Origin of the sequence: Pontibacillus marinus BH030004 = DSM 16465 (genome assembly GCF_000425225.1) — a bacterium.
GTDB classification, from domain to species: Bacteria; Bacillota; Bacilli; order Bacillales; family BH030062; genus Pontibacillus; species Pontibacillus marinus.
This window is the reverse complement of record NZ_AULJ01000034.1, coordinates 1-56933: the sequence shown is the minus strand read 5'-3', so window position 1 is coordinate 56933 and position 56933 is coordinate 1. Positions and strand designations below refer to the sequence as shown.

Below are 56933 nucleotides of genomic sequence, written 5' to 3'. Positions count from 1 at the left end.
TGTTAAAAACAATTCAGGTATGTAACGTTTTACTTCTTGAATATAATATACGTCAACCATCGTCGTAATTGCGACTGCTATTATGGAAAATATACTATAAATACTTGGCATAAACCAATAGCTATCTCTTATTCGTATCCAAAATAAAGAATCTTTCCAAGAAAATTTCATCCGGCTTTCCCCTTTTTGTAAGTTTCCTCTCAGTTTTCCCCTTCATTTCACTCCTAAACGAGACATCGGAACAAGAAAATTTGTAATATTAACCAAAAAAGATAGATGCCTGCTTCCGCAGACATCTACCTTTTTTATTTTATCCTAATGCTACATCTAAGGTCATCATAACAGCAAAACCGATCATCAAGCTGATAGATGCTAGTTCAGCATTCCCTTTTTCCTGTGAACCAGGAATGATCTCTTTAGCCACTACAAAAATCATAGCGCCTGCAGCAAATGCAAGTGCGTAAGGAAGAATTGGTTTAATCATAATAACAGCTAATGCGCCAATCACTGCTGATATTGGTTCAACCATCCCGGAGAATTGACCGAAGAAAAAGCTTTTTCCTTTTGACATTCCGTCACGATGTAACGGCATTGAAACAGCCAAACCTTCAGGAAAGTTTTGAATACCAATACCCAGAGCCAAAGCCACTGCACTTGCTAATGCCGCTTCAGTGGCTCCTGATGCTAAAGCACCAAATGCAACACCAATGGCAAGACCTTCCGGGATGTTGTGTAACGTAATCGAAAAGATAAGCAGCGTTGTTCTGCGCTTTGCCTTGTTATCCTTAATATCATTCATATACTGGCTGTTATATAATAAAGGCGCAAGACGGTCAACAAGCATTAAAAATGCGCCACCTAGTAAAAACCCTACTGTAGCAGGTAGCCAAGATGGCCCTGACCGTTCTCCCGCCATTTCAATTGCAGGGGCAAGCAGAGACCAATAGCTGGCAGCTATCATAACACCACCAGCAAAAGCTAACGTGCTATCCATAAATTTTTGATTTGTTCCTTTTGTGAAAAATACTAGTCCAGCGCCCAACGCGGTCATTCCCCATGTAAATAGGGTACCGATAAAGGCTTGCATAACTGGGTCTAGCGAAGTAAACATTTCGTACATCTATCTCACCTCGATCTACCTATGAGCCATTTTTGCATACGTGCAATTTTTCTTACTGAAACCATTTTATATGTATATAGCCAAGTTCGTCAAACGATGGAATTACATTCATGGTCTCCTTGATTAAAGGAAATATGTATAAAGATAATTGTTTTACAGGAAGAGGATCCCATATAAAAGGTCGAGCATAGCTCGACCTTCATCAATCTAATTAGTTATTCAAATATGCTAGCACTTCTCTCAATGATTTTTCCTCCATAGAAGAAAGTTTCAGAGCGTATCCTTCAAACGAAATCTGCCTGGTCACACGATTGGGTACAACAACACAAGGGATACCTGCTCGGCGTGCTGCCAATAATCCATTTCCTGAATCCTCAAATACTACCGCTTCTTCAGGTTGTAGCTGAAGAGAATCAATCGTTCTCTCATATAGCTCTGGGTCTGGCTTCACTTCACTAACTTGATCTCCAGTCCACATCACATCAAAATAACTTAAAATCCCAAAACGTGTTAAATAACGCTTTACCCAATCCATACCTGAGCTCGATGCTAACCCAATATGAATTCCTAACCGTTTTGCTTCTTTCAAATAATCTAACACACCATTACGCAACACTAATTCCTCTACGAAGTCTTGATATCGTTTTTCAGCTTCTCTATCAATCTCCATACGATCAAACGGTTTCGTTGCATGAATCTCCATATGTTCATATAATGCATCATCCGTTGATCCTACACACTTTGAAAAAGTTTCTAATGATAGGTCTACTCCATATTCTTGTAAGATCTCTTGAAAAACATCAAACCAGATTGACTCTGTGTCCACAATGAGACCATCAAAATCAAAAATAACAGCTTTTATCATGTTGAAGTACAATCCTTCAAAACAAGAGCTTCTTTCTCAGCATCTAAACCATTTTTAAGCTCGGGGTCTAGCCGCGTTTGATACCAAGCTAGTGTATCTTTAATGGTCTCTGAAAGCGGACGAAAGCTCAGACCTTTATCAAGCGCTTTCTGGTTGCTAGCTAAAATAAATCCGTGAGGGTGCTGATCTGTTACTGGGATCCACATAGGTAACTCCGTGAAAGGACTAATAGCATGCTTTAGAAGGCAAGCATCACCGACCCAAACCGGCTTTGCCTCTTCATGATTCTGACCTAAAACTTCTACAAACTCCCCCATTGTCATTTCTTTATCATAACCTGTAGCGTTATAAACACCCGTCTCTTTTTGTTCAGCCATTTGAATGATCCACTGTGAGAGGTCACGTACATCAATCCACTGGACAGGTCGGTCTTTTTCACCTGGAACAAGAACCTCGCCACCACGTGAAAAGCGCTCTACCCAGTATGTAAACCGATCGCTTGGGTCATGAGGACCAACAATTAAACCGGGCCGAATAGACAACGTCTGACCTGGCATGATGTCCTCGACTGTCTTCTCACATAATGCTTTTAAAGGTCCATATGTTTCGCCATTAATTTCTGTTACTGATTCATCTTCCAGTTCACCTACAGGATAGCCTTCATCAACATACTGCTCTTGAAAATCACGGTATACAGAAATGGAAGAAATGAAAATATAGCGCTCAACAGCATCTTTTAATAATGAGGCTGTTTCTGCAACCACTCCAGGAAGATATCCTGATGGGTCAATCACCACATCCCATTCCCGGCCCTTCAGACTTTCAAGATTACTCGCTCGATCTCCAGTTAATTTCTCAACATCTGAGAAGAGATCTTGATTTGTTTTCCCTCTATTAAATAGTGTTACCTCATGCCCTCGCTCTAGTGCCGCTTCGACTAGATGACGTCCTAGAAACACAGTACCGCCTAAAATTAATATCCGCATGAATATCTCCTCCTTAAAACGAGTTTTCATACCATGTTGGAATATAGCGTGTAAAGCCTTCATGATCCTCTAACATTTGAGTTAACCTTTTATGCGATTGCTCAGGTTGACTTCCTCCAACGCGCATGGACCACACGATATCTGAATTAAAAATCATCGCAACATAAACTGCATACAGATGCCAGAATTCCATCGGTGGTTCCCCATCAAAGTAACCGTGGAGTTGCCCAATTGCAAAAGGAATACTCAAGTTTCTTGTGAAAAGTGCCATTTTATAAAAATCATGATAAGGATCTCCCCACTCAAAACGATCAAAATCAATAACTGCCTTAAACTGACCGTCTTCTAGCATCAAATTTCCAGGATGATAATCATCATGCATGAACACCACCGGTCGATTTTTTAACAAATGTTTATGCTCTTGTATGAATGTTGTTATAGCGTCCATGCTGAATGTATGTGGAATATCACCTTTCATTTCCTTTAAGGCGTTAGCATACCTTTCATATTTCGCCCAACGGTACTCTTCCCAAGTTCCGCTAGGATTTTCCTTTTGTAATTGATGGATATCTCTCAACACTTTCCCTGCATGAACACCCACTTCATATTGGGTAGTTTCATGTAATAGCGGAAGAGCAACTTCTGCATCATGACCTGTTACATAGTCAAAGACCTGTACACATTTCTTGTGGTGGGGTAACCTCTCGAACTGCTTTGGCTCAGGCAAGGGGATGCCTTTCTCATATAAATGGCGCATATAATGAAACTCTTCACCTTTGTGTTCTTCTACTTTTTCATCACAAATTTTAATAAACAATCGGGAGCCTTCATCTGTTTTAATGATCCATTTTTCATCATGTGAAAACCCCTTATCAATGTACGAAGCTTCCTTAATATTCTGAAACGATGGCATCTCTTTTAAAATCGATCGTACACCTTGCAAGCCAGACCCCTCCTAAAGTTTTATATCCATATTAATTCTAAAAAACTGATAAAAATCCTTCTTATGAATAGGCTCGAATAAAATACGCCATTAGAGGAAAAAGTAAACAGCGATAATACCGAAAGGAGATGAAGGTTATGAAACCTATCTATTTAATCATTCCATTATTTGTAGTAGGAATTGGTTTATTTACTGCACAAGCAGCTCAGGTAAATGAAGGAAGTGGAAATGTGGTAGCACAAGAAAACAACGAGGAGGTTACACTCACAGAAGGTGTAGACATCGTTGCAGCAACGATTGAAGAAATGAAAGGTGCCATCAAATTAGACCCTAAAAACACAGAGAAATTAAATCAACTTGGTAAGAAGTTAGATGAAAATTGGGATCTAATTGAAGAAAGAGTTGAAGAAACGTACCCGAAAGATTATAAAAACATTGAGGACAGTCTGTATCCTTTGATTGCAGAATCTAAAAAGAAATCCCCGAATGTTAGCACTTTAAATAAACTAATTCCAGAAACGACTGATAAGCTCATTCAATTTAAAGAAAAAATTACACAGTGAAAAAATCCTCGCTTCCAAAATCTAATAGGAAGCGAGGATTCATGATTACATCGTATTTCCTTCTGCGGGGATAGGGTGATCCTTCAAGATACGAGCAAAATGAACAAGGTTATACGCTAACATGTCTATATGACCTCTTGTAAATTCATTTTTATATCCTTCTGCTTCAATATAAGAGGGGCCTGGGCCAGCTTCTCCTACCCAATAAGCATCTACATTTGGCGGAATCGTAAATCCAATATGTGAAAGTCCATAGAGAATAGAGCTTGCTGCTTTTTTTGCACCATCCTCATTACCAGTAATGGCCACGCCAGCAACCTTGTTATAGTAAATAGCTTGACCATTAGCATTTGTTTCACCACTACTCCCATATAGACGCTCTATTGCAAGAGTAGCCAAACTACTTTTTTCACCAAGCCATATAGGAGTTCCAATAATTACGATATCAGCTTGTTTCACTTTTTCATAAATGTGAGGCCACTCATCTCCCTCTCCCATATCTTCTGCTATACCATATGAAATATGATAATCAGCTAACCTTATGACCTCTGTTTCAGTATCATGCTTATCCATAATATTTACGACATCATCTATTAAAGCTCTTGTATTTGATTGTTCTTCTCCTGTCTTTAAAGAAGCATTTAATACTACGGCACGAAGTTTGCTCATATTTAAACCTCCTTTATATACTACAGTCCAATTCCCAATTTACTTTTGCGTTACACTTTTGAATCAGTTGCTATAATAGAAAAAAGCTTGGAGATTAACGACTCCAAGCTTTATCATCTAATAATCCATATTTTCGTTTTAAAGACTCAGGTGCCATTTTCACAATTCGCTCAAGTACAAAAGCAAGTACAGCTGCATCATCCACAAACCCTAAGAAAAGAAGGGGATCAGGGATGATATCAATTGGGAGTAAGAAATAGCCTACAAACAGTAACACTGAAAGAATTTTTTTTGAATTTTCTACTTCCTGAGAGCGAAAGAAATCAAGTAAAAATGGTCCGGATTTTTTTAACTGCAACAGAAACTTTAACCTTCGTTTGAGTTTTAACATACCCTCGGCTCCTTTCAGTAAGCCTTCACTATTCAATTCCCACTACTCAACCTCATTATAACATGTCCATTATTTTTCATTCGCATTAAAGAAGGGATATTCAAAATTAACGATTAAATAGATTTTCTCAAGTGCTCTTTGGTTCATCCCTTTAAACCATTGATATTTAGTTTCCTTTTCCTCCCTAAATCTTTCATCACTCTTTTATACCCTCCCTTTCCCCCCTATATATCAAGGTTTATAGACAACTATAATATGATTCTTTGATATTACCTTACATACAAATTGTCCATTCTTTTCTCCCCCTTTTCGCAAACAACCTCTCAAACCTCTTATTGGCAGCCTTTTCGTAAGATGCTTTTCTCAAAGCGAATCATGCATATTCCCTGATATAGTGACGTTAAGAACATTCAAACAATTGAATTGTTCAAAACATGGGAGGGAGAAATATTATGAACAAGAACAAATGGTTGTCGGCTTTTCTAGTAACATCACTAGCGTTAACACCAACACTAGCGAGTGCAGATTCGATTGGACAACACGATGCCAACAAGAATGATCCTAAGCAGGCGAAAGAGGCTCCTGCAGCAATGGTGGATAAAGACCAAAACAAGCTGTACGATAATCTTGAACAAAAGCTGAAGGAGATGCAACAAAACGAAAAGCTCCCAGTTATCATTCAGTTTGATACATCTAACATGCCAGGTAAATCTTCAAAGGCACTAGACAAAAAGTTGAAGAACCAGGTTGGTAAGTATTCTACAAAACATACGTATAGTGTTGTAAAGGGAGTTGCTGCAACATTAAATAAAAAGCAAATCGAGAAAATGAAAAATATCTCTTTTGTTAAACAGGTCGAGCTAGACGTTGAAGTTCAAATGCGTAATGGAACTGCAAATCATTGGTTTGGAACTGAAAAAGCTCGAGGTGACTTCGGATTATCTGGAGATGGTGATGGAAACCCAGATTCCTACTCTAAAGATGATTACGTTGTAGCGGTTATCGATACAGGTATCGATGCTTCTCACACGGACCTAGATGAAGGGAAAGTACTTGGATGGAAAGACTATGTAAATGGACAAGTGAACCCTTATGACGACCAAGGTCACGGTACACACGTTGCAGGAATTGCAGCAGGTGAAGGCGAAGCGAATGCAACCTATAAAGGTGTTGCGCCAGAAGCTGGCCTTGTAGGTATTAAAGTGCTAGACAGTCAAGGTAGCGGTAGCATGAGTGACATCGCTGCTGGTGTTGATTGGGCTGTTCAAAACAAAGACAAGTATGGAATTGAAGTATTAAACTTGAGCTTAGGTTCAAGCGCTAGTTCAGATGGAACGGACATCACATCTGAAGCTGTAAATAATGCTGTTGATGCAGGTTTAGTCGTTATGGTTGCTGCAGGAAACTCTGGGCCAGAAACTTACACAGTCGGTTCTCCAGGTGCAGCTGAAAAAGCCATTACTGTAGGTGCAGCTGCTGACCCAGGTGAAGGTGGCTATTTCCTAGCTGATTTCTCCAGCCGTGGTTATACTGCTGATGAGCGCATTAAGCCAGACATTGTAGCTCCCGGCTATAACATCACTGCCCCAGAAGCAAACACGGGTAATGGCTACATCGCACATAGCGGTACAAGTATGGCTACACCATTTACAGCTGGTACTGCTCTGTTATTATTAGATGCTAATCCATCCCTAACACCAGCTCAGTTAGAGAGCCACTTAACAGGAACGGCTGAAGACTGGGGTCCTGCTGGTAAAGACATTGATTATGGACATGGTTTATTAGATGGATATGCAGCTGTTGAATCCGCAGGTGGCTTAAGTGGAACAAACATTGCTAAGCCTGACCATTTCTATGCTGATGGTAACTTATCTGGTTCTGGTGCTTCTGACGTTTACGAACTAGAAGTAACAAATACTGATTACCCAGTAGCTCTTACAACGATCATGCCAGATTGGTCTTCTTCTTGGTTCTATGGTTCTTCTCCAGACTTTGATGTGTACGTATATGATGGATCTGGTAGTGTTGTTGCAAAATCTGAAGGAACCAAACGTCAAGAAACGGTTTCTTTCCAACCTTCAAGTACGGGAACTTACACAGTGGAAGTGTATTCCTATTCTGATGCAGGAGACTACTTCTTCGATACAAGTGCCGGAGCAAACAGTCTAACCCAAACAACTGACCAATAAGTCGCATAGGTGTTAAAAATGAACAAGTGTATCGTTTTCATGAATGAACTCCCCTTACTCATTCATAAAATATATTGCCCGCTTCCTGAATTCAGGAAAGCGGGCTTCTTTTATGGTATTTATATGGTTAGCTCATTGAAATAATATGATACTTTGCAAGTTGTACCGTTTACCATAGTAGCCTCTAATGTTTGTTTATCCCCGTATGCACCGTAGGCAATGAACAAAGCAATGCCAGTTAAAATAATAAGGAAAAAGACAAGAAACATAACTCGCATAAACACTTTTCTACCTGTAGGTTCACCCATTTGACCACTCCTTCTCTTTTCGCTTAGGTTGCACGATAGAAAAGGGATTTAGTCAAATTGGTTAAAAATTAATAATGCAAAACCATGTCTACATGAGGAATACCATCTTCTAAATAAGTTTCAGTAACACCTTCAAATCCAAATGAACCATAAAAATCAAGTAAGTATTCTTGAGCTTGAATTTTAACAGCTTTTTCACCAAATTGGTCTTTAATCACGCTTAGCGCCTTAGTCATAAGTTCTTTACCGTATTCTTTTCCACGCATCTCTTTCAGGACAAGGATGCGCCCAATAGAAGCTTCATTGTATTTTACTCCAGACATAAATAAACGACAATAAGCTATAACTTGTCCATTCTCATCTTCAAGCCATAAATGATTAGCCTCAGGGTCATATCCATCTACTTCTGGATATGGACAATTTTGTTCCACTACAAAAATGTCCATACGTGCTTTGATAATATCGTGTAATTCTTGCGTCGTTAGTTCTTCGTAGCTTTTATAAATCCACTTCATATTCCTTCATATCCTTTTATATTATTTGAGATTTATTGCTTTAGCTTCTTGCTCTTGTTGGGACTTAGAAACAAAAAAGAAGTGATTAAAAATTCCAACCGTTGTCACTTCTGTCGGCCCCGGAAGTTGTGTTTTGTATAAAGAGAAAAGAATATAATTTGTGTAACTAGTTTCTTTCTCAACATAATTAGGACCGAATAAATCAATACCAAAATCCATTAAATCAGAATCACTTCTATCTTTCATTTCGTTTGTAAACCATTCCTTATATTCTGCTTCAGAAGGATTCGTTACCCCCAAAATAAGAGCAACGATACCTATTAAAAATAGAGATCTCATAAGAACTGCCTCCTTATCTGATTAAGAGTATATCGAAGTTTTATGATCCTTTAAATGAAAAGGCACTAACAAATCCAGGTTTTTCCCTAGTATGAATATGGGTATAAAACAATACGAATTGACCATAAAGGAGTTGCCGCTTATGCTTATGAAAATGATTCCACCAGGAGTAAGAAAATACATAACTATGTCAAAGAGACTCCGTCAGCACGAACTCAAGCTGACTTTATGGTATATGCCAACTTTGTACATATCTGCATCAGTGTTACTAGCTATATTAACTTTAATATTAGACTTGAAAACGCCACTACCAGACTTTGTGACAGTTGCCCTTCAGTCCAAAGCCTCTGTTACTCGGCTTCTTGTGACTACACTAATCGGGGGTATACTAACACTTACTGCGTACACCTTAAACTCCATACTCGTTGTTCTCACAACTTTTAGCGGACAATTCTCTCCAAGAATGTTGATGAATTTTGTGTCAGATCGACGCACACAACATGTATTAGGTATTTTCAACTTTGCATTTGTGTATGTAGTACTCGTTTTTATCTTTATTACAGGCCAAAATGAAGAACAGTATTTTGCCGTTCCATTAACGACTGTTTTACTTGCACTTACTGCAGGAATCACGTTTATTTATTTTATTAACCATTCTACAACTTGGATGCAAGTCCATAATATCACTTACAACATGAAAACAATCTCAAAGAAAATTCTCGATTATTCTGTTACAGAAGAATTAGAACCCTACCGCACCGATGATGCTCTCTTCCATGAACAACAAGTGAGAGAATTGGGCACTGCTCATAAAATATTGGCACCTGAATCAGGTTATGTACAAATCGTTGATCATAAGCAAATGATTGAACAAGCTCGACAAGACGATATTGTTCTAAAGCTTGAAGCACGGATTGGTTCTTACCTACTCGAACAGAACCCTATCTTATCTTATTGGGGAGAAACCAAAGATATTGATGAAAGTAAGTATCTTTCTTTCATTGAAATCGGGCAAAAACAAAGAGAAATACAAGATTTAGAGCATGGACTTAATAAACTCTCCGAGATCGCAATTAAAGCTGTTGGAAATAATGATCCCAAAACAGTAAGTAATTCAATTCATCAACTCGCTGAATTGCTCTTACACATTTCTAAACTGCTCACATATCCTCCATATTTAGTTGATAATCAGAAACAACTTCGTTTTATCGTGCAAGAAGAGAGCTTCGAGTTTTATTTATATAAAGGTTATGCCTATATTCGTCACTATGCGGAAGGGAATATTCAACTCATTACTGAAATCATTCGAGCGTTAAACTTATTAGCAAATTCCGTAGACACACGGTATCACCAAACATTATGGGATTTTGCTTGTAATACGGTATATGGCTTTCAATCCTTACACATCTATGAGTTAGACAAGCAATATTTGCTAGATGAGCTTAAAGCGTTAGCACAAACTACAAATAATGAACAAACCTATGAGGACCTAAAAAGTCGAATATTGAGCGAATACGACCAGGAAGCAAATTTAAATCGAAAAAAGTAGTTCACCCCCAGAAATTTGTCGAATACAAAAAGCGTGTATCCACAATGTTTCACGTGAATCACGCTTAATAAAACCGACAAATATCGGGGGTTTTCGATGTTTTCTTTACATTTTCCATCCTACTTTTCCTCTTCATTTTCCTTTGGATTATCCCACTCTTTAACTTCTTTTTGTTCTTTTTGGTCTGGGTCCCAATCTTTCTTCTCATTGGATTCAATAATACCCAGCGTTACATCTGATATATCCGGACTATTCAAGAGTTTATCCCACACTTTAAATTTGATATCATCCGCTTCAGCTAGAGAGAGACCAGGTGTTAATTCTAACATTGCCTCTACATGATAGGCTCTCCCTTCCTTAACTACACGTAACTTGCGAATATCCTCAACTTGGTCATGCTCCAAAATCATATATCCTACATCTTCTTCTACATCCTTAGGTGCTGAGACTCCAATTAAACCAAGGGTGTTTTCATAACCAATTCTTAGTGCTACAGCAAGCATCAGCACTCCAATCAATAACGTAGAAATCCCATCAAGCATGGCAAAGTTCGTAAAGGTCGTCACAATAACTGCAATGATAGCAAGAAAAGCTCCAGTTACAGCTACTACATCCTCAAAGAAAACTAGGCGGGTCGGAGGAGTAGCATCTGGAAGGTTTCGTATTGCTCCAGGTATGATTTGAAAGCCAGATACACTCTCATCCCGGGCTTCTTTATTAATCTCTTTCATTACCTTGATCAATATGCCTCCGTCAATGACTACATTCAATATGAGAACCGAAATATTCAGCCAAAATGCACCACTTTCTTTTGGATGTTGAATAAGATGCCAGCCTTCTTTAACGGATTCATATCCAAGCACGGTTACGATTAGAACAGCTACCATTACAAATAAATTTATCACGCGCCCAAATCCGGTAGGAAAACGAGGCGTAGGATTTTTTTGAGCTAACACACTTCCGAAATACACAAATCCTTGGTTAATCGTATCGGCATATGAGTGAAGTGCTGTAGCAAGCATTGCCCCACTGCCACTAACAACAGCTGCTATAGTTTTAGCAATAGCTATAATTAGATTCCCCCCTGCAGCAGTAGCAGAAGACTTATTTCCTTTTTTAAATAGCTCTTTCCACGATTGTGACCCCACAAAGAAACCTCCCGTTCACGATTCTAACCTTTAGTATGGTAAAAAAAGAGTTAATCAATGCATGTAACGGAATAGAAAAAGCCTGCCCTTAGTGTTTTCACCAAGTAGCAGGCACAACTCGATCTTGTATAAAGTTATGGATATTCGCATTAAAAACGTCAAAATGCTTAGTAGGTAACTGATGAAATGCACCATTTACATATAAACATTCACAGTTCGAGAGGTTTTGGTAAAACTTTTTGTGAGCATTTATCCAAAATGCCCGATTACCGTACATCATTAGAGTCGGACACTTAATCTGTTGCAATCTCTCTGTACAATCAAACTGCAGAGATTCATTATAAAACTTATACCACACTTCTGTATCATTTTTCTCCATCTCTGATATTAACAATTCTTTGAATTCCTTAATACTTGTATGTCCTTTTGCAAGAACATTCATTAATTTACGAGGTGACTTCAATAGCAACTTCATTCCAAGGGTGTACTCAATCTTTAACCCCATGGTGTCCACTTTTGGAAAGCCTCCGGATAAAATTAACCCCTGTGTTCGATTTGGATATTTTATAACAAACTGCTGTGCCACCATACTACCAGCTGAATAACCACATACCACTGCCTTTTCGATACCTTTGGAATCTAACAGCACTCTAAGTTCTTCAACATATGTATCGATCGTGACGTCCTTTGTTTGTGTTTTTGAATCACCGTGTCCACTCAAATCTGGTAAGATAATTCGATACATCGCAGATAGTTGGCGCTGATATGAAAATACGGTTCGCCCCATTCCAGGTGGGTGAATAAATATAATTGGAATACCATCCCCATAATCATCTGCGTTAATCACCTGTTGTTGTCTCATACGTACTCCTTTGCAAACCCTTTTCCTATTAACATATCACGTTTCTAGGAACGTATGCATTAGACTCTACACAAAACCGATTTCTTCTTCCCATTGCTGTAAAGACATCATGTTCTTTTTTTCATTCATGTCGTAAACCAAGGGGGTTATCAATTCAATTGAGTTACCATCTGGATCATTAAAGTAGATAGCAGCATGAGCATTTGGTTCGTTCATTAAGACAAGTGGCTGATGATCTTTTGAAAAACCAAAAGCTTCACGCACCTCAATCCCTTTTGTCTCTAACCATGATTTTGCCTTTTTCATATCTGCTAGTTCCACATGAAAGGCTAGATGACGAATGGAAGGGTGGTAAGGGGTTTCAACTGACTCACCTTCCCACAACCCAAGCCAGCTTTTCCCTTTATTAATCCATAAAAATGTTACGCGTTCCCCTTCAAATGCTAGCTGTAATCCTAATTCTTCGTAAAAATCAATGGATTGTTTGATATTACTCACAGGTAAATGAGCTTCATATAAATCTTTAATCAATATGAACAACCTCCTTACCTCTATCGTAGTGATAGATATTCTCCATGTACTCAGAACATGGAGGGAAAACGGGTACGACTTTAGACGGAGGTTGAACATCCGCTCATGCCTATTGACACGGTAAAAAGCTTACTATATGCTTAGACGTAACATATATCGTTAGAAATTCGTAGACGAGAACGAGTAAACGTGAGTTCTGTTCCCCAGAGAGTTGGTAAACGCTGAGAGCCAATGTTCAGACCCCGTTGAAAATCCTCTCCGAGAAGGAAAGCTGAAGCTAGATTTAGGTTTTCCCGGAATTCCACCGTTAAGCGGAACGCGTATGATGGTACGTCGTATGAGTGCCAGAATATTGCTCTCAATGAGCGAATTCTGGAATCAGGGTGGTAACACGGGTAAAACTCGTCCCTATTTTAGGGGCGAGTTTTTTGTATTTTACGGGGGTTTTGTAAAGTTAGTGCTTTATTGAGTGCTCTAGTTCTGGATAGAAGCTTCATGGTTCCGGATTGAGTCCCTCTAATTCAGGAAAAAGGAAAATTCTTTTTTAAAACCAAACAGGAGTGAGTAACATGAAAAAAGTTGATGTGAATGAGAACGCACTTCAGCGTGAGAATCGTGTCAAAGAGCAATGGCAAATGCAAGATACATTCAAACGATCTGTAACAAATCGTGAAGGAAAGGAAACCTTCGTCTTTTATGAAGGGCCTCCAACTGCAAATGGTTTACCCCATGCCGGCCACGTTTTAGGGCGTGTTATTAAAGATTTCGTCGCACGCTACAAAACGATGCGTGGTTACCAGGTGATTCGTAAAGCTGGTTGGGATACACATGGTCTTCCCGTAGAACTTGGTGTAGAAAAGAAAATCGGCATCTCTGGAAAACATGAGATTGAAGAATATGGTGTAGAAAAATTTATTGAAGAGTGTAAAAAGAGCGTATTCGACTATGAACGTCAGTGGCGCACATTTACCGAAGCTATTGGGTACTGGGTCGACATGGATGATCCGTATGTAACCCTGCAAAATAACTACATCGAAAGTGTATGGTACATCCTTTCAACGATCCATGAAAAAGGATTGCTTGATCGCGGTCACCGTGTTGCCCCATACTGCCCGAGCTGTCAGACTTCCCTAAGCTCACATGAAGTTGCACAAGGTTATAAAGACGTGAAAGACCTTTCTGTTACAGCAAAGTTTAAAGTAGAAGGAAAAGAAAATGAATTCTTCCTAGGTTGGACAACAACACCTTGGACACTCCCTGCAAACGTTGCTTTAGCAATTCATGAAGACCTTGATTATGTAAAAGCGCAACAAGGCGATGATGTATATATCGTTGCAAAAAACTTAGCTGAGGATGTATTGGGTGACGAATTCAAAGTAGTTAGCGAACATAAAGGTAGCGAATTTGTTGGGCTATCCTACCAGCCACCATTTGATTTCTTAAATCTAGATCGTGGTCATGAGGTCATCTCGGCTAGCTTCGTAACTGATGATAGCGGAACAGGTGTGGTTCACCTTGCTCCTGCACATGGTGAAGATGACTACAATGCTATTAAAGAAAGCGGATTAGATTTCGTGAATGTAGTTGACCAGGCTGGCTGCTACACAGAAGAAATCAAACCACTAGCAGGAGAGTTTGCAAAGGACTGTGATGTAAGCATCATCAAAATGCTAGCTGACCAGGACCTTCTATTCTCTAAAGAAAAATATGAACACAGCTACCCGCACTGTTGGCGTTGTGACTCTCCATTAATCTACTACGCAATGGAAGGCTGGTTTATTAAAACAACAGATATAAAAGATACGATCATGGCAAATAACCAATCTGTGAATTGGCATCCAGATCACATGCGTGACGGCCGCTTTGGGAAGTTTCTCGAAAATATGGTCGACTGGAACCTTGGACGTAACCGTTACTGGGGCACACCATTAAACGTTTGGGTATGTAATAGCTGTGACCACCAGTATGCCCCGAAGAGTGTACAGGATATGCGTGATCAAGCAAAAGGGCATGTGGAAGAAGACATTGAACTCCACAAGCCATATGTAGATGATGTAACCCTTGAATGTCCTTCATGTTCTGGTGACATGGAACGTACAAAAGAAGTGATCGACGTTTGGTTCGACAGTGGTTCCATGCCTTTCGCCCAATACCACTATCCATTCGAAAACAAAGAACTATTTGAAAAGCAGTTCCCAGCAGATGTCATTGCAGAAGGTGTTGACCAAACGCGTGGTTGGTTCTACAGTTTATTAGCTGTTTCATCTCTCTTCACTGGGAAAGCACCATATAAGCGTGTTCTTTCTCTAGGTCATATTTTAGATGAAAACGGCCGTAAAATGTCGAAGAGTAAAGGAAATGTTATTGCACCGATGGAACTCGTTGAAAATTACGGAGCAGATGCATTACGTTGGGCATTACTAGCAGACAGTGCCCCATGGAATAACAAGCGTTTCTCTGCAAACATTGTAAGTCAGGCAAAATCAAAGCTGATTGATACACTAAATAACGTGCATTCTTTCTATACGCTCTATGCAAATATCGATAGCTTCGATCCAACTAACCATGAACAAGGAGAACGTTCCTTGCTTGATAAGTGGGTTCTATCACGTCTACAAACAATTACAGAAAATGTAACGAAGCACTTAGATGACTATGATTTCACAGCAGGTGCTCGTGAGCTATCTGATTTTGTTGAACAAGTAAGTAACTGGTACATCCGTCGTTCCCGTGATCGTTTCTGGAGCGAAGGTATGAATGACGATAAGCTTGCTGCTTACCATACGCTACACAAAGTATTAACCCGTACGAGTCAGTTACTTGCTCCATATACACCATTTATAGCTGATGACATTCATATGAACTTAACAGGAGAAAGTGTACACTTAGCTGATTTTCCCCAATCAGATGTATCTGAAAAAGATGATGCTCTGGAGGAAGATATGGATCGAGTACTCCAAGTTGTTGAGCTCGCACGTCACAGCCGTAACGCGACAAACATTAAAACAAAGCAACCACTTGCTGAGCTTACAGTTGTTGGGTCAAAAGAGGATAACGCAGCGTTAGAGCAGTACTCTTATATTATTGAAGATGAGATCAATGTAAAAGATGTTCAATTAACGGAGAGCGCTGGAGCTGCTGTTCAATACGAAATCAAATTGAACTTCCCAACTGCCGGACCAAAGCTTGGTAAACTCGTTGGCGTTGTTCAAAAAGCGCTAAAAGGCTTATCTGCTAATGATGCGAAGCTGGTCGTTGATCAAGGCTATTTCGAAACAGAAGCGCCTTCTGGGGAAACGGTTCGTATCGAGCAAGAGGATCTTATTGTGAATCAGACGACACAACAAGGTATGGAAATGGCATCCAATCAAACGTACATGGTCTTCTTAAACACTGAAATAACAGAAGATCTGCGTAAAGAAGGGCTAGCACGTGAGCTTATCCGTGCGGTACAACAATACCGTAAAGAGCTGAATTTATCAGTTGAGCAACGTGTAAATCTTACTTTCGACGGTAGTGAAACAATGAAAGAAGTGATCAAGCTGTTCCAAGAGCTGTTACAGAACAACCTACTTGTAAAAGAAATGAACTTTGATCAAAAAGAAGACATGAAGTATGTAGAGCTTGAGGATGAAAAAGTTGGCTTGCATATAGAATCATAAGGCTGTCTCATAAAGGCATGAAAAAGGAGCTTACAAGTTAAGCTCCTTTTTTGTCCTACCAAGTTGTAAATACTTCTTTACACTCTTCATACGTTGGTTTATAGAAGCAGTGTGTTTTATAACGTCCTTCTAAGTCTTGACCAAACCATGTTGGGGGACAATCACCCTCTGGAGCAAAGAACCAAAGTGAGTAGGAAGCAGGGAAGTATCTTTTACCAGCTATAGCTTTTTCAGCTAGCCGTAAGTCCTTCTCACGAGCTCGTTGATAAAAATAACCTTTCAATGTAGCTTCAAAACCCCCAGGTCGCTGATAGACCATTCTTTGAATGGAATTGATATCTTCAAAGTCCGAGCAACGTACGCGAACACGATTAATCCCTGTGTTTCCCACCATAAGCATCCCTAATCTTCCATCACTCTCCGCTTCTGCACGCATTAAACGGGCAAGCAACTTTTTATCTTGAGTTGTAGCTTTAACTACAGCCATAAAACCCCTCCGAATTATTATGAAAACTATGCTCTTATACTGTATTCAGGGCGTATGACCGATGTGCAAGAAGTAAATTTTCCATTTAGCATGTATTGTTTTAAATAATCGATCGCTTCTTGTTTGGTTTTGAAGTTATTATATTAAGGTACATTAACAACATACTGATAAACTTTGTCATATTGTTCAAGAAACTTTTTTGCTTTTTCTTTATACATGAGGTCTTTTTTTAACATAATTAAAAAAGAGAATGCCTAATTTGAACATTCTCCTTAGTGTTTATCTTTAAATGAACTAAACTTCTGTAATAAAGCTTCAGCATCTTTATCAATCATCACCATATCTCGGTTCTCCTGACTTAAAAATTCCTGATTCACCATATGATCGAATAAGGAGATAAGTGGAGTATAATACTGATTTACATTGTAGAGTCCAAACGGCTTATCATGAATACCAATTTGAGCCCAGGTGTACACTTCAAAAAATTCCTCCATCGTTCCAGCGCCACCAGGCATGGTTATAAATGCGTCAGCTAGTTCTGCCATTTTCGCTTTACGTTCATGCATCGTGTTCACGATATGTAAGTCAGTTAAGCTATGGTGAGCGACTTCTTTTTCAACAAGTGTCTGTGGGATAACACCAATAGCATCTCCACCATTCTCTAAAACAGTATCTGCTAAAGCACCCATAAGTCCAACACTTGATCCTCCGTAAATGAGCGTAATTCCCTGGTCAGCCATTACTTTACCAAGCTTAATCGCTCCTTCTTTATATGCTTCTGTTGCCCCTAAACGTGAGCCACAAAACACTGCAATTCCCTTCATGTGTGTTCACCTCATGTCGACTTAAAAGAGTTTAATTATTAGTAGTATAGAGGATTTTTGTGAAAGAATAAAGAAGGATCATGTTAAAATTAGGAAATATTTGTGAAAGGAGGCTTTATAATGTTTCCTGAACATTTAAAAAAACTTGGGCTTGAACGCATAGAACCCTATCAAACAGAGGGATTCGTACCAGGGAAAGGTCCCCAAAACCCTAAAATCATGCTAATTGGTGAAGCTCCTGGACGAAATGAAGTCTTGCAAGGTGAACCATTCATTGGACGAGCTGGGGATAAACTAACCGAATCCATGGAATATATTGGCCTAACTCGAGAAGAAATATATATTACGAGTGTGGTTCGTAGCCGCCCGTATAAGATTGTAGAAACAGCGGACAAAGAGGGAAACAAAATGACTAAAACACCGAATCGCGCTCCTAATCAAAAAGAAATATTAGCGCATGCTCCGCTTCTGGATTATCAAGTTCAAGAAATGGACCCTGAGATTATTGTTACGTTAGGAAACATTGCTCTAAAACGCTTATTAGGGAAAGCCTACAAAATATCAGAGTCACATGGGAGGCTTATTAAAAGCCCCATTTTAGAATTACAAGATCTAGATGATAAGCACTATGTATGGTCTGATAAAGTCTACAAAGTATTTCCGCTCTACCACCCCGCTGCTATCTTTTATAATGGCGGTTTACTGCAGGAAATTTATAACGATTTAGATGCACTAAGTAAAATTCTGGGTGAGGAGGACTAACCTCACTCAGGTTTATTCATCTAATTGCTCAGCTAGATAGTTGTCTTCTCCAATACGCTTTAATTTTTGTAAGGTCTTATTTTCCTCCGCATTTAATACTGTAAAAGCCCGTTTCTTTTCACTATACAATTTTATTTTATGGTCCTCAGGGTCTCGCCAAACGATATGACTCGGACCATAGGAACCATTTCTCTTAAAGTAAAAGGAATAGAGCGTTGTCTTATGAACTTTATCTACCCCTTCCCAGTCTGCCTGTTCCAATATCGACTCAACATCAGATATATACTGATCATTTGAAATAGAAAGCTCTTGTGAGTTTCCAAATTCATCTAATTGAACAAAATAGAGCTTTTCTGCTGGCCCATCGCTACTGTTACAAGCTACGAGCAATAACACGAACGATAGGTTAAATAAGGTAATACCTTTCCGCATATAGACCCTCCTTCTTTTAAAGAAAACTTGCCGATTGGCAAGCCTTTTAAGGCGCAGACAGAGGCTTAGCCTTAGCTTATACTTCATACTTTCAAAATTTTCACTACGTCGAATTGCTCCATTGCTAAAATTTTATACTATCTTAAAGTGTAACAAAAAGAGCAAAAAAACAACCCGAATCCTTATGAATGACTAGTTCTTTCGGTTCGTTTTTTCAATCTTCTTGTATTAAACTCAGAGATTTCACCCTTTTTTCTCATTCATTTATAAGACGATTAGGTATATACTGAGGTTACAAAATTCGGTCATAGTTTCACATCCTATTTGATAGGGAATAGGCTAACGTTAGGGAGGGGAAAACATGAGGATCATTGTAAAGCTTCTTACATATGCCGGTCTGATCGCGAGTGGGTTTTTGATGGGAATGGTCTATTCAAGTGCCTCCACCCGTAAACCGGACACAAGTAAAAGCCCAGCTGTTCCAGCAACACAAGAACTCGCCCCAACTCAACAGCCATCTACACCTCAAATCAAAGGAAATCGTAATGGCAGAGGCGAGCTTATCTATCATATTCCAGGCGGCCAGTTCTATAATCGCGTTAAAGGTCAAGTCTTTTTCCAAACTGAAGAAGAAGCCCAACAAGCCGGCTATCGGAAGTCACAACGTTAATTCACATTCACCTAGTTACGCTCAAAATTGGGCGTAATTTTTTTGTTCAGATAAAAATTCCATTACCCTCCAAGTAAAGGAAAAGTTGTGTAGAAGTATGGAATTTTTAAGAAAAAGCACATGCGTCCCGTTTCCTCCGCATATGATGAAGAAGAAGTCATGTCTAGGAGGGTCACTGAGATGAAGTCCTATAAGGATGCTGCCTTGTATGAACATAGTTTTTGGCTACAGGTCCTTAGAGATCACGCCAATTTTATTCATCATGCACTCTCGTCAAAAGAATATAAACTAGTTGCTCACGCAGAGAATTTCATACATACATTTGATACCTATCTCCAAACCATATGTGAGCAATATATTGAAGATATACCTACATTTACAAAAGAGGTTGGAGAGGATGTACGTAATTTTCGTCGTTTGAAACTCTCCCTTATTGAACAATCCATAAATGATGAAATTGCTATCGATTTATCAACATCATTTCTACATCATATGGTCACTGAACTCGAAGAGTATTTACTTGTAATCGGTTATCTTGGCAAAGGTGAAAAGCCTCCTGTTTTTCATGAATTGCACCACCATATGCTATGGCTTACAGATGCTTCAGTACACGCAGGGGCACTCCAAGAAGAACTAGGTGATCATCACTTGAAACGAAAATCACAGGATTTCCAAAAGCATTTTGATCATTTTTATGCAAAAGCCGTAGAATTAACTGGATACATTAAAACAAATCTTCAATCGTTCCCCATTCTAGATAAATTCAATACTCATGTAGACCTTGAACGGAAATTGTTCCATACCTTCTTAAATGAAGTTCATGATATGAATCTATCACCCAATATATTAAATAACTTCTCAAAACTGATGGCAGACCATATGGCTCGTGAAGAACAATATTACGTACAAAAACTGGCTGAGTTCCATAGTCAAAATCATGACTAGAACTCAGCCAGTTCTTTTATTTATTTTCTGCTCTTGGTGCCAAGTGATGGACGGTTACCTCACTTCTTACCCAAAAACGAATATTTAGTGCCGTCTGACTTATGCCTTTTGAGATATAGATTGGTCCTCTATCATGCTGATGCTTTCCCTGATACATGCCTTGCTGAGCAACCTTACCCATATCTTTTATTTTGAAAAAGAACGGAACATTTACTTGCTTTCCATGAAGGTGACCGGATACAAAAAACGAAAATGGTTGATCGATCTCTAATACAGCATCAGGATCATGCGTTAGAACTAGTATTTCCTTATTCTCAGGGTTATGAAAATCAAAGCTTTTATTTATGTCACAATGCCCCTTACAACAATCGTCGATCCCAACTATGAAAACGTCATTCTTTTCTACGTAATCATTTTTCAATAGATTCACACCGCATTCATGAAGTAACTTCTCCAACTCTTCTACTTTATCTTCATCAATATATCGATCATGATTACCTAGAACACCGTACATTTCAATACCAGTCTTTTGAATCATCTGTAAAAGAGATTTGAGAGAATCAAACTCTCGTTCATGTTTATCAATAAAATCCCCTGTCAAAAAAACATAATCAGGAGTCTCCTCTTCTAAGATTGATTGAATTTTCTCATGCGAAACACGGAGATGACGAATGTGAATGTCACTAATTTGCAGTATTTTTTTACGGGTCTTCGTATCCCAATAAATACGCTCTACCTTTAACCACCTCGTTGGGAAAATAAAAAATAATTCCCATAATAACAAGGCAGTAAGGATAAGTAATATTGTGATAATCATGTTTTCCATAGCTTCTCCTACTTTCCATTGAATGCTTTCATTATATAGCGATATGAGGTCCTTCCACCATCTTTATGATGTATTTTGACTCCTTAGACCTATCCATTTCTATTCGATAAAGACGATATACTGTCTATAAGGAGGCTGAGTTTTATGAACCACCCTTTTAGTGACTTAACTGTACTTATCGCTGTCGTTACTGGTCTCACAGCACTAACAAACCGCTTCGGTTTACCAGAAAAATATGAGCCTATTCTAGCCCTGATTCTCGGTGTCTTGTTTGCTTTTATTTATGTTGATGTTACTCTTCGTTATCAAGTTTTGGCTGGCCTTATCATTGGTCTTTCCTCATCAGGCCTTTATAAAAACTCAAAATCTGTTTATGGTAAAGTACAAGAGAAGAAGAGAAGAAACTAGACTTATGCTTGCACAATGGTCTCCTAGCAAAGCCTTTACCAAAATATCACAATCTTACCTCCTCATACATCCACCTTATCCTTACAATTTCTATATCTTTGGACTGAAACGTTTAGGCTACTTCTCCGTATTATTAATAGCACAATTCATTGCAGATGCTTGGATAATGTAAATTAGTAATTAAAAAGGAGGAACAAAATAGTGAGAAGTGCATTTTCGAAGATTTTTTGGGGATATTTAATGACTTTATTAGAAATCCATATACAATTTATTGATATCCTGCCCGATCCAATTGGCTACTTGTTAATATTTCTTGGTATTCAATCAATAGTGGAGAAATACCCAATCGGAAACAAAGCTCAAGTAATGGCTGCTATACTTGGTGTGATTTCGATTCCAACCGTCTTTATTAATGAAAGTGGTTCAATGAACCCTATGGAGGCACCATTTACAATGTGGTGGTTTTATAGTCAAATCATGATGATCGCTAATTTGGTTCTTATATTTTTCATCTTCCAGCTTATGTTGAAGATTGTTCAAGACTATCAAGATGAAGAACTAGAAACCTACACTTGGAAATTTTTCAAGGTGTACATGTGGTCTAACCTTGCCCTACTCATTTTTGATTCATTTTTTATCAATCTTTCCAGTGAAGTGTTCGTAGCTCTTACAGTAGCAGCTGTGGTTTTTTATATCATTTTAGACATTATGTTTCTTGTGCTACTACGGAAGTATATAAAATTAGAAGATACCCCACCAACTTCACCGGAAGAAGAACCTATAAACACAGAAAAGCCACTAGCATAATTTCTAGTGGCTTTTCTGTGTTTACTCATTTAGTGTTACCATTAATTCTAATGGTAACTCATGGCTGAACTTAGCTAATAAACTTTAGCCCCATGACGGAAAGTATAATAAGACTGATAAAAAATATTCGCTTCATACCAACTTGTTCTCCATAAAAAAGCATTCCCATAATAGCTCCCCCAGCTGCCCCAATTCCAGTCCACACAGAATAGGCGATCCCCATAGAGAGTTCTTCCATAGCTATAGATAGGAAGATAAAGCTTCCAGTAAAAGCTATAAGCATAGTTAATACAGAAGAGGCATTTCGATATTTATGAATTAAGTTAATTGAGGTTACACCAAGCATTTCAAACAGCCCGGCTGCTATTAAAGATATCCACGCCATTATGACTCTGCCTCCTCATCAACTGGAGATTCCTCTGTTACAAGCTTCAATCCAACCACCCCAATAATAAGTAAAAGAATCAAAGCAATTTTGGAGAATTGTAGAGGTTCACCAAAGAATAGAATCTCTGATAAAACTGTACCGGCTGTTCCTAAACCTACAAACACTGCATATACTGTTCCAACTGGTAGATACTTACCCGCCATCACCATTAGATAGAAACTGATGATGATTCCGATGATTGTAAAGCTCCATTCTAAAATTGAATCTGCATGTTTTAGTCCAACAACCCATATAACTTCAAAAAACGAAGCAATAACAACCTTTAACCATTCCTTGTTCATCGGATTATTCCTCCTACCTATAACTACTAAAGAAAAAGCCCGAGAGATATCTGTCGCAACAGAAATCTCCCGGGCTTTTGTCCCTCCGTGTCACAGTTGAACTGTGTGTTTTCTCTCGGACCAGACCAGCTTAAAGCTACGGAACCCTAGAAAACCGTTCAATTTTTATTGTTACATATCTTATCATATCGTCTCTTATTAGCCAAATCACTTAATGATCATGATTAACCCAATGCTGTGCTCCAACAGGTAAATCCTTTAACGTATCGTAGAGAAACACTGGACGAACATCTATAGATGGTAATTGATCTATTTTCACCCATTGATACACGAGATCATCGCCTTCTTCTCCAGAAAACTCACCTGTTTTACGGAGTGTATTGGTATCCTCTGAATGAACAATATAATAAAGGCCTATCTCATGCACCTTCTTATCATTATGTACAAAAAAGTTTTCACTCGTACCTAACAAACGATCGACTTTGACTTCAATCCCTAACTCTTCCATGAACTCTCTATTAATGCTAGTACTAGATTCTTCTCCTACTGCCACTCGACCACCTGGGAGTGACCAAAATGGTTCATGCTTCATGCGATGAAGCAACACATAGTCCTGATTCAACCAAACACCGGCAACACGATAGTTAAACTTCACATCCCCTATTTGAACCTTAACATCCATACAAACCTCCCCCTTCCAGATTCTGAGATTATAACATGTCTAAGGGAAAGGAAAAAGAAATGAGGTGTTTAGAGATCATAATGTAACATATATTGCAGCCCAATTCGCCCTTCACGTCTAAAGCCTTTATCAATAAAACCCGCCTTCTTATAAAGGATTTGAGCCGCTTCGTTTTTGACATTAACTGCTAAAACAAGCTCATTAATAGAAGGGAATATTTCCGTTACATATACCGGAAGCCCTTTCATCGCTTTCAGTGCAATTCCTTTTCGTTGATGTGGATAATGAATGGAAAGAGCTCTAATTAACATACCACGATCATTCAGTGTGAAATTTCGTATTTCATCTCCTATATGTAAAACAAAGAATCCAACTAAATCATCATTCCATTCAATTACAATCGGATAACGGTTGGGATCAGCTATACACTCTTTTATAGCTTTTTCTGGAAGTGCCGTGAACCTTTTTTGTTCCTCAGGTAACTTGAATTGAGCTAATCTTGGATAGTCTTCGTTTCGATACTGTCTCATTTTCATTGTAACGCCCCCTTTTGTCTTAACTTTAAGGGTTTACGTTACGTTAAGGTTAACTGGTTTTTAAAGCTGGATGTAAATACAAAAAGGATGCTAATATGCTTAACACTCCCCCTATTTTGATCGGCATTGCAGTTCCAAAGTGTTGTGCGGTCCACCCTGCTAAAAGTGCAGCGAATGGCATAAGGACCCAAGTCATAAATCTACTTGTAGCTTGAACTCTACCTAATAAATGTTTAGGAGTAAGGGTTTGTCGAATGGTAATAATACAAGGACTTTGTATAGATGCTGCTACGATTCCAACCATATTCATCAGAACTAACCAAATAAAAGTTGACGTCATTCCAAATAAAAATATTGAAGATCCACCAATAACTCCACCTACAAACAATATCATTTGATAAGAGAAATGCTTCCTTAGCCAAGGCGATATGAAAGAACCTACAATAGCACTTCCTCCACCAAATGATAATAACCATCCAACTTCAGTAGTAGCTAACATAATTGTATCTTTTAAATGAAACACCATCATGGTAAGAAATAATGTTGTTCCAAAAACTGAAAATAGCATTGCAATGTTTGTATATAAAATTGGTTTTATACTAGCAACAAACTAAAACCCTTCTCTTATTTCGTATAAAAACGAATGGTTATATTCCTTTTTGGATGGCTCATCTATAGAAATGGTTATGATCGCTAAAAAGGCTACAAGGAAGCTAAAGCTATTAATCATCAGTGCGTAGCCAGGATTATAAAAACTAATCAATAAGCCACCAACCCCTGGTGCTATAAACACAGCTGTATTCAAAAATCCTGAATTAATAGAATTTATGATTTGCAGATTTTCTTTTCGAACTAATTGTGGAATCGTAGCAAATTGGGAAGTGTTATAAAGTTGAGTAATCAAACCAATTATAAAAGCACCTATATACAACTCCCAGATCATCAACGAATCTTGCAAATATAAAATCCCTAAAACTCCAACTAGTATGGCACGCGCAATATCACATGCTAGTAAAACCCCTCTTCGGTTTAATCGGTCAGCTAACACACCTGCAATTGGTTGGAATAAAACCGGTAATCTCTCCAGAGCTGCTACTATCCCCATACTTAGCGGAGAACCTGTTATGGCTAACACAATTAAAGGGATAGCAATTAAGTATATTTGATCTCCAAAAAACGAAACCAAGTTACTTCCCATTAATCGGAAGACAGGATAATTCCGCTTTAACTCAGGTAAATGTTTTGTTTCAATGCTTCTTTCAGGTTCCCCCATTTAATACGCTCCTTCTTTAACGATTCAAATATTGTTCTAATTCTTGCTCAATTGAACGTAATGTATTAGTTTTAAGGACATATTTTGAACCTTGTACATCTACAAGTTTGGCTGAACGAAGAAGTTTTAAATGGTGATGTACAGTCGTTTTCCCCATACCCAATTGATCGGTCAATTCTTTAAGGGTACAGTCACGATGGTACAAAATCTTAACCATACGAAGCCTTGTTTCATCCCCTAATGCTTTATGTCTATGTACAAGAAAATGGTCAGGTTTAAAAACATCATTTGGATCAATGCTATCGCTTGATATTGGATAATAAAATACTTTTGTACCTTCTATATCAGCTTCAACATTCCAAGGGCGATATGTACACTGCGGAATCAACAATACCCTATGAACACTAGGTTCAGGTCTATAGGTGACTCCTCCAGTTGCCCACTCCACAAAAGCTTCAGGTTCTAAATCATCTTTCATCGCCCCCTTTGCATCGATATCTCTTTTGAAAATGTTATGAAGCGTATCCTCTTCCGGCTGAATAGCTACCTCATACCAATCGGACATCACAGCTATTAGATGGGCCTTTAATTCTTTTATATCTACTAAACTGATAAACTCGATATAAGTAGGAAAGAAAGGGTTATCCTTTGTAATTTCTTTAAGTTTTTTTATTGCTTCTTTATTTCCGCTGGCAGCTTGGTGACGTAACTCTTGAAATCGGGATCCGACATACGGAATGCTAATAAACTTGAGTTCATGTTCAGGTAGGTCTCTGATATAGGTAATAAAAGATGATAAATGGTTGAAGTCTCTTTGATGTAAAAGCTGTAAAAGGGCTTTCCAAGTGTTATTCTTTTGAACATAATCGAGATGGTTAATGGATTCTAGCGAAAGGTTTCTTTTCATTTTATCCCATTCATGCTTAGTTTTTTCTAAGGTATGTAGAAGGGGATCATTTGTAACAGCCGCTATACCAAGTGCACACTCCCATAATAAAGAATGAGTTAATTCCACTTGGTACGTCTCCCTTTTCCGGCCTGTGGTATGTATAATATCCAATATAATACCCTCCTTCTATTATTTGGTATACATTCTATAATTATTGAATGAATTATTCAACTATTTTTGAACCAGACACCCTCCATATTGAACTTCATAAAGAAAAAAAGGGTACCAGACCTTAGTCTGACACCCTTTCCTTTATTAATGTTCATTTAATTTTGGTTCAATTTCTAAGAACTTCATAATCGTAATAGCTAAATCCGCTTTCGTTACCGCTTTATCTGGATGGAATTCATCTCCATCTCCTTTTAAAATACCAAGTCGGTTTACCAAGGCAATGTGACCAGCATACTCCTCACCTTCAACATCATCAAATGCTGGTTCGAATACTCCTTCAAAACTTGCAAGTTGGTCGTAGTCCAGTGCTTCTACTATAAGCTTCGCCATAAATGCTCGATCCGCGTCCTTATCCGGATAGAATTTGTTTTCATCGTCATCTAGAATATTGCGCTGCACAGCACTGTGAATATAACTAAAGTTCTCATGCTCTTCTGTCACATCTTCAAATGGCAGTTCATCATTACGTCCGTAATAATAGCCATCATACCCTAAAGCTTTCATCATGAATTTTACTAATTCAGCTCTTGTCAGTTCTTCGTCTGGATTCAGATTACCATCCTTATCAAGCTGTAGAATATTATAATCCAACATATCCTGAAGCTGCTTTTTATTCGGATGATCAGCTATATCCTTAGCATCTTTTTCTTCTTGACTATATACTTCACCTGTCTCCTCATCAATCCATTTTCCAGTTTTAGCATCTAGATATACACGATAATCAGTAATTTCACGTGTTGGTTGATAAATGAGATTGGTATCTTTGATATCTTCTTCCTCTTCACTTCTTGGAACAGGTAAATGATGAGTTAAATCCATTTTATAATTATCAAAAAGGATTTCTTTTGCTTTCTCTTCTGATATAACATCTTCTACATTAGGGAACTCAATATCGTGGTTCCAATTTTGATGATAATTCACTATCTTCCCTGTATCGCTTAATATAGACACCGAGATTTGCTGGGCCTGCACTTGTAAACCATTCTCTTTTCGAACAAAAGTAACCGTATAGGAACGCGGTACATCTTTTTCTCTGTATGTATTTTCTCGTGGTGTTCTTACGTACAGACGGTCCAATTTGCTTGAAGCTACCTTTTTCACAAGGTTCATAGCTTTCTCTTTCGCTTCTTCTTTTGTCACCTTCACCTCGAAGTCATCCGGCATCTTATCACCGTAAAAGCGGTCACGATCATCCCGATAACTCATAAGCTCCCCTGTTTTAGCATCCACAGTGACCCGAATATCCTCCATTGGATGAGGTCGTTGTTCATCGTTTCTCCAATAGAACCTCCATGTAGGGTTTTCGTCACCTCGGTAGTTATTTTCATCATAGTTCGCATCCTGAAGTTCATAATCCTCTGGAATATCGAAAGCTCCAGTTACAACTTCAAGAGCTTCTTCTTGTGTTAACTCACTGTCTCGTTCTTTTAATGGAGTAACTTCGTCTGATAAAGGTTCTTCAGAAATCTTAAATTCATCGCTCTCTCCATACGGCTCTTGATAACGGTTTAACCACTCACCCGTTTCAGCATCTAATAAGCCAAAGCCTCTATACCCTTCTTCAAACTTGCTAACCGGAATATAAACAAGTCTTGGTTCTGCTTCAACCCCAGGACGATAAGCATAACGATTCATCTGATATTGTAGTCCTGCCGTAAACTGTTCATAGAGTTTATCTGCCGCTTCTTTTTTCGAAAGGACTTCACTTGGATTTTCATAGTTTAAATCATATTCCCAGTTAAATCTCATACTTGTAATCTTTCCATTCCCATTAATGGAAAAATGAATACTATTGCGTTGATAAGGCACTCCATTCACTTGTTGATGAAATTCTACTTGATGTTCATAAGAACGCCGGAATGGTCTTTCTTGAGATCTTTTTTTCGTCTCTTCATCCAGAACAAGGCCACCCTTTAAACCGGAATGGTGTTTCATGATATAGGACTGTGCAATAGAAACAGCCTTATTATAATCAACCTCTGGAGGGAAGTTTCGTTCTTCATCTTGATCATTATGATGTTGATTCAAGGAAATGACATCTCCAGTTTCTGCATCTACCGTTACACGAATACTATGATATGAGCGATCATCTCGTTTATTCCATCTAATTTGCCATACTTGTGTGTCACGATAACGCGTATCAAACCGAACGTCTTCACGCTCATAATCTTCTGGAATCTCAATAGCCTTTTTTGCTAATTTAATAGCTTCTTCTTTAGAGATTTTGGCTTCTTTCTTCGCCTCTTCTAATGCAACTTCATCAACTTCATCAACTTTTTCGTTACTTGAGTCACGATCGGTCGCTGCATATACCGGTGTCATGCTCCCCACAATCATCACCGTACACAGCACTCCAGACATCCATTTTTTCTTCATCCATCTCTCCCTTTCCTTTTGTAATTCCGTGTTATTCTAGTGGTGCATGGTTGGAAAATTTCACTCCCTCAGATACTTACGAAGAAAAATATAAAATATGATTTAAAAAGGAAATTTTGTCCAATTATCAAACTTTATATCTACTTTTAAAAGTATAGAAGAGAGGAAAATTAAACCATTTTTGTCATCTACTATAAAGACGAATGAAAGGGACAGAATGTTTCATATTTTTGGAAAAAACTCATTTTTTTATTAGATTTATAAAGCAATAAAAACGGTTCTATCAATGATAGAACCGTTTTTTGGTTTAGTTTTCTGTATTTAGCATTTTATCTACTTGATCACGATGTTCTTCAATCCATTTTTCAGCTGATTCTTCAAAAGATACATCATTCTGTTCATATGCAAGCATCATTTCTTCTAGTTCACTCACTTTAATACTCCAGTCTGAAAGAACCTTAAATGCTTCAGGATGATCCTTTTCTAGCCCTTTGTAAGAAAGGACATATACGTTATCTTTTTTAAAGTTTCCTTTTGGATCCTCTAAAAACTTCAGGTCATTTTTAGCGAACATAGAATGGGGTCTCCAGCCTGTAATAATAACGGGTTCTTTGTCTTCAATGCTATCTTCTAGTGTAGCAATCATAGTTGCCTCTCCAGAAGTAACTAAGTCATAACCATCAAGACTGTAATCTTTTATTACATCTTTTGAAATATCTACAATACCTGCACCTGCTGCAATCGTAACAACACGTTCTTCAAACTTTTCTGCTTTCCCTTTAAGCTCAGCAATAGAAGATTCTTCTACATAACTTGGTACAACCCAGCCCAATGGTACTTCCTTGTAGCTTGCTGTAACCTTTTGTACATCTTCCTTATATTTGGACCACAGCTCTGCCTCTGTATAAGGTAACCAAGCATCCATAAACACATCGATTTCTTGTTTTTGCATCCCTTTGAAGATTAAAGGCTGACTTACCTGTTTAATGTTAACGTTATAGCCCGCTTCTTCAAGAATCTTTTTCATAATTTGGTTTGGTAATTTCGTGCTTGTCCAAGAAGTCTCTCCAAGTACAATGGTCTCTTTTTCTTTTTGATCAGTATTATTCGTCTCTTCTTCCCCAGTTGAACTCTGTCCACAAGCCGATAAAACTATTAAAAACATTGCTGATAACACGATAAGAAGTTGTTTCTTCAAAATTGTTTCCCCTTCCTTTTTATTAAAGAGTTATACTCAATTAAAGTCAGAATGCTAGAGTAATGAAATGTACTAGGTGTGATTGATTGAAACTCTAGTTCGACTAGATTGGTATATTCTAAATCTGCATAAAAGCTATTTACTTTGAAAGTTTCTCAAATGTTTCTTTTAAATTATCTGGTGTAAACTGCAAAGAATCGGGTTCAGTTGCTTCCCAAACTCGATGCTCTTCGCCATTTAATTTCTTTATTAATTCTTGGGTATCATAAACTTTAAGATTATAAACCCAATTTGCCATAATTAACATCGATGACATATGAGCTCCAGTATTTGTTGTTGCACAGATGTCTTTTACCAGATTAACCTGATAATCTCTAAAATAAGCATCAAAAACAGAAGTCATTAAACACCCATCTGTTACAAGACCACCGATAATAACATGCTCAATGCCTAGATTTCTTAAGTAGAGATCTAAGCTTGTGTCATAAAAGGCACTCCAGCGGTGTTTATCTACCACAATATCTTCCTCATGCGGCGTTAATTCATCAAAAACCTTATAATCTTCCGTATCTGTAGAATAGAATACTGGAGTTCCATCTTCTTTTAATGGTTCTCCAATAGAAAGACCTGCTCCATCTGAACGGTTAATTTGTCTCGTATAAATAATAGGGAGGTTATGCGATCGACACTCATGGATAAGAGATTTGGCATTCTCTACAACCTGTTCTACCCCCTGAACACCAAAATCACTTTCTTTTTGTAAATCGATGAGGATCAATGCTGTCTTATTTAAGTCCAATCGAACCTCCTCCTTTTTCTCTTTTTTTATTTTTCATTTTCACCAGTAGTCTGCTTTGGAATAAAATCAAATATTTCACCTGATTCCATGGCATTTGCTAATCGCATGGTCCAATCAAAATATTCAAGTGAATGGTTTAAATTCTCTAAATCCTTTTTCGCCGTTTGTTGAGCTTCTTCTGACTGCGCATTTTCTGCAACGTCTTTGATAACAGGCTTCGCTTGTTCATTGGCCTTCATTATGAGACTTCGCTCTTGTCTTAGCATTTTTACAAAGAAGTTAATGAAGTTTCGAAGGAAATCTTTTTCAGCCATGTAATGATCACGACGATCTCCTTTTTTCCAAACTTTAAAAACCATCTCTGTCTCAAGCAAGTCCCTCATACCATTACTTACGCTTCCCTTACTCATGGCTACCTCATCTTTTATATCATCTAAGGACATTGGTTCATTAGCAAAATATAAGACACCGTAGATTCTGCCCACAGATGGAGTAACCCCATATATAACCATGGATTGAGCAATGGCGCTAATTAGTATATCCCGTGCCTCCTCCAATGACTCAAGCTCTTCAGACATTAAATCCCTCCTAGCATTAAACAAGTACAGTTTGTTTAATTGATTTAAATTGTATAATATGTTTTGAACAATTAACATTCTATTGGTGTTTTTAGTTTTTGTCAAATTACGTCTTTTTATGTCTGAGTCACAAGCTAGAATTAACAAGCTATGAAAAAATTTAAAAAACTTTATAACAACCCTTGACTTTAACACTATAAAGCGTCTAAGATAGAAAGGAGTCAAACAATTTATATTTGAATGACATTTCTTTGGCGTAGACGGACTTTCAGTAATGAGACTCTTCCCTGTTCCAGAGAGCTAGTGGGTGGTGTGAACTAGCACACAGGAGTGTCATGAAGTACATTCCGTAAAGTTTCATGTTCAAACCGAATCAGAATTAGAAAAGGCGCCCTTTAAAAAGGCGCCTTTATTTATTATCTAATTATTTCATTGTCTCCCTAACCTTATCTGGAATCATAATCACTTCTGGATGTAAATCTACTGGTTCATAATTAGGATCAATACATTCATCCCAATATTCTAAGTGCAAATGATCAATAGCATGATCAGATTCTGTTACATCAATCCCACCTTCACCTTGAACGTGGTACCAATATAGAAACTCTTCCCCTTTCACTACTTCACGAAAAATCGTTTCAACATAAATCTTTTCACCTTGTAAAGTAAGTAAAACCTCTCCCATTCGGTCATTTAAAAGTTTCATCCACTTATCAACTTTATAAGATTTTCCTTCTTTAACCTTGAAACGGGTAAGTTCAACATTCATTATAAATCCTCTCCTTACGACTAACTTTTTAGAAAATCATACCAACTAATTTGATGTTTGTCTAATTAGTTGGTATTGAAAAAGCTGCTCCTTATTTAGGAGCAGCTTTCCTCTGGCAGGTATAATATGTAATAAAACTCTCCAAAACTTTCTTGTCAGGGGGGCTTAAAGGAGATGGTAAGTCATCTAAGTCGAAGTATTGCAATGCTTCAACTTCCTCTGGCTCTTTCCTTAGTTCACCTGAGAATTCTGTACAAACGTAAGAAGCGATCACATTGTACACCTTATCCCCATGTGGATATTTATAAAAAAGTTCTTCTCCTGAAAACAACTGAAAAAAATCAAGATGATGTGCTTTTAGTCCAGTTTCCTCCTGAAGTTCACGTGCTGCCACTTCTTGTAGCTTCTCTCCAGGCTCTAAAGAACCACCAGGTAATCCCCAACATTGATTGTCTGTTCTCTTCTGTAGGAGTAACCGCTTTTGCTTATCCAGAAGCAGTACACTTGCTCCGACTACGATTAAAGGCTTGCTTCCTACAAACTTTCTTAGGTTCATAACATACCCCATAAAAGAACTCCTTCGAAATTTTTTCGTAAAGCATGAGTAGGCCAATCTATCATTCTAAAAAGGATGTTGTTCTATAGGCATTCCCCCATACAAAGATGGTCCCCCAACCATATGATGTATTAAAGGATAAGGCTTTCATCTTGATGGGACCTTATCTTACCTAAACTATGATGAAGGGAGATTTTTCTATGTCTTGCGGATACGGCTATGGAAGTAACTTTGTGTTGATTGTTGTACTGTTCATCCTTCTTATCATTGTTGGTGCATCTTTCTATTAAGCCGATAAATGTAACCTGAAAAACACCTAATCCTCTTGAGGGTTAGGTGTTTTTTCATTCACACACAATCATGGTATAAATTATTCACCGCCATCTCCTCCACCATCACCATCCCCGCCATAAAAGAAGCCACCTGAACCAGCGTCTCCTCTTCGACTACGTGCAGTGAGATTATCTTTCTTTGCAGCTACTCCACCTTTATCGAATTTAGCTAATTTAAGAACAATGATTATAATAAAAAGAAGAGCAAAAAATAAGATAAACCCTCCCATTGTTATTCACCACCTCCGCCGTCACCGCCGAAGCCTCCATCACCACCAAAGAAACCTCCGCCTCCAGAATCGGAATGATCATGATGATCACCGCCATGAAAGCCTCCACCTGATGCCTTCTTGCCAATATTAATAACGACAATAATAATAAAAAAGATAACAAATAATGCTTCCACTTTTATCACCTCTTATACAATTAGTACGTTTTTATTTCCATTAAGTTTCATAATTTGGAAAATAAGAGTATAAAAAAGACCACGGAACAAGATCCGAGGTCCTTTAAACTGCTTTATTTTTTTCGAATTCCTATCTGCCTACCAGCTTGTTTTGGTAGATCCTTCTTTGAATCTACTAGGAAAATTCCTTCAACTTTCCTAGCAACTTTTTCAGGAAAAGGAGCCGGACGTCCTTCGTTTTGATCCATCCCCATAAGCATCTGTTCCATCGTTGCAACAAGGTAGCCTTGAGCATTTTCCATAGCAAGAAATTGATGAAGCCTTTTTTCATCTGTATCGAGCAGTTGACTTTTGACGGTAAGGGTCTCCCCTTCATGGGCTTCTTTTAAATAACAAATATGCGTTTCTAAAGTAAAAATCGTGTAAGAATGTTCTGCACGTCCACTCTCTCCCAAACCAATATGCTCTAAATATGCTTCCCCCGCCAAACTAAAGGCTCGGGCATATTCAGCATCATTCATATGACCATTGTAATCTACCCATTCAGGCAATACGTTTTGTTCAAAGCTAAATGTTTGTTGCACGCTCACACCTCCGATTTATACTTTTTCTTTCTTCTGGTCTTCAGGCCAATATTCCTTCACAAGATCAAGTAAACGGACTAAAAATTCATTTCGATTTTGATCTAATTCAGACATCGATAAATCGCCAGCTTGCTGTTCACAACCCGATACGACTTTATCATAAAGTTCATCAGTTAATTCAGGTGCTTCAAGTTTTGTCCATGGCTTTTTCAATGCTGGACCAAATTGTTTAAGCATATGACGCATGCCGCCTTCTCCTCCAGCTAGGTGGAACGTAAGGAATGGACCATACTGGGCATAGCGTTGTCCCGCTCCATAAATAAATGCTTGATCCACTTCTTCAGTGGTCGCAATTCCTTCATTTACAATATGAAGAGACTCACGCCAAATTGCCTCGATTAACCGATCTGCGATATGCCCTTCAATTTCATGACGGACGAGCAATGCTTTCATATTAAGCCCTTCGAAAAAACCTTGCGCTTTCTCCACATGCTCCTTTGTTGTCGCTTTACCTGGCACTACCTCGACCAAAGGCAAAATATAAACAGGGTGAAATGGATGCGCAACAACGAAGCGCTCTGGGTGTTGTAGGTTAGCTTGTAATTCAGACGGCATAATACCAGACGTACTTGAACCGATCACAGCATCAGGTTTTGCATGTTGATCAATACTCTGAAGCACAGTCTGCTTAAGCTCTTCTATTTCCGGAACATTCTCCTGAATGAAATCAGCATCCGCTACAGCTTTTGAAAGATCTTTTTCAAAAGTCAAACGATCCTTTGAAGCTCCTTCAGCCAAGCCTAACTCTTCTACATAAGGCCAAGCATGATCAACAGCTTTTCTCATACGTTCTTCTGCTCCTTCAGCTGGATCTGTTGCTACTACATCATAACCGTGCGCTAAAAAGCGTGCAATCCATCCATTCCCGATAACACCTGTTCCAACTACGGCAACTGTTTGAATCTGTGTTGTCATACTTATTTCCCTCCATGCGGATTGCGTAGATTTAAATACTCTCGTGCTTCTTGTGGTGTCATGGGTTCAATGCCATGTCCGCCAAGCATTGATACAGCTTTGTCTACCAATTGTTCATTTTTAGCTAAGACACCTTTAGAAAGATACATGTTATCCTCAAGACCCACTCGAACATTTCCACCTAAAAGAGCTGCTTGAGCAGCGATTGGGAACTGCATGCGTCCAATACCAAAAGCAGACCAATGAGCATTCTCTGGTAAGCGATTCTTCATATACATCATTGTCTCTGCATCCGCTTCTGCTCCCCATGGGATCCCTAGGCAAAATTGGAACATGGGATCTCCATCTACAAGCCCTTCCTGGATAAGTTGTTTCGCAAAGCGAAGGTGACCTGTATCAAAACATTCAAGTTCTGGCTTCACTCCACTTTCTTGTACTAATTTGGCTTGTTCACGCAACCAATCTGTTGGACTCATATAGATCATATTGCCGAAGTTTGTGCTTCCACAATCAAGCGTACACATTTCTGGCAAAAGTTCGCCTACCGGTTCGTGACGTTCGGATGGAGTTTGAATATCCGTTCCATCGCCTCCTGCAGCTGGCGTTGCAAGACTTGGAATAAAGTCTCCACCTCCACCAGATGTAATGTTAATAATGACATCTGTCTCAGATTCGCGAATGCGATCTACAATTTCACGGTAATGATCTAAATCATGACTAATACCGCCAGTTTTGGGATCACGTGCATGAACGTGAGCTACTGTGGCTCCAGCTTTTGCTGATTCAATTGCGGAGTCTGCAATCTGCTTAGGCGTCACTGGTACGTTAGGGTTCTTTTGTGTTGTATCACCTGCACCTGTTACGGCTGATGTTAGTAAGATTTTATTTTTCACTATGAACTCCTCCTTCGAATTAAATAACTAATTGAAACTATACCATCTGGACTGTATAGTTTCAAACGTTTCTTTTATGTAATCATGTAAATAGATGGATAGTATGTACGAATGCAAATTGAAAAAGGATTTCGCTATTGTTACGATTAGATGGATAAAAAAAACCTAAACTATGTGAGGGAAAAATTATGCCAAGAGTATCGAAACGGCAGAAATTATTAGAAGCAGCAGCTTTAATTGTGCACAACCAAGGAATTGATGCACTCACCCTTGATGCTGTAGCGAAACAAGCTGAAGTGAGTAAGGGTGGATTGTTATATCATTTTGAGAGTAAAGAGGCTCTAGTAAAAGGCCTCGTTCAGCATATGGACAATATATACCGTGAAAACGTAGAAGGTTCTACTAAAGAAGATTCAGAGGAAACAGGAAAGTGGACAAGAGCTTTCGTCAATACAATGTACAAACAAAGTCTTGAAAATAAAGAGATTAGTGCTGGAATGCTTGCGGCCCAAGGGATTAACCCTGATTTATTAAAGCCGCTTCAAGAAACGTATGATCACTGGCAAGAACAGATCCAACAAGATGGACTTGATGACGTACAGGCTACGATATTGCGCTTAGCCGTAGATGGCTTATGGCTTTCTGAAATATTTGGTCTTGGAACATTAGATCAAGAGATGCGTAAGCGTGTATTAGAAACCTTGCTAGAACAAACACATCCTAAAGAAAAGTCATAAAGAAAACTTGCCGATTGGCAAGCCTTTTAAGGCGCAGACAGAGGCTTAGCCTTGGCTTATACTTCATACTTTCAAAATTTTAGCAATGTCGAATTTCTCCATTGCTAAAATTTTATACTTTCTTAACGTGTAAAAAATCACCCGAAACTCGGGTGATTTTTTAATATTTAATTCCGCTATTTCCTCCTAATTCATCATTAATAACCCCAATTCCTTCAATTTGTTTATCTTGTACATCAGGTTGAATGGAAGGGTTTAATGGATAAGCATTCCCGTTAAATTTTAATTCTTTATAGCTCGGCTCCATACCTCCACCTGCTACATACATCACAATGTTTTTCCAACCATTCGTTTTCTTATTCCGTATAATAATTGGATTACGAACTAATGAAATCTTAGAAATCAGATCATGGTCATGTGTAAAAATAATTCCACTACAACCACCTGTTCCACAAACGTAAGGACCAACCAAAAACACAATTGTTTCTGGTACTTGATCATCATTAAGATCAATTCGGTTGTAATAGTAAGTAATCTGATCTTTACCTTTCTCTAAATCAAAAACCTTGCTAAAAGCCTTTTCTAGCTCCGGGTCTGGCAAGGTTTCAGAGTTCATATGCGTGACCTTACTGAGATCCAGTTTATTTTTTGTTTCTTCAGCTTTATCGGTTGTTGCAAATGAAGTACTTGAAATCTGAATATACACCCACCCTAACACTACAATCCCTAATATCCATTTCATTCTCGTGTCCACCTCATCACTCCAAAGCATACCTAAAGTGTTTTATGTTAAACTAGTTTCCCCTATCTCCATGCGCTTATGTGACGTTACTTCTTTTCTTCTTTCTCTTTAATCTCTACTTTACAGCAATCCTTCTTCTTATTCCCTTTCCCCGTTAAAGCTTGAATAAGTTTTTTCATACTTCTCCACCTCCTTATATCAAATTTTTTTGATTAATTAAATCATATAAAATATCCATCCTGACACGGTGGACATAATAATCACTGACGCTACGAAAGTAACAACGAGTTCCTTCTTAAAAATAGATTTTAATAAAATTACCTCTGGCAAGCTTGCACCTGCTGAACTTATAAGCATAGCCATAACTGGCCCCAGTGCCATTCCTTTTAATACTAATACTTGAGAGATTGGGACCATACTGGACAAACGTATATACAATGGAATACCTAATACTGCTGCTACGGGCACTAGCCACCATGCTTCATCACCAAATACACTAGCAACAAATTCGGTTGGTACTAAACCATGTATTACTGCTCCGATTAAAGCCCCTAGTACTAAGTAAGGAAGTACCGTTTTCATGAGACCCACAGTTTCTTTCCATGAACCTTTCAAGGATGTATCCGATTCTTCATCTGGAGAAAACCCTGTAACAACTACATCTTTAACGGCTTTTTCGAATCCAAATGTATGGAGTAGTAAACCCATTACAATGGAGAAGACAGTGGTAATCACCGTATAAACAATCGTCACTTTCCATCCTAGAATGACGCCCATTACCGTTAATATGGTCGGATCCAATAATGGGGATGCAAATAGAAAAATCATAACCATTCCAAAGTTCAGCTTTTTGTTTAACATATTAACGACCACCGGAATGGTTGAACACGAACAAAAAGGTGTAATAAAAGCAAATAAGACTGCAATCAAAGAACCTAAAAGTTTATTACTGTTTGAAAGTACTTTCTCAACTTTTTGGTACGGGATGTATTTCTGTAAATAATTCATGAGTAAAGATACACCTATAAACAGAACAACCAATTCCAATGCAATCATAACAAAGCTTTTTAGCGTTTCTCCAACCATCATGACCAACTCCTTAAATCAAATATTTTTGATTAATTATGCACAATAAACCATTAAAAGGTTTATTGACCGCTCGGCCTAAATAAACAACAAAGTTCTTCAGATAGCAAAGCGTTAACAGTTTCTTCTTTAATCCAATAATAACTCCAGGTACCTTTCGTTTCTTTATGGATAAGATCAGCCTTTAGAAGAATTTTCAAATGATAAGATAATTTAGACTGGGAGAGATTCATATCGTCCACTAAATCACATACACATGTTTTTCCTCTTCTCGTTAATATGTTCATGATTTGCAAGCGTTGTTCATCAGCCAAAGCTTTGAACTTTTGGACATAAGGAGCATAATCGACTGTATTTTTGGTTTCTAGAATCGGAAATTCTTTCATTATTTTCACCCTCCTCATTAAATCAAAATTTATTGATTAATTATATCTTTACATAGTTTTCCTTTTCATTCAACCACTAAATCAAAAAAAGTTGATTTTTATAAAGATTCTGTTGTTCATATAAGTAAATAATTATATAATGATCCACGGAGGTGTAGGTGGATGAACAAAACCGTTTTATCTTTACAAGAAACATCTAAAGCGTTGAAGTTACTAGGGGATCAGACTCGTTTAACCATACTAGGTTTACTCAAAGATAACGAATGCTGTGTTTGTGAATTTGTTGAGATTCTAGACATGTCTCAACCTGCCATTAGCCAACACCTAAGGAAATTACGTGATGCTGGAGTTGTAAAAGAAAAACGTAAAGGACATTGGATCTTTTATTCTTTAAATGAAAGCCATGAAGCCTATGAGCTCATTTCTGAGATTATCGGATATATCCCTAATCAAAAAGAAAAGATTATCGAACTCGAAAAAAGCGGTAAACGTATTACATGTAAATAAGAAGGGGGAATCTTTTTGCAAGCATCAGTATTATTAGCTATTTTAATATTCTTACTTACTTTAGTTCTTGTCATCTGGCAACCCAAAAACTTAGGCATTGGGTGGTCGGCATGTGGAGGTGCGATTCTTGCACTTCTTGTAGGTGTTGTTAATTTTCAAGATGTCGCAACCGTTACAGGGATTGTATGGAATGCAACACTCGCTTTCATTGCTATTATTATAATTTCTTTAATTCTTGATGAAATTGGTTTTTTTGAATGGTCTGCTTTACACATGGCCCGTATTTCAAATGGAAATGGCATCAAAATGTTCATCTACATTACGTTACTTGGTGCAGGAGTAGCTGCTTTATTTGCAAATGATGGTGCAGCTTTAATTTTAACCCCAATTGTTCTAGCAATGGTTCGGGCATTGAACTTCAAAGAACGCATGATCTTTCCGTTCATTATGGCCAGTGGTTTTATTGCTGATACGACTTCCTTACCTCTTGTCGTAAGTAACCTAGTTAACATTGTATCAGCTGACTTTTTTGATATTGGCTTTCTAGAATATGCATCTAGAATGATCATTCCAAATTTCTTTTCATTAGGTGCTAGTATTCTTGTTTTATATTTATTTTTCCGAAAAGATATTCCTAAAACCTACGATATGAATCAAGTGAAAGCACCGCGTGATGCAATTCAAGACCATAAGATGTTTCGTTTATCTTGGTGGGTATTGGGGATTCTACTTATTGGTTATTTTGCAAGTGAATTTCTCACCATACCGGTATCCATCATCGCTGGTATCGTCGCTATCTTTTTCTTAATTATGGCGAGACGCAGTCCTGCAGTAGAAACCGCTACTGTTGTAAAAGGTGCGCCATGGGCCATCGTTTTCTTCTCCATTGGGATGTACGTTGTGGTTTATGGCTTACGTAATGTAGGGCTTACAGATGTTCTAGCGAATGTGATCGAATTAGCAGCTGATCAGGGTCTCTTTATTGGCACCCTATCCATGGGCTTCATTGCAGCGATTTTATCCTCTGTGATGAACAACATGCCTACAGTCATGATTGACGCTTTAGCAATCGCAGACTCCAGTGCTTCAGGGATCATGAAAGAAGGACTTATTTATGCCAATGTAATAGGTAGTGACCTTGGACCAAAAATCACACCGATTGGCTCTCTTGCCACATTATTATGGCTACACGTTTTATCTCAAAAAGGGGTAAAGATCTCTTGGGGATACTATTTTAAAATCGGAGTCATCCTAACGATTCCAACCTTAATCATAACATTAGTGGGTCTCTACCTTACTTTATTACTTCTATAATATTTAAATCAAAGGAGCTAGATCTATATGACAAACCAAAAACCCGTACTTTACTTCTTATGCACAGGTAACTCTTGCCGTAGTCAAATGGCAGAAGCTTGGGGTAAACATTATCTAGGAGATAAATGGGACGTAAAAAGCGCTGGCATTGAAGCACATGGTTTAAACCCAAATGCCGTGAAAGCAATGAAGGAAATCGGAATGGATATTACGGACCAAACTTCTGATATCATTGACCCTGATATCTTAAAAAACGCGGAGTTCGTCGTAACATTATGTGGAGATGCTCGTGACAAGTGCCCAATGACGCCTCCTCATGTACGAAACGAACATTGGGGTTTTGATGACCCAGCTAAGGCTGAAGGAACAGAAGAAGAAAAATGGGCCTTCTTTCAACGTGTTCGTGATGAAATTGGTGACCGTATTAAGGTATTTGCGGAAACAGGTGAATAAGACATTAAAAAAGAGCTTGGGTTTCCAAGCTCTTTTTTAATGTCTTCCTTTAATTATTTTGAAGAAACCTTCTTCTTATGAAGCAATCCATCAACCAGCCATTTAATTAGAATAGCCTTCAAAATATATATAGGGAAAGAATACAAGTATCTCCAATTTTCCAGATTATAAATATCTAACCATACCGTTAAAGGTTCAAATATAAATGAAAAAGCTAAAGCTAATATAGTATTAGCTAAAATAAATGGTTTCCATTTCCCAAAGTATTGATATAGGAACATGTGAAACACAACGATAATCCCTTGATCAACCGCCACTAATCTAGGCATCATAGGAACTAATTGATACGGATAAGACCAAAGGTGATTTTCCACCCCTAAATCATCGAGCATAATAACTAAGTTCATGAGCAATGCTCCATACAACAATATACGAAAAATCCTTTTTCTATCTACAAACTTCCACCATATGATCCAAGGAACGATAAGTGCAATTAAAAGTATCCACCATTGGAAGGTAAACAAATTTTGATTTAGGAAGTATTCCAATCTAAGGTCCGATAATTGTTCATGAATCGTTTGTATTTCGTTATAAGTAGAATTATTATTAGTCATTGCATATCCCTTTACTAATTTTTATGATTATCTATCATCATTTACATAAAAGGATAAATTCATTCTCTTTCGTTCGCTATTCCAATACTTACACGTTTCGCATTAATAAAAAAATAAAATAAGGTGCACCTATTAAAGCTGTCATGATACCAGCAGGAACACCATTCGGATCGGCCAAGTTATGACCGATTGTATCTGCTACTAAAAGAAGCCACCCTCCTAATAAGACTGCAATGGGAATATATAATTGGGTCCTTGGCCCAATCAATGCTTTGGCCAGGTGTGGAGCCAGAAGCCCAATAAACGCTATTCCCCCTGTAACTGATACAGAAGCTGCTGCTAATGCTACAGCTGTAACAAGAAGCGTGAGCCGTTCTTTTTCAATTGAAACTCCCGCTCCAATTGCTGCAGATTCGCTTAAACCGAGTAAGTTCATTCGATTAGCTTTATATAAGGTGAACGGAACTAGTATAATTAGCCAAGGTAATAAGGCTAAAATAAATGGCCAATCCGTTCCCCATATATTTCCGGCTAACCAGTTCGCTATAAAGTCTACTTTTGAGCGTTTAGCTGAGGAAATTAATATAATCATGGACCCAGATAACGCCATGGCAAAGCCAACTCCAACTAACACTAAACGCACAGGCCTGAATCCCACATTCTTTTGGTAAGAAAATAAGTAGATTAACCCGGCAGTTAAAATGGCTCCTGCAAAAGCTACTGCTGGCAGCATATATACAAATGATCCTGCTTCAATCGGGAAAAATAAAAAGAAAATAGCAATAGCTACACCTGCGCCAGCATTTATACCAATGATGCCTGGATCAGCTAGATCATTGCGCGTAATGCTTTGAAGTATTGCTCCTGATAATGCTAATGCCATTCCTGCTAGTATGGTTATAATAAGGCGTGGCAAACGAACCGAAAAGAACACAAACTCTTCTTTAAAGGTTCCCTGACCTAAAATTGCAGGAATCAAGCGATCAAAGGATACGGAAGAATACCCAATCCCCATAGCAATAAAGCTCGTTATAAGGATTAAGGATAAAAATAAGAGTACAAGCATCCGTTGCTTTTTCAAAACTCGTGGATGAATCATGATAATTCTTTACCTCCCCTCTTCACAATAAATAAGAAGAATGGGAGTCCCATTATGGCTACAATTGCAGCAACAGGTGTTTCATACGGTGCATTGATTGTTCGCCCTACTGTATCTGCAAGCAACATAAATCCTGCTCCAATAAATATGGACATCGGTATAATAAATCGATAATCCGTACCTACAATCGCTCGTACAATATGGGGGATCATAAGTCCAATAAACACCATATTTCCCACAAGTGCTACAGCCGCCCCAGCAAGGATAACGACACAAATGAACAATCCGAACTTGATTCGTGTCACTTTTTGACCTAATCCAACTGCTACCTCTTCATTCAAACTAAGAATCGTAAGCTGCTTCGAGAGAAAAATAGCCAGAATCACTCCGAATAAAATAAAAGGACCGATCAGATTAACCTGACTCCATGAAGTTCCTACTAAGCCACCCGCTGTCCACATGCTCACATCTTTAGATACTTTGAAGTACAACCCAATGAATTCTCCAATAGCTGATAGAAAAGCAGTTACAGCTGCACCAGCTAAAACGATACGAAATGGAGAAAAACCTCCACGCTTTACGGATCCAATTCCGATAACAAGAATGGCTCCCACTGCTGCACCTATAAAACATGCGATGGTTACCCACAAGTAACTAGCTGACGGAATGATAGCAATGGCTATAGCTAATGCAGTATTGGCTCCAGCTGTTAGACCGAGCAAACCTGGATCCGCCAATGGGTTCTTCGTCAGACCTTGCATAACAGAACCAGATACAGCTAAAGCCGCTCCAACGAATATGGCAGCAACCTCACGTGGAAGACGAATTTCATTGATTAACAGTGTCGATTTCGTTTCTATGTCTGTCATGATAGCTAGCCAAACATCTTTCACTTGAATGTCTGCTGCTCCAAAACTCATCGCTATTATAAAGGCCCCTAGACACAAAAGAATTCCGAATATGAATTTATAAATTAAAGAGAGTTGTCTCATATGGATCTCAGCTTCCTTATGTATGAAAGGGAATCAACGAATTGATCCCCTTCCCCTTTTCTTATTCATTATTTACCTAAAAATGCTTTTTCGAAGTAGTCTAATTGATATTCTAGCGTATTCGGTCCATTAAAGTAGAATGCTTTTGCATTTACCTCAAACACATTACCGTTCTTTACTGCAGGAATGTTTTGATACGTTTTCGTTTCTTGGTACGAGTTATCAGCATCTTGGTTCTTACTTATAACCATATAGTCACCAGCGAATTCTGGTAATACTTCAGGAGAAATGGCATAGTAACCTGGTTCAAGAGCCATTTCTTTTACTTTCTCAGGCATTTTCAAGCCCATCTCTTGATATAAGATCTCTGTTCCACGTCCCCAGTTATCACCAAATACATAGATTTGCTTATCGAACTTCTCAATAACAGAAACCGTTGTGTTTTCGCCGATCTTTTCTTTCACTTTCTCACCTAGGGCTTGAGCACGCTTCTTAAAATCTTCTACCCATGTGCGAGCTTCTTCTTCTTTATTTACAAGCTTACCGATTTCAATGTGTTGTTGTAAGTAGTCCACTTTACCATATGTATAAGTAACCGTTGGAGCAATCTCTTTTAACTTCTCAACGTTTTTCGTATTGGATAATCCAATAATAAGATCAGGATTGAGTTCAATAATTTTTTCAAGGTTGTCAGCTGAAACAGCTTCAATTCCTTCAAGTTCATCTTCAAAGCGTGGGTTCATTTTCGACCAAGAATCCACACCTACCATATTCACATCAAGGTTCATTAAGTTCCCTGCAAAAGATGAAAGAACAATAACACGTTCAGGGTTTTTCGGCACCTCTACTGGACCGTTCTCAGACTGGTACGTGAAAGTATCCGTTTCCTCTTCCTCATTGGTTGTTTCCTCTGATTTTGTTTTTTGTTCGTTCTCCTTTGTTTCCCCTTCTGCTTGTTCTGCATTATTTGCGCAAGCACTAAGAAGAAGCGCTAACAAGATGAACAGCGTCATTTGTATTTTTTTCATGGTTTTGTTCTCCCTTCCATAAGTTATACGTTAAGCACATCGGTTTATTTGTACGAGGGTCTCGGCCTACCTCGGCATCGATTTGAAAGACATCTCGAAGGACATCCCGCTCAATTACTTCCTCAGAGCTACCTGCCTTTACGATTTCTCCAGCTTTCATTGCGACGATATAATCAGCAAAACGCGCAGCTTGGTTCAAGTCGTGTAAAACCATTACAATGGTACGACCTTCTTCTTGATTTAACTTTTGTAAGAGCTCTAAGACTTCAAGTTGATGAGCCATATCTAGGTATGTAGTCGGTTCATCCAAGAAAATCATATCCGTTTCTTGTGCAAGTGACATAGCAATCCATACACGCTGACGTTGACCACCTGATAAGGCATCGACAGGTTCATACTTGAATTCCGTGGTCCCCGTAACCTCCAGCGCCCACTCAATCACTTCCAGGTCACGTTTTGTTAAACGACCAAACCCCTTTTGATAAGGAAAACGTCCATAAGATACAAGCTCTCCTACAGTTAAGCCACTGGCACTATCGGGGTTTTGAGGCAAAATCGCCAACTTACGTGCTAATTCTTTTGTGTTTTGTCTCGTGATACTTTCTCCATCAAGAACGATAGATCCTGATTGATGAGAAATAATACGTGTCATAGCTTTAAGTAATGTTGATTTTCCACACCCATTGGACCCAATGATCGTTGTGATTTGTTGATCGGGTATGTCAACTTGTAGGTCTCTTACAATGGTCTTCTCTCCATAACCAACGCTAACGTCTTCAGTAAAAAGGCGAGCCATATGTACCCTCCTAAAATTAATGTGCACACTTCCATTGATAATGATTATCACTTCCGATACAATAATAACTATAATGCGATTGAGAATCATTGTCAACGAAAACGTTGAAAGATTTTAAGGAGTGGGGAGAATGCAGGAACATGAATGCTTTGATGTAACGATAATCGGCGGTGGGCCAGCGGGGTTATATTCAGCTTTTTATAGTGGGTTACGTGAAATGAAAACGAAAATTATTGAGTACCAACCCCAACTAGGAGGAAAAGTACATGTTTATCCAGAGAAAATTGTATGGGACATTGGAGGACTTACACCAACTTCGGGGGAACAACTAATTTCACAGCTTGTCGAACAAGGATTATCATTTGACCCAGAGGTTGTACTAAATGAAAAGGTCGTTTCAATCAATAAAAATGAAGAAGGTCTATTTGTGCTTCAAGCCGCTTCAGGTACTGTACATTACTCAAAAACCGTCATAATAGCCGTTGGAAGTGGCATTCTTAAGCCTCAAAAGTTACAACTGGAAGGTGCCGACCGCTTTGAGGTTACGAACCTGCACTATACCATTCAATCCTTAAAATTATTTAAAGATAAAACCGTTTTGATTTCTGGTGGTGGTAATTCAGCCATTGATTGGGCAAATGAGTTAGAGCCTATCGCTAAACAAGTGTATCTTACCTATCGAAAGGATCAGTTAAAAGGACACGAAGCTCAAGTAACACAGCTATTAAACAGTTCTGTCCAATGCTTATTGAATACAGAAATCACAAAGCTAACCGCAAACGACAATCAGAATGGCGTTGATAAAGTGGAATTAACGGATTGTAAAACAGGTGAGGTATTCACCCTAGATGTTGATGATGTTTTAATCAACCACGGCTTTGATCGTGATGCTTCATTACTTGATAATAGCCATGTGAACATTGAACGAATAAATGATTATTTTATAGCTGGAAACTCATCTAGTGAATCTTCAGTAGAAGGCCTGTATGCTGCAGGGGACATCTTAATGCATGAGGGTAAAGTGAATTTAATCGCAGGAGCCTTTCAAGATGCTGCAAACGCTGTGAACAAAGCGAAAACATATATTGATCCCGACGCAACAGCAAAAGGCATGGTATCTTCCCATAATTCCATATTTAAAGAGCGCAATAAAAAGGTTGTCCGAGAACTCGTAAAAGAGGGATAGCCAGATAGTGGCTACCCCTTTCTTCCCTTACACTTCAGGCACAAATGTTTTACAATCTGTTTCCTCACTTTTCGAGGCTTGGTCTCCTCGGTGACTTACTACATAAATTTCTTCAGCATGACACTTGTTACCTTGACCCCAATACTTACAATTATTCACTTCGCATAATACATCTTTAGCCATGATGCCACACCTCCCTCTTGTAGATTAGGTTGGGCATATTGAGATGGATTCATACCTTCTAGACATCAAAGCATAACGTTAAAAAAAGCCAAGAGCCTTTTAGCTCTTAACTTTTAACGTGCCAATTAAGATGTCTTTTCTTGATTTCTTTGGGATCCTATAAAAAAAGGAGAAGCCCCAAACAAATGGGTGCCTCCCCTTTTCATTTACTCAACTGTAACACTTTTAGCTAGGTTGCGTGGTTTATCTACGTCACAGTCACGATGAAGTGCTGCGTAGTAAGAAATAAGCTGTAATGGTACTACAGAAACAAGTGGCGCCAGAAGTTCATCCACCTCAGGAAGAACGAACGTGTCTCCGTCTTGTTCCATACCTTTCATGCTAAGCACACATGGGTTCGCTCCTCGGGCTGCTACCTCTTTTACGTTTCCACGGATAGAACCGTTAACGTCTTTTTGTGTAGCTAGTGCAACCACTGGAGTACCTTCCTCAATTAGAGCAATGGTACCATGTTTTAGCTCGCCTCCAGCAAATCCTTCAGCTTGAATATAAGAGATTTCTTTAAGTTTCAGTGCACCTTCTAATACCACGTAGTAGTCAATACTACGGCCGATGAAGAAGCAGTTTCTTGTTGTTGGTAAGAAGTCTGCTGCAATCTTCTCCATTTCTTCCTTCTGATCACATAGAGCTTCCATTGCGTTAGCCGCAATTCCAAGCTCTTTCATTGGATCAAATTTCATATCAATACCTTTAGCTTGGGCAGTATCAACGGCAAGAATAGCTAGCACAGCCATTTGAGCTGTGTATGCTTTTGTAGAAGCTACAGCAATCTCTGGACCGGCATGTAAATGTAGTGTGTAATCTGATTCACGAGAAAGGGTTGATCCAGGTACGTTTGTAATCGTAAGGGATGGATGACCCATCTCTTTTGTTTCAACAAGCACTGCACGACTGTCTGCAGTCTCTCCACTCTGAGAGATATACACAAACAGAGGCTTTTCAGAAAGCAATGGCATGTTGTAAGAGAATTCGCTAGCCACGTGAACCTCTACTGGGACTTTTGCTAGCTTCTCAATAAATTGCTTTCCAATTAGACCAGCATGATAACTTGTGCCACATGCAATAATATATACACGATCACAATCCATCATAGCTTGACGAACGTCTGGATCTAGCTTAATTTGGTCGTTTTCATCCTTATATTCTTGGATAATTCGACGAATAACAAATGGTTGCTCATCAATTTCTTTGAGCATGAAGTGTGGGTACGTTCCCTTTTCAATATCACTTTCATCAATTTCAGCTGTGAATGGTTCACGGTCTACCTTTGTTCCATCTAGTTTTTGGATCTGAACCTGATCACGTTGAACAATCACGATTTCTTTATCTTCTAGTTCAACGAATTGATCCGTAACTTGAAGCATTGCCATTGAGTCACTTGAAACGACGTTAAAGCCATCTCCCAGACCTACAAGCAATGGGCTTTTATTTTTCGCTACGTAAATAATTTCAGGATTCTCAACATCCATAATTGCTACTGCATAAGAGCCTTTCATTAGAGAAATGGCTTTGGTGAATGCTTCTTGTACATCTCCTATCTCGTTATACAGGTTCTCAACTAGTTGGACAATGATTTCCGTGTCCGTTTCACTTTTCATATCTACATCTGAAAGGTACTCACGTTGTACCTCTTCGTAGTTTTCAATTACTCCGTTGTGAACGATCGTGAAGCGACCAGACGCGCTCTGGTGAGGGTGCGCATTTTCGTAACTCGGAGCACCATGTGTCGCCCAGCGGGTATGGCCGATTCCTTGCGTTGCACGAACGTCTTTTTTCTCAACTTCTTCACGAAGTGCTGCGATGCGTCCTTTCACCTTCGTGATGTGAACACCTGCGTCATTTAATTCTGCAATCCCTGCTGAATCATATCCGCGGTATTCAAGCTTTTCAAGTCCTTTTAGTAAAATCTCTGTTGTATCTTGTGTTCCAATATATCCTACAATTCCACACATATCGTTGTTTCCTCCTTATATTTAAAGGGGCAAACAAACGAGCCTTATTTTCGGGGCAGTTGTTTGCCCCTTTCTCATGAATGTTGTCACCTTATACGCATCTTTTGTGCAAAGAGTCGCCTCTTTGTTTTAGATGAGTATGTTTCGGTTGAGGTGTAAACAACCGGGAGGCATCCGCCGAAAACTCGATGAACCTCCTCCTCGTCAACTATTCCTTTACAAGAAATAGTCCAGGCGCTTTTGAAATAATATAATGATTGACTTTCTGTCCCCCTCTCCCATTTTGAATGTCTTAAAGAGCATTCCTTGTGTTAAATATCCGTTAATAGAGAGTGTTAAACCCCTAAAAAAACAAGGAACATTAATCATTTTACTCTAATTTGAAATTGTTGGTCAATAACGTTTGTGTTACAGCTTCATTGCAAAGATGACAAGAGATTGATAAAAGCATTGTTTTTCAATTGAACCTTGTATAATAAAATATGCGCAAATGGCTCGTTTGGTGCCATTTGCGCACATTTTAGACTAGTCTCTCATGCCTAACTCTTCATCAACCACGGAAACTACTTTTTCTACATATTTTTCACAATCTTCTTCTGTAGGTGCTTCCACCATCACCCTAACAAGTGGTTCTGTGCCTGAAGGGCGTACAAGTACACGTCCGTGTTCACCCATTTCTTCTTCAACTATTTCAATAGCTTCAGTGACACGCGGGTTAGTCATTACTTTATTTTTATCAATCACACGTACGTTTTTAAGAACCTGTGGGTACTTTTTCATTTCACCAGCAAGCTCCGATAATGTTTTGCCAGTGTCTTTTAGTACATCTACAAGCTTAAGTGCGGATAGTAAACCATCACCTGTCGTATTGTAATCTAAGAAAATGATATGGCCAGACTGCTCTCCACCAAGGCTATATCCGCCTTTACGCATTTCCTCCATTACATAACGATCTCCAACTGAAGTTTTATCACTCTTCATTCCATTTGCTTCAATTGCTTTGTAGAAACCGATATTACTCATAACAGTTGACACAACGGTATTATGACGTAAGCGACCTTTGTCATTCATATGCTTAGCACAAATGAACATAATTTGATCACCATCTACAATTTTCCCGTTTTCATCAACTGCAATAAGGCGGTCTCCATCTCCGTCAAAAGCAAGACCAATGTCTGCGCCTTTTTCTTTCACAAAGTCCTGAAGAGCTTCAGGAGCTGTTGAACCTACACCGTCATTGATATTGAGTCCATCTGGAGATGCTCCAATTGTCGAAATATCCGCTTCTAGATCTGCAAATAAATGTGGTGCGATTGCAGATGTCGCACCGTGTGCACAGTCTAACGCAATGTGAAGTCCTTCAAAGTCATAATCAATGGTTTGCTTAAGATATTGAATATACTTTTGTCCGCCTTCAAAATAATCATTTACTTGGCCAATATCTGCACCAGATGGACGAGGTAATTCATCTTCTTCTTGATCCATTAATGTTTCAATTTCATTTTCTTGATCATCCGTTAGCTTAAAGCCATCCGGGCCGAAGAATTTAATGCCATTATCCTCTACAGGATTATGAGAAGCTGATATCATAACGCCCGCTTCTGCTCCCATTGCTTTAGTTAGAAAAGCTACACCAGGTGTTGAGATAACGCCCAAACGCATAACTTCTGCTCCAATGGATAACAAACCTGCAGTTAATGCATTCTCTAGCATTTGGCCTGAGATACGTGGATCACGGCCAATTAAAATTTTTGGTTTAGATTGTCCTTTTGTAAGAACATATCCTCCAAAGCGTCCGACTTTATAAGCTAGCTCTGGTGTCAATTCTGTGTTTGCTACTCCTCGAACACCGTCTGTACCAAAATATTTTCCCATGCTTCAATCGCTCCTTCATTCTTGGCAAATGAATAGTTTATTACTCTATACGAATTTGAGCTTCTTCGTTACTAAGTTGCCAATCTAAATTTTCCGGACCATCCACTTCGATCGGGACACTAGATTCTCCTGTTTCAGCTTCTTGAACATCAATGAAAGCATTAAAGTCCTCCGCTGAAATCTCTGCTAAAGAAGATTCAGTTCCCGTTACCGTAATGTCGATAGTTTGATCTTCTGGGCTGATAAATGTAATTGATTGATCTTGCTGGAGATTTTCTACTTCTAATTCAACATTATTCACTGTTTTTTCAATTGTGTTTTCAACTTCCACGACCGCTTCTACCGTTTTTGGTTCTACTCTGTTTGCTTTAGATGGCATCGGCACATCGAAGGTAAGCGTCGTATCCTGATTAACTTGGGAAAGATCAATACTGATATTATTCAGTGATTCAATATTGTCTAATACATCATTGGAACCATATACTTCAACAGATGAAGGGTTTGCCGTAATTGATTTAAGACTTAATCCGCCTTGTAACTCCCCTTGTGTCTGGAACTCAATAGGTACCTCTTTATGCGGAGGTACAATGGGAACTTTTACTTTTACTGATGAGGGTTCCACAAATACATTTAATTCATTTCCTTGTTCATCATACACTTTAACTGGAGCTTCCTTCTTCGTAAAGGTCTCACTTTTTCCAGTTACATCCACGATCGCTTTGACCAAAGACACTTTCGAAACTTCTGATTTAGACCCTGTTACTTGAACCTCACTCGGAGTAATTGTGGGCTCATCAATTGTATAGCCATCTTCAATCGATTTTCGATTCATGAAATCTGTTTCGACTTCAAACGTCTCCGTTAAGCGCTCTTCCAAAGTAATTTCAATATTTTCGGGTTGTATGTACACAGACAATTGGTTAGCTAAACCACTAGCCTGAATAGGAACCGTATGTGTACCTGCTTCTACATCTTCCAAGTCAATAAACACATCAAAATTCTTTTGACGTATGGTTTTCGTAACCACACTATTCGGACCTTCCACCGTAACTGTGACGTTCTCAGGGACATTTTTTACAACATATTTTGTTTCATCCATGTAAACCTGTAGCGGTACATTGTTCATCGTTGCCAGTTCATTGTTCCCCTCTGAGAAGAATGTAGAATCTGAACGCGTATTTCCTTCATCCAAATTAACAGATGCAAATAATAATAACGTAAGGAGAAAAGAGAGAACGCGAATGAACCAGGGACTCTTTAGCCATTTATCCATCTTTATTCCCCCTCCAATTCCAACTTTTCGTCGTAGGGGCTTTCGGTACCATGTCCAATTCTCGCTCAAGAATATTTCGTAAATCGTCTTGATCCAAGTCTCGGTGAAGCTCACCATTTTTTGTACATGATATATTACCTGTTTCTTCAGATACCACGATTGTAAGTGCATCTGTCACTTCACTAATTCCAAGTGCTGCCCTATGTCTCGTTCCAAGTTCTTTAGAAATAAAAGGACTCTCTGAAAGCGGCAAGTAACAAGCAGCAGCTGTTATTTCATTATTCGTAAGTATAACTGCCCCATCGTGCAGTGGTGTATTCGGTATAAATATATTTGTTAATAGCTCATTTGTCAGTTTTCCGTTCACTGGAATACCGGTTTCAACGTAGTCCCCCATTCCAGTCTCTCGTTCAATTGTTATCAATGCACCGATACGACGCTTGGCCATATAATTACATGATTTCATTATAGCCGAAACGGTTTCTTTAAATGACTCTTCTTCATTCGTTGAGTTTCGAGCAAAAAAACTTCCTCTACCGAGCTGTTCTAGTGCTCGGCGTAGTTCAGGTTGGAATAATATAATCACACCAAGAAAACCCCATGTCAAAGCCTGCGACATTAACCACATGAGCGTCTTAAGCTGTAAAAAGTAACTAATTAACCAGATACCTAAGACGACAAAGATCCCTTTCAGTAACTGGACAGCTTTCGTCCCGCGAATCAACATGATTAATTTATATAAAACAAACCAGACAAGGGCTATATCTATAACGATCCGTACGTAACCTAATGCGTCTAATCCCCCATCAAGCATGTCTACACTTCCTTCTGTCCTAAACGTCAAATTTAATATACTACAATCTCTAATACATCACATTAATTATAGCATACTTCTCTTAATGAAAAATAACACAAAGCAGTTCATAATGTGTAAAAAAAACAAGCTACTCACATTGAGCAGCTTGTTATATCTTTTATTTTCCTATTGAAAAGATATCTTTCGCAGTCTTTTTCAAGTTATACCACATCCACTCAAACACTTGGTTTACTTGGTTTAACTCTCCTGTGACTTCACCAGCAGAGGCTTTTAAATTTTCACCATTAATAAGGACAACATCGCCATTTACTTTTCCCTCAATTTTGAGGTTCCCGTTTTTCACAACTAAGTCCCCTTCAACCGTTTTACCCTCTGGCACTATCACAGTATTTTCTTGTATAACAATATCCTTTTGTTTAGAAACACTTATTTGATGATCCTGACTCCAACTAGAGAACATTCCACCAAACATCAGAATAAAAAAGATCGCGGCTGCAGTTAGCACTGGATGTGCCTTTAGCCAACGTTTATACCCTAAAGATTTCTTTTGTTGAGGAAGATTCCCCATTACTTTATCAGTAAATCCTATTGGTGCCTGAACTTGATTTGCACTCTGCACCATAGCAATTGTCCGTTTTAGTTCATGAAAATGCTTTTGACAATCATCACAGTTTTGAAGGTGCTGACGCAATTCTATCTCTTCTTCTTTGGTCAAATCGTCGTCTAAATGTTTATGCATCAACACAACAGCTTCATTTGAACATTTCATACTCCCTCACTCCTTTTCTACAGGTTTCGAAGCTTTTTACGAAGCGCTTCTCGTCCACGGTGTACACGGGTCTTCACGGTACCCACGGGGATATCCAAAATATCGCTAATCTCCTGTAATGAAAGTTCATCTATATAACGTAAAACAATGACAGAACGATACTTAGATGGTAACGAAAGAATCTCTTTATGAATGTACTCTTGAATTTCTAAGCTTTCCACTTCTTCATCTGGCAAAACTTGATCAGCTGAAATCTGAGAATACATGGTTAATCCTTCGGTACCTTTAACCTCTGCATCTAAAAAGTAGTCAGGCTTTTTCTTTCGTATTCGATCAATCGATAAGTTTGTCGCTATACGATACAGCCAAGTAGAAAATTTCCTATTTTCATCAAATGAATGAATGTTCGTATAAGCTCTTAGAAATGCTTCTTGTGCAATATCCTCAGCCTCATGAGCATTCCCTAACATTCGAAAACAAATTTGATAAACTTTGTTTTGATAGAAGGAAACAACTTCCTCAAACGCCGATTGATCACCTTTTTTGATCTTTTTGATTTTCTGTTTAATAAATATCTCCATGGAATATACCTCCGCTAATGCTGCGGTTATCCCTTATACGAACAACCCCACCAATAGGTTTCACAATTATAAAAAGAAATTAAAAAAGCAATGTAACTATACAAACCTTATACATTTATGTTTTTTATTAAAAATAGGTTTGGAATTGAAAATATTGGGTACATTACCTTAAAAGTATATCATGATAATATACAGGGAGGATAGGTATGTATGTGTAAAAATATTCTAAATGAAATAGAATCTTACAGAGAAAAGATGGTTCAGTTAACAGCCACCTTACCATTATCATCTGAAGAAGTAGTGGAAGTAAGCTCTAAACTGGATTGCTTACTTAATGAATATGAAAAAACAAAGACAAAATGACGAAACAGCAACTACATATCCAACACATAGTTGCTGTTCCCCCACAAGATTTCCTATTTTAACTTCTCTCCAAATAAAGACCCCATAAGCCCTACAGCCACAGATGCTGTCGTATTTTTTTCGTCCAATATCGGGTTCACTTCTACAAATTCTGCAGAAGTTATAAAGTTTGCCTCTGCAAACATCTCCATCGCTAAATGACTCTCACGATAACTAATTCCACCCATTACAGGTGTGCCTACTCCAGGAGCATCATGAGGATCTAACCCATCTAAATCAAGGCTTAAATGTACACCATCCGTACGATCTTTTAAGTAATCCACAGATTCTTGAATTACTTTCGTCATCCCCATACGATCAATCTCATGCATTGTGTACACCTTGATACCTTTTTCTTTAATTAATTCTTTTTCTCCATCATCTAAAGAACGGGCACCAATAATCACAATATTTTCTGGCTTAATCTTAGGTGTGTAATCTTTAATACCAGTCAGGCGATCATGACCAATACCTAGGCTAACAGCTAAAGGCATACCATGTATGTTGCCTGATGGAGATGTATCGCCAGTATTTAAATCCCCATGGGCATCATACCAAATAACACCCAGGTTCTCGTAATGTTTTGAAACTCCTGCTAATGTTCCAATAGCAATGCTATGATCCCCACCAAATATCAATGGAAACCTTCCACTCTCAACTACTTCATCTACTGAGTTAGCCAGCTGAGCATTTCCTTCTGCCACTTCTTTCAAATTACGTAAGTTATCTTCAATTTGCACTTCTTTTCGGTTTGGACGAGGGATTTGAATATCTCCAAGGTCGTCTACATCATACTTAAGCTGTTCTAACCGTTCAATAACTCCAGCATAACGAATAGCACTTGGACCCATATCCACTCCGCGACGCAATTGACCTAAATCCATCGGAGCACCGATGATTGATAAATTTTTGTTCATTGTCCATCCTCCTTTGACTCTATTATTCATTGTAGACAGAGATAGGCCAATGACTCAACTGGACAGGATTTTGTATATATATGCGCTTTCATAGGGAAAATTAGAGGGTTTTCTTATAAACATAAGGTGATCTCACCTTACTTGAATTAAGTGGATATTTTGGGGTCGTATGAATTTCATATAAGCCCCCTTACCTTGAAGACTTGGATTCGAGATATATAGTGGTGGAGGTCCGTTGCTTTTGTGAGAGTAAGGGGATCGGTGAAACGGCAATACTCCTGCGGAAGACCGGCCGAGCTTCCTCGTTCGCAAGCTCTCTGCGGGATCTCGTCCGCCCTTTCTACCGCGGGAGTTTGCCGTTTCCCTCACCCCTTTGCTGTTATGAAAGTTAACTGACCCATGGCTGAGATCATTTTATCTCTTGCTTAAGGAAACTGTATTTTAGCTCTACATATAAGGCTTTAGATCACTTTGGTGCATATATGACTCACCCCCATAATCTACATCAGAAAACCTTACGATAGTTGCGGTTCCGTTATTCACCATTCGGCTAAGGT

Annotated in this window: 66 protein-coding genes, 1 pseudogene, 1 riboswitch and 1 other annotated feature (1 of these 69 running past the window's edge); of the genes and pseudogenes, 16 read left to right on the top strand and 51 right to left on the bottom strand. The window is 38.5% G+C overall.

The window, feature by feature from the left end; translation table 11 throughout:
* The 5 genes from H514_RS22730 to H514_RS0107545 all read right to left on the bottom strand — a co-directional run.
* Positions 1-171, bottom strand: the 5' portion of a protein-coding gene (locus tag H514_RS22730) for a DUF2254 domain-containing protein (RefSeq protein WP_051255076.1). It extends 1203 nt beyond the left edge of the window; the window shows 171 of its 1374 coding nt (coding positions 1-171); it begins with the start codon at positions 169-171; its stop codon lies off the left edge, out of view.
* 139 nt (positions 172-310) lie between these two features.
* A complete protein-coding gene (locus tag H514_RS0107560; protein ID WP_027446414.1) occupies positions 311-1120 on the bottom strand; it encodes a ZIP family metal transporter in 810 nt (269 codons plus the stop codon).
* Positions 1121-1331: 211 nt separating this feature from the next.
* Entirely contained in the window at positions 1332-1985 is a 654-nt protein-coding gene (locus tag H514_RS0107555) for an HAD family hydrolase (RefSeq protein WP_036842027.1), read from the bottom strand.
* A complete protein-coding gene (locus H514_RS0107550) occupies positions 1982-2971 on the bottom strand; it encodes an NAD-dependent epimerase/dehydratase family protein (RefSeq protein WP_036842028.1) in 990 nt (329 codons plus the stop codon). The genes H514_RS0107555 and H514_RS0107550 overlap by 4 nt, the downstream gene beginning before the upstream one ends.
* Positions 2972-2984: 13 nt before the next feature.
* Positions 2985-3914: an aminoglycoside phosphotransferase family protein gene (locus tag H514_RS0107545; protein WP_027446411.1), complete on the bottom strand. Its 930-nt coding sequence runs from the start codon at positions 3912-3914 to the stop codon at positions 2985-2987.
* 137 nt (positions 3915-4051) lie between these two features.
* Between H514_RS0107545 and H514_RS0107540 the strand changes: the two genes are divergently transcribed.
* Entirely contained in the window at positions 4052-4477 is a 426-nt protein-coding gene (locus H514_RS0107540; protein ID WP_027446410.1) for a hypothetical protein, read from the top strand.
* 45 nt (positions 4478-4522) lie between these two features.
* On the opposite strand, the gene H514_RS0107535 is transcribed toward H514_RS0107540, so the two are convergent.
* Both H514_RS0107535 and H514_RS0107530 read right to left on the bottom strand, forming a co-directional pair.
* Positions 4523-5146: a flavodoxin family protein gene (locus H514_RS0107535; RefSeq protein ID WP_027446409.1), complete on the bottom strand. Its 624-nt coding sequence runs from the start codon at positions 5144-5146 to the stop codon at positions 4523-4525.
* 94 nt (positions 5147-5240) lie between these two features.
* Positions 5241-5537, bottom strand: a complete 297-nt coding sequence (locus H514_RS0107530) for a YkvA family protein (RefSeq protein WP_027446408.1) — start codon at positions 5535-5537, stop codon at positions 5241-5243.
* A gap of 452 nt (positions 5538-5989) precedes the next feature.
* On the opposite strand from H514_RS0107530, the gene H514_RS0107525 reads away from it, so the two are divergent.
* Positions 5990-7726, top strand: a complete 1737-nt coding sequence (locus H514_RS0107525) for a S8 family serine peptidase (protein WP_027446407.1) — start codon at positions 5990-5992, stop codon at positions 7724-7726.
* 119 nt (positions 7727-7845) lie between these two features.
* Here the strand turns inward: H514_RS0107525 and H514_RS0107520 are convergent, their stop codons facing one another.
* The 3 genes from H514_RS0107520 to H514_RS0107510 form a co-directional block, all read right to left on the bottom strand.
* Positions 7846-8034, bottom strand: a complete 189-nt coding sequence (locus H514_RS0107520; RefSeq protein ID WP_027446406.1) for a hypothetical protein — start codon at positions 8032-8034, stop codon at positions 7846-7848.
* A 68-nt stretch (positions 8035-8102) separates the two neighbouring features.
* Entirely contained in the window at positions 8103-8549 is a 447-nt protein-coding gene (locus H514_RS0107515) for a GNAT family N-acetyltransferase (protein WP_027446405.1), read from the bottom strand.
* A gap of 21 nt (positions 8550-8570) precedes the next feature.
* A complete protein-coding gene (locus H514_RS0107510; RefSeq protein WP_027446404.1) occupies positions 8571-8888 on the bottom strand; it encodes a DUF4359 domain-containing protein in 318 nt (105 codons plus the stop codon).
* A 142-nt stretch (positions 8889-9030) separates the two neighbouring features.
* Between H514_RS0107510 and H514_RS22725 the strand changes: the two genes are divergently transcribed.
* On the top strand, positions 9031-10437 hold the full coding sequence (locus tag H514_RS22725; RefSeq protein WP_051255075.1) for a DUF2254 domain-containing protein: 1407 nt from the start codon (positions 9031-9033) through the stop codon (positions 10435-10437).
* Between the two features lie 119 nt (positions 10438-10556).
* On the opposite strand, the gene H514_RS22720 is transcribed toward H514_RS22725, so the two are convergent.
* From H514_RS22720 to H514_RS0107490, 3 genes are all read right to left on the bottom strand, one after another.
* The gene (locus H514_RS22720; protein WP_051255074.1) at positions 10557-11585 is read right to left on the bottom strand and encodes a cation diffusion facilitator family transporter; all 1029 of its coding nucleotides are present in this window, start codon (positions 11583-11585) and stop codon (positions 10557-10559) included.
* Between the two features lie 97 nt (positions 11586-11682).
* Positions 11683-12447, bottom strand: a complete 765-nt coding sequence (locus H514_RS0107495; protein ID WP_027446403.1) for an alpha/beta fold hydrolase — start codon at positions 12445-12447, stop codon at positions 11683-11685.
* 66 nt (positions 12448-12513) lie between these two features.
* Positions 12514-12978, bottom strand: coding sequence for a VOC family protein (locus tag H514_RS0107490; RefSeq protein ID WP_027446402.1), 465 nt, complete (start codon positions 12976-12978; stop codon positions 12514-12516).
* A gap of 161 nt (positions 12979-13139) precedes the next feature.
* Positions 13140-13391, top strand: a binding site (T-box leader).
* A 171-nt stretch (positions 13392-13562) separates the two neighbouring features.
* On the opposite strand from H514_RS0107490, the gene ileS reads away from it, so the two are divergent.
* Positions 13563-16640, top strand: coding sequence for an isoleucine--tRNA ligase (ileS, locus tag H514_RS0107485; RefSeq protein WP_407946822.1), 3078 nt, complete (start codon positions 13563-13565; stop codon positions 16638-16640).
* A 55-nt stretch (positions 16641-16695) separates the two neighbouring features.
* Here the strand turns inward: ileS and H514_RS0107480 are convergent, their stop codons facing one another.
* Together H514_RS0107480 and H514_RS0107470 are read right to left on the bottom strand one after the other, a co-directional pair.
* Entirely contained in the window at positions 16696-17127 is a 432-nt protein-coding gene (locus tag H514_RS0107480; protein WP_027446400.1) for a cell wall hydrolase, read from the bottom strand.
* A gap of 272 nt (positions 17128-17399) precedes the next feature.
* Positions 17400-17951, bottom strand: coding sequence for an LOG family protein (locus tag H514_RS0107470; RefSeq protein WP_027446399.1), 552 nt, complete (start codon positions 17949-17951; stop codon positions 17400-17402).
* A gap of 120 nt (positions 17952-18071) precedes the next feature.
* Here H514_RS0107470 and H514_RS0107465 point away from each other — a divergent pair, with 120 nt between their 5' ends.
* Complete coding sequence (locus H514_RS0107465) at positions 18072-18713, top strand: uracil-DNA glycosylase (protein WP_081672962.1); 642 nt, start codon at positions 18072-18074, stop codon at positions 18711-18713.
* A 12-nt stretch (positions 18714-18725) separates the two neighbouring features.
* Here the strand turns inward: H514_RS0107465 and H514_RS0107460 are convergent, their stop codons facing one another.
* Positions 18726-19145 (bottom strand): hypothetical protein, encoded by a 420-nt coding sequence (locus H514_RS0107460; RefSeq protein WP_027446397.1) that lies wholly within the window; start codon positions 19143-19145, stop codon positions 18726-18728.
* Between the two features lie 361 nt (positions 19146-19506).
* On the opposite strand from H514_RS0107460, the gene H514_RS0107455 reads away from it, so the two are divergent.
* Together H514_RS0107455 and H514_RS22715 are read left to right on the top strand one after the other, a co-directional pair.
* Positions 19507-19815 carry a sunset domain-containing protein gene (locus H514_RS0107455; protein ID WP_027446396.1) on the top strand — a complete coding sequence of 103 codons (309 nt, stop codon included), beginning with the start codon at positions 19507-19509 and terminating at the stop codon, positions 19813-19815.
* A gap of 180 nt (positions 19816-19995) precedes the next feature.
* Positions 19996-20760 carry a DUF2935 domain-containing protein gene (locus H514_RS22715; protein WP_036842029.1) on the top strand — a complete coding sequence of 255 codons (765 nt, stop codon included), beginning with the start codon at positions 19996-19998 and terminating at the stop codon, positions 20758-20760.
* A gap of 16 nt (positions 20761-20776) precedes the next feature.
* Here the strand turns inward: H514_RS22715 and H514_RS0107445 are convergent, their stop codons facing one another.
* Positions 20777-21586 (bottom strand): metallophosphoesterase, encoded by an 810-nt coding sequence (locus H514_RS0107445; RefSeq protein WP_051255073.1) that lies wholly within the window; start codon positions 21584-21586, stop codon positions 20777-20779.
* A gap of 144 nt (positions 21587-21730) precedes the next feature.
* Between H514_RS0107445 and H514_RS22710 the strand changes: the two genes are divergently transcribed.
* Both H514_RS22710 and H514_RS22705 read left to right on the top strand, forming a co-directional pair.
* A complete protein-coding gene (locus H514_RS22710) occupies positions 21731-21994 on the top strand; it encodes a hypothetical protein (RefSeq protein WP_051255072.1) in 264 nt (87 codons plus the stop codon).
* Positions 21995-22195: 201 nt separating this feature from the next.
* The gene (locus H514_RS22705; RefSeq protein WP_051255071.1) at positions 22196-22801 is read left to right on the top strand and encodes a hypothetical protein; all 606 of its coding nucleotides are present in this window, start codon (positions 22196-22198) and stop codon (positions 22799-22801) included.
* A gap of 70 nt (positions 22802-22871) precedes the next feature.
* Here H514_RS22705 and H514_RS0107430 read toward each other — a convergent pair whose 3' ends face one another.
* The 13 genes from H514_RS0107430 to H514_RS0107375 form a co-directional block, all read right to left on the bottom strand.
* Complete coding sequence (locus H514_RS0107430; RefSeq protein ID WP_027446394.1) at positions 22872-23186, bottom strand: DMT family transporter; 315 nt, start codon at positions 23184-23186, stop codon at positions 22872-22874.
* Positions 23186-23530 (bottom strand): DMT family transporter, encoded by a 345-nt coding sequence (locus H514_RS0107425; protein ID WP_027446393.1) that lies wholly within the window; start codon positions 23528-23530, stop codon positions 23186-23188. The genes H514_RS0107430 and H514_RS0107425 overlap by 1 nt, the downstream gene beginning before the upstream one ends.
* A gap of 64 nt (positions 23531-23594) precedes the next feature.
* Positions 23595-23691, bottom strand: a riboswitch (guanidine-I (ykkC/yxkD leader).
* Between the two features lie 50 nt (positions 23692-23741).
* On the bottom strand, positions 23742-24212 hold the full coding sequence (locus tag H514_RS0107420) for an NUDIX hydrolase (protein WP_027446392.1): 471 nt from the start codon (positions 24210-24212) through the stop codon (positions 23742-23744).
* A gap of 68 nt (positions 24213-24280) precedes the next feature.
* Entirely contained in the window at positions 24281-24748 is a 468-nt protein-coding gene (locus tag H514_RS0107415; protein WP_027446391.1) for a GNAT family N-acetyltransferase, read from the bottom strand.
* 49 nt (positions 24749-24797) lie between these two features.
* On the bottom strand, positions 24798-25316 hold the full coding sequence (locus H514_RS25185; RefSeq protein ID WP_231566567.1) for an MFS transporter: 519 nt from the start codon (positions 25314-25316) through the stop codon (positions 24798-24800).
* A 42-nt stretch (positions 25317-25358) separates the two neighbouring features.
* Positions 25359-26021: an MFS transporter gene (locus H514_RS25180; RefSeq protein WP_231566568.1), complete on the bottom strand. Its 663-nt coding sequence runs from the start codon at positions 26019-26021 to the stop codon at positions 25359-25361.
* A 16-nt stretch (positions 26022-26037) separates the two neighbouring features.
* Positions 26038-27081: an ArsR/SmtB family transcription factor gene (locus H514_RS0107405; RefSeq protein ID WP_027446390.1), complete on the bottom strand. Its 1044-nt coding sequence runs from the start codon at positions 27079-27081 to the stop codon at positions 26038-26040.
* 144 nt (positions 27082-27225) lie between these two features.
* Entirely contained in the window at positions 27226-29517 is a 2292-nt protein-coding gene (locus tag H514_RS0107400) for a YcdB/YcdC domain-containing protein (RefSeq protein ID WP_027446389.1), read from the bottom strand.
* 307 nt (positions 29518-29824) lie between these two features.
* Complete coding sequence (locus H514_RS0107395; RefSeq protein WP_027446388.1) at positions 29825-30715, bottom strand: glycine betaine ABC transporter substrate-binding protein; 891 nt, start codon at positions 30713-30715, stop codon at positions 29825-29827.
* 139 nt (positions 30716-30854) lie between these two features.
* Entirely contained in the window at positions 30855-31514 is a 660-nt protein-coding gene (locus H514_RS0107390; protein ID WP_027446387.1) for a cysteine hydrolase family protein, read from the bottom strand.
* Between the two features lie 26 nt (positions 31515-31540).
* The gene (locus tag H514_RS0107385) at positions 31541-32092 is read right to left on the bottom strand and encodes a GbsR/MarR family transcriptional regulator (RefSeq protein ID WP_027446386.1); all 552 of its coding nucleotides are present in this window, start codon (positions 32090-32092) and stop codon (positions 31541-31543) included.
* A gap of 424 nt (positions 32093-32516) precedes the next feature.
* On the bottom strand, positions 32517-32861 hold the full coding sequence (locus H514_RS0107380) for a DUF6176 family protein (RefSeq protein WP_027446385.1): 345 nt from the start codon (positions 32859-32861) through the stop codon (positions 32517-32519).
* A gap of 91 nt (positions 32862-32952) precedes the next feature.
* Positions 32953-33429, bottom strand: a complete 477-nt coding sequence (locus H514_RS0107375) for an NUDIX hydrolase (protein ID WP_027446384.1) — start codon at positions 33427-33429, stop codon at positions 32953-32955.
* A gap of 167 nt (positions 33430-33596) precedes the next feature.
* On the opposite strand from H514_RS0107375, the gene H514_RS24270 reads away from it, so the two are divergent.
* On the top strand, positions 33597-33707 hold the full coding sequence (locus H514_RS24270) for a YjcZ family sporulation protein (protein WP_081672961.1): 111 nt from the start codon (positions 33597-33599) through the stop codon (positions 33705-33707).
* Positions 33708-33787: 80 nt separating this feature from the next.
* On the opposite strand, the gene H514_RS0107370 is transcribed toward H514_RS24270, so the two are convergent.
* From H514_RS0107370 to H514_RS0107350, 5 genes are all read right to left on the bottom strand, one after another.
* The gene (locus H514_RS0107370; RefSeq protein ID WP_027446383.1) at positions 33788-33979 is read right to left on the bottom strand and encodes a hypothetical protein; all 192 of its coding nucleotides are present in this window, start codon (positions 33977-33979) and stop codon (positions 33788-33790) included.
* A gap of 2 nt (positions 33980-33981) precedes the next feature.
* Positions 33982-34155 (bottom strand): hypothetical protein, encoded by a 174-nt coding sequence (locus H514_RS24635; RefSeq protein ID WP_154657350.1) that lies wholly within the window; start codon positions 34153-34155, stop codon positions 33982-33984.
* A gap of 113 nt (positions 34156-34268) precedes the next feature.
* Positions 34269-34739, bottom strand: a complete 471-nt coding sequence (locus H514_RS0107360; RefSeq protein WP_036842030.1) for a thioesterase family protein — start codon at positions 34737-34739, stop codon at positions 34269-34271.
* A gap of 15 nt (positions 34740-34754) precedes the next feature.
* A complete protein-coding gene (locus tag H514_RS0107355) occupies positions 34755-35714 on the bottom strand; it encodes a 3-hydroxyacyl-CoA dehydrogenase NAD-binding domain-containing protein (RefSeq protein WP_036842031.1) in 960 nt (319 codons plus the stop codon).
* 2 nt (positions 35715-35716) lie between these two features.
* Positions 35717-36607 carry a beta-keto acid cleavage family enzyme gene (locus H514_RS0107350; RefSeq protein ID WP_027446380.1) on the bottom strand — a complete coding sequence of 297 codons (891 nt, stop codon included), beginning with the start codon at positions 36605-36607 and terminating at the stop codon, positions 35717-35719.
* A gap of 188 nt (positions 36608-36795) precedes the next feature.
* Here H514_RS0107350 and H514_RS0107345 point away from each other — a divergent pair, with 188 nt between their 5' ends.
* Positions 36796-37344, top strand: a complete 549-nt coding sequence (locus tag H514_RS0107345; protein ID WP_027446379.1) for a TetR/AcrR family transcriptional regulator — start codon at positions 36796-36798, stop codon at positions 37342-37344.
* A gap of 160 nt (positions 37345-37504) precedes the next feature.
* Here the strand turns inward: H514_RS0107345 and H514_RS0107340 are convergent, their stop codons facing one another.
* From H514_RS0107340 to H514_RS0107325, 3 genes are all read right to left on the bottom strand, one after another.
* On the bottom strand, positions 37505-38086 hold the full coding sequence (locus H514_RS0107340) for a hypothetical protein (RefSeq protein WP_027446378.1): 582 nt from the start codon (positions 38084-38086) through the stop codon (positions 37505-37507).
* A 216-nt stretch (positions 38087-38302) separates the two neighbouring features.
* Entirely contained in the window at positions 38303-39172 is an 870-nt protein-coding gene (locus tag H514_RS0107330) for a permease (RefSeq protein WP_027446377.1), read from the bottom strand.
* Between the two features lie 62 nt (positions 39173-39234).
* Positions 39235-39558: an ArsR/SmtB family transcription factor gene (locus H514_RS0107325; RefSeq protein WP_051255070.1), complete on the bottom strand. Its 324-nt coding sequence runs from the start codon at positions 39556-39558 to the stop codon at positions 39235-39237.
* 162 nt (positions 39559-39720) lie between these two features.
* Between H514_RS0107325 and H514_RS0107320 the strand changes: the two genes are divergently transcribed.
* The 3 genes from H514_RS0107320 to arsC are packed head-to-tail and all read left to right on the top strand — an operon-like array spanning position 39721 to position 41832.
* A complete protein-coding gene (locus tag H514_RS0107320; RefSeq protein WP_027446375.1) occupies positions 39721-40065 on the top strand; it encodes an ArsR/SmtB family transcription factor in 345 nt (114 codons plus the stop codon).
* A 15-nt stretch (positions 40066-40080) separates the two neighbouring features.
* A complete protein-coding gene (locus tag H514_RS0107315) occupies positions 40081-41379 on the top strand; it encodes an arsenic transporter (RefSeq protein ID WP_027446374.1) in 1299 nt (432 codons plus the stop codon).
* Between the two features lie 27 nt (positions 41380-41406).
* On the top strand, positions 41407-41832 hold the full coding sequence (gene arsC / locus H514_RS0107310) for an arsenate reductase (thioredoxin) (protein ID WP_027446373.1): 426 nt from the start codon (positions 41407-41409) through the stop codon (positions 41830-41832).
* A gap of 53 nt (positions 41833-41885) precedes the next feature.
* Here arsC and H514_RS0107305 read toward each other — a convergent pair whose 3' ends face one another.
* The 5 genes and pseudogenes from H514_RS0107305 to H514_RS0107285 all read right to left on the bottom strand — a co-directional run bounded on the left by H514_RS0107305 (position 41886) and on the right by H514_RS0107285 (position 46361).
* The gene (locus tag H514_RS0107305) at positions 41886-42446 is read right to left on the bottom strand and encodes a CBO0543 family protein (protein WP_036842032.1); all 561 of its coding nucleotides are present in this window, start codon (positions 42444-42446) and stop codon (positions 41886-41888) included.
* Between the two features lie 88 nt (positions 42447-42534).
* Positions 42535-43545, bottom strand: coding sequence for a FecCD family ABC transporter permease (locus H514_RS0107300; protein WP_027446371.1), 1011 nt, complete (start codon positions 43543-43545; stop codon positions 42535-42537).
* A complete protein-coding gene (locus tag H514_RS0107295) occupies positions 43542-44537 on the bottom strand; it encodes a FecCD family ABC transporter permease (protein WP_036842033.1) in 996 nt (331 codons plus the stop codon). Before H514_RS0107295 ends, H514_RS0107300 begins: the two co-directional genes overlap by 4 nt.
* A 68-nt stretch (positions 44538-44605) precedes the next feature.
* A pseudogene (locus H514_RS0107290) lies at positions 44606-45415 on the bottom strand (iron-hydroxamate ABC transporter substrate-binding protein); the annotation flags it as partial.
* Positions 45416-45515: 100 nt separating this feature from the next.
* Positions 45516-46361, bottom strand: a complete 846-nt coding sequence (locus H514_RS0107285) for an ABC transporter ATP-binding protein (RefSeq protein ID WP_027446368.1) — start codon at positions 46359-46361, stop codon at positions 45516-45518.
* A 130-nt stretch (positions 46362-46491) separates the two neighbouring features.
* Here H514_RS0107285 and H514_RS0107280 point away from each other — a divergent pair, with 130 nt between their 5' ends.
* A complete protein-coding gene (locus tag H514_RS0107280; protein ID WP_027446367.1) occupies positions 46492-47547 on the top strand; it encodes an NAD(P)/FAD-dependent oxidoreductase in 1056 nt (351 codons plus the stop codon).
* A 27-nt stretch (positions 47548-47574) separates the two neighbouring features.
* On the opposite strand, the gene H514_RS24265 is transcribed toward H514_RS0107280, so the two are convergent.
* From H514_RS24265 to sigW, 7 genes are all read right to left on the bottom strand, one after another.
* The gene (locus H514_RS24265) at positions 47575-47730 is read right to left on the bottom strand and encodes a DUF1540 domain-containing protein (RefSeq protein WP_081672960.1); all 156 of its coding nucleotides are present in this window, start codon (positions 47728-47730) and stop codon (positions 47575-47577) included.
* A gap of 206 nt (positions 47731-47936) precedes the next feature.
* The gene (gene glmS, locus H514_RS0107270) at positions 47937-49742 is read right to left on the bottom strand and encodes a glutamine--fructose-6-phosphate transaminase (isomerizing) (protein WP_027446366.1); all 1806 of its coding nucleotides are present in this window, start codon (positions 49740-49742) and stop codon (positions 47937-47939) included.
* A gap of 525 nt (positions 49743-50267) precedes the next feature.
* A complete protein-coding gene (glmM, locus tag H514_RS0107265; protein ID WP_027446365.1) occupies positions 50268-51617 on the bottom strand; it encodes a phosphoglucosamine mutase in 1350 nt (449 codons plus the stop codon).
* 40 nt (positions 51618-51657) lie between these two features.
* On the bottom strand, positions 51658-52890 hold the full coding sequence (locus H514_RS0107260) for a CdaR family protein (protein WP_027446364.1): 1233 nt from the start codon (positions 52888-52890) through the stop codon (positions 51658-51660).
* A complete protein-coding gene (cdaA, locus tag H514_RS0107255) occupies positions 52883-53704 on the bottom strand; it encodes a diadenylate cyclase CdaA (protein ID WP_027446363.1) in 822 nt (273 codons plus the stop codon). The genes H514_RS0107260 and cdaA overlap by 8 nt, the downstream gene beginning before the upstream one ends.
* A 160-nt stretch (positions 53705-53864) precedes the next feature.
* The gene (locus tag H514_RS0107250; RefSeq protein ID WP_027446362.1) at positions 53865-54476 is read right to left on the bottom strand and encodes an anti-sigma factor family protein; all 612 of its coding nucleotides are present in this window, start codon (positions 54474-54476) and stop codon (positions 53865-53867) included.
* 17 nt (positions 54477-54493) lie between these two features.
* Entirely contained in the window at positions 54494-55057 is a 564-nt protein-coding gene (sigW, locus tag H514_RS0107245; protein WP_027446361.1) for an RNA polymerase sigma factor SigW, read from the bottom strand.
* Between the two features lie 210 nt (positions 55058-55267).
* On the opposite strand from sigW, the gene H514_RS24260 reads away from it, so the two are divergent.
* Entirely contained in the window at positions 55268-55420 is a 153-nt protein-coding gene (locus H514_RS24260) for a Spo0E family sporulation regulatory protein-aspartic acid phosphatase (protein WP_081672959.1), read from the top strand.
* 53 nt (positions 55421-55473) lie between these two features.
* On the opposite strand, the gene rocF is transcribed toward H514_RS24260, so the two are convergent.
* Positions 55474-56376, bottom strand: a complete 903-nt coding sequence (gene rocF / locus H514_RS0107235) for an arginase (RefSeq protein ID WP_027446360.1) — start codon at positions 56374-56376, stop codon at positions 55474-55476.
* Positions 56377-56933: the final 557 nt, after the last annotated feature.

Coding starts and splice junctions, on each gene's coding strand:
- H514_RS0107560 (WP_027446414.1), bottom strand. CDS start 1,120: ATGTACGAAATGTTTACTTCGCTAGACCCAGTTATGCAAGCCTTTATC.
- H514_RS0107555 (WP_036842027.1), bottom strand. CDS start 1,985: ATGATAAAAGCTGTTATTTTTGATTTTGATGGTCTCATTGTGGACACA.
- H514_RS0107550 (WP_036842028.1), bottom strand. CDS start 2,971: ATGCGGATATTAATTTTAGGCGGTACTGTGTTTCTAGGACGTCATCTA.
- H514_RS0107540 (WP_027446410.1), top strand. CDS start 4,052: ATGAAACCTATCTATTTAATCATTCCATTATTTGTAGTAGGAATTGGT.
- H514_RS0107535 (WP_027446409.1), bottom strand. CDS start 5,146: ATGAGCAAACTTCGTGCCGTAGTATTAAATGCTTCTTTAAAGACAGGA.
- H514_RS0107530 (WP_027446408.1), bottom strand. CDS start 5,537: ATGTTAAAACTCAAACGAAGGTTAAAGTTTCTGTTGCAGTTAAAAAAA.
- H514_RS0107525 (WP_027446407.1), top strand. CDS start 5,990: ATGAACAAGAACAAATGGTTGTCGGCTTTTCTAGTAACATCACTAGCG.
- H514_RS0107520 (WP_027446406.1), bottom strand. CDS start 8,034: ATGGGTGAACCTACAGGTAGAAAAGTGTTTATGCGAGTTATGTTTCTT.
- H514_RS0107515 (WP_027446405.1), bottom strand. CDS start 8,549: ATGAAGTGGATTTATAAAAGCTACGAAGAACTAACGACGCAAGAATTA.
- H514_RS0107510 (WP_027446404.1), bottom strand. CDS start 8,888: ATGAGATCTCTATTTTTAATAGGTATCGTTGCTCTTATTTTGGGGGTA.
- H514_RS22725 (WP_051255075.1), top strand. CDS start 9,031: ATGCTTATGAAAATGATTCCACCAGGAGTAAGAAAATACATAACTATG.
- H514_RS0107495 (WP_027446403.1), bottom strand. CDS start 12,447: ATGAGACAACAACAGGTGATTAACGCAGATGATTATGGGGATGGTATT.
- H514_RS0107480 (WP_027446400.1), bottom strand. CDS start 17,127: ATGGCTGTAGTTAAAGCTACAACTCAAGATAAAAAGTTGCTTGCCCGT.
- H514_RS0107470 (WP_027446399.1), bottom strand. CDS start 17,951: ATGAAGGGAATTGCAGTGTTTTGTGGCTCACGTTTAGGGGCAACAGAA.
- H514_RS0107465 (WP_081672962.1), top strand. CDS start 18,072: ATGTTTCCTGAACATTTAAAAAAACTTGGGCTTGAACGCATAGAACCC.
- H514_RS0107460 (WP_027446397.1), bottom strand. CDS start 19,145: ATGCGGAAAGGTATTACCTTATTTAACCTATCGTTCGTGTTATTGCTC.
- H514_RS0107455 (WP_027446396.1), top strand. CDS start 19,507: ATGAGGATCATTGTAAAGCTTCTTACATATGCCGGTCTGATCGCGAGT.
- H514_RS22715 (WP_036842029.1), top strand. CDS start 19,996: ATGAAGTCCTATAAGGATGCTGCCTTGTATGAACATAGTTTTTGGCTA.
- H514_RS0107445 (WP_051255073.1), bottom strand. CDS start 21,586: ATGGAAAACATGATTATCACAATATTACTTATCCTTACTGCCTTGTTA.
- H514_RS22710 (WP_051255072.1), top strand. CDS start 21,731: ATGAACCACCCTTTTAGTGACTTAACTGTACTTATCGCTGTCGTTACT.
- H514_RS0107430 (WP_027446394.1), bottom strand. CDS start 23,186: ATGGCGTGGATATCTTTAATAGCAGCCGGGCTGTTTGAAATGCTTGGT.
- H514_RS0107425 (WP_027446393.1), bottom strand. CDS start 23,530: ATGAACAAGGAATGGTTAAAGGTTGTTATTGCTTCGTTTTTTGAAGTT.
- H514_RS0107420 (WP_027446392.1), bottom strand. CDS start 24,212: ATGGATGTTAAGGTTCAAATAGGGGATGTGAAGTTTAACTATCGTGTT.
- H514_RS0107415 (WP_027446391.1), bottom strand. CDS start 24,748: ATGAAAATGAGACAGTATCGAAACGAAGACTATCCAAGATTAGCTCAA.
- H514_RS25185 (WP_231566567.1), bottom strand. CDS start 25,316: ATGCTATTTTCAGTTTTTGGAACAACATTATTTCTTACCATGATGGTG.
- H514_RS25180 (WP_231566568.1), bottom strand. CDS start 26,021: ATGGGGGAACCTGAAAGAAGCATTGAAACAAAACATTTACCTGAGTTA.
- H514_RS0107400 (WP_027446389.1), bottom strand. CDS start 29,517: ATGAAGAAAAAATGGATGTCTGGAGTGCTGTGTACGGTGATGATTGTG.
- H514_RS0107385 (WP_027446386.1), bottom strand. CDS start 32,092: ATGTCTGAAGAGCTTGAGTCATTGGAGGAGGCACGGGATATACTAATT.
- H514_RS0107380 (WP_027446385.1), bottom strand. CDS start 32,861: ATGAATGTTGAACTTACCCGTTTCAAGGTTAAAGAAGGAAAATCTTAT.
- H514_RS0107375 (WP_027446384.1), bottom strand. CDS start 33,429: ATGGGGTATGTTATGAACCTAAGAAAGTTTGTAGGAAGCAAGCCTTTA.
- H514_RS24270 (WP_081672961.1), top strand. CDS start 33,597: ATGATGAAGGGAGATTTTTCTATGTCTTGCGGATACGGCTATGGAAGT.
- H514_RS0107370 (WP_027446383.1), bottom strand. CDS start 33,979: ATGGGAGGGTTTATCTTATTTTTTGCTCTTCTTTTTATTATAATCATT.
- H514_RS0107355 (WP_036842031.1), bottom strand. CDS start 35,714: ATGACAACACAGATTCAAACAGTTGCCGTAGTTGGAACAGGTGTTATC.
- H514_RS0107345 (WP_027446379.1), top strand. CDS start 36,796: ATGCCAAGAGTATCGAAACGGCAGAAATTATTAGAAGCAGCAGCTTTA.
- H514_RS0107340 (WP_027446378.1), bottom strand. CDS start 38,086: ATGAAATGGATATTAGGGATTGTAGTGTTAGGGTGGGTGTATATTCAG.
- H514_RS0107330 (WP_027446377.1), bottom strand. CDS start 39,172: ATGGTTGGAGAAACGCTAAAAAGCTTTGTTATGATTGCATTGGAATTG.
- H514_RS0107325 (WP_051255070.1), bottom strand. CDS start 39,558: ATGAAAGAATTTCCGATTCTAGAAACCAAAAATACAGTCGATTATGCT.
- H514_RS0107320 (WP_027446375.1), top strand. CDS start 39,721: ATGAACAAAACCGTTTTATCTTTACAAGAAACATCTAAAGCGTTGAAG.
- arsC (WP_027446373.1), top strand. CDS start 41,407: ATGACAAACCAAAAACCCGTACTTTACTTCTTATGCACAGGTAACTCT.
- H514_RS0107305 (WP_036842032.1), bottom strand. CDS start 42,446: ATGACTAATAATAATTCTACTTATAACGAAATACAAACGATTCATGAA.
- H514_RS0107300 (WP_027446371.1), bottom strand. CDS start 43,545: ATGATTCATCCACGAGTTTTGAAAAAGCAACGGATGCTTGTACTCTTA.
- H514_RS0107295 (WP_036842033.1), bottom strand. CDS start 44,537: ATGAGACAACTCTCTTTAATTTATAAATTCATATTCGGAATTCTTTTG.
- H514_RS0107285 (WP_027446368.1), bottom strand. CDS start 46,361: ATGGCTCGCCTTTTTACTGAAGACGTTAGCGTTGGTTATGGAGAGAAG.
- H514_RS0107280 (WP_027446367.1), top strand. CDS start 46,492: ATGCAGGAACATGAATGCTTTGATGTAACGATAATCGGCGGTGGGCCA.
- H514_RS24265 (WP_081672960.1), bottom strand. CDS start 47,730: ATGGCTAAAGATGTATTATGCGAAGTGAATAATTGTAAGTATTGGGGT.
- glmS (WP_027446366.1), bottom strand. CDS start 49,742: ATGTGTGGAATTGTAGGATATATTGGAACACAAGATACAACAGAGATT.
- glmM (WP_027446365.1), bottom strand. CDS start 51,617: ATGGGAAAATATTTTGGTACAGACGGTGTTCGAGGAGTAGCAAACACA.
- H514_RS0107260 (WP_027446364.1), bottom strand. CDS start 52,890: ATGGATAAATGGCTAAAGAGTCCCTGGTTCATTCGCGTTCTCTCTTTT.
- cdaA (WP_027446363.1), bottom strand. CDS start 53,704: ATGCTTGATGGGGGATTAGACGCATTAGGTTACGTACGGATCGTTATA.
- H514_RS0107250 (WP_027446362.1), bottom strand. CDS start 54,476: ATGAAATGTTCAAATGAAGCTGTTGTGTTGATGCATAAACATTTAGAC.
- sigW (WP_027446361.1), bottom strand. CDS start 55,057: ATGGAGATATTTATTAAACAGAAAATCAAAAAGATCAAAAAAGGTGAT.
- H514_RS24260 (WP_081672959.1), top strand. CDS start 55,268: ATGTGTAAAAATATTCTAAATGAAATAGAATCTTACAGAGAAAAGATG.
- rocF (WP_027446360.1), bottom strand. CDS start 56,376: ATGAACAAAAATTTATCAATCATCGGTGCTCCGATGGATTTAGGTCAA.